The 55,870-nt window shown below is 56.5% G+C and carries 58 protein-coding genes and 1 tRNA gene (1 of these 59 running past the window's edge); 28 read left to right on the plus strand and 31 right to left on the minus strand.

All coding sequences use genetic code 11. The features are described from left to right. Positions 1–115 precede the first annotated feature (115 nt). From RMR16_RS03345 to RMR16_RS03355, 3 genes are all read left to right on the plus strand, one after another. Positions 116–1,027: a diacylglycerol/lipid kinase family protein gene (locus RMR16_RS03345; RefSeq protein ID WP_320199314.1), complete on the plus strand. Its 912-nt coding sequence runs from the start codon at positions 116–118 to the stop codon at positions 1,025–1,027. 104 nt (positions 1,028–1,131) lie between these two features. Then, the gene (locus RMR16_RS03350) at positions 1,132–2,502 is read left to right on the plus strand and encodes an aspartate aminotransferase family protein (protein WP_320199315.1); all 1,371 of its coding nucleotides are present in this window, start codon (positions 1,132–1,134) and stop codon (positions 2,500–2,502) included. Position 2,503: 1 nt separating this feature from the next. Next, positions 2,504–2,974 (plus strand): OsmC family protein, encoded by a 471-nt coding sequence (locus RMR16_RS03355; protein ID WP_320199316.1) that lies wholly within the window; start codon positions 2,504–2,506, stop codon positions 2,972–2,974. Positions 2,975–2,977: 3 nt separating this feature from the next. Here RMR16_RS03355 and RMR16_RS03360 read toward each other — a convergent pair whose 3' ends face one another. Both RMR16_RS03360 and RMR16_RS03365 read right to left on the minus strand, forming a co-directional pair. Further along, positions 2,978–4,474, minus strand: a complete 1,497-nt coding sequence (locus tag RMR16_RS03360; RefSeq protein WP_320199317.1) for an ArnT family glycosyltransferase — start codon at positions 4,472–4,474, stop codon at positions 2,978–2,980. Between the two features lie 7 nt (positions 4,475–4,481). Beyond that, positions 4,482–5,489 carry a glycosyltransferase family 2 protein gene (locus RMR16_RS03365; RefSeq protein WP_320199318.1) on the minus strand — a complete coding sequence of 336 codons (1,008 nt, stop codon included), beginning with the start codon at positions 5,487–5,489 and terminating at the stop codon, positions 4,482–4,484. Positions 5,490–5,580: 91 nt separating this feature from the next. On the opposite strand from RMR16_RS03365, the gene RMR16_RS03370 reads away from it, so the two are divergent. Next, a complete protein-coding gene (locus RMR16_RS03370; protein ID WP_320199319.1) occupies positions 5,581–6,534 on the plus strand; it encodes a lysylphosphatidylglycerol synthase domain-containing protein in 954 nt (317 codons plus the stop codon). On the opposite strand, the gene vapC is transcribed toward RMR16_RS03370, so the two are convergent. The 4 genes from vapC to RMR16_RS03390 all read right to left on the minus strand — a co-directional run bounded on the left by vapC (position 6,535) and on the right by RMR16_RS03390 (position 9,043). Then, positions 6,535–6,924 carry a type II toxin-antitoxin system VapC family toxin gene (gene vapC, locus RMR16_RS03375; RefSeq protein WP_320199320.1) on the minus strand — a complete coding sequence of 130 codons (390 nt, stop codon included), beginning with the start codon at positions 6,922–6,924 and terminating at the stop codon, positions 6,535–6,537. After that, on the minus strand, positions 6,921–7,151 hold the full coding sequence (locus RMR16_RS03380; RefSeq protein WP_320199321.1) for a type II toxin-antitoxin system VapB family antitoxin: 231 nt from the start codon (positions 7,149–7,151) through the stop codon (positions 6,921–6,923). The genes vapC and RMR16_RS03380 overlap by 4 nt, the downstream gene beginning before the upstream one ends. A 63-nt stretch (positions 7,152–7,214) precedes the next feature. Then, positions 7,215–8,720 (minus strand): AMP nucleosidase, encoded by a 1,506-nt coding sequence (gene amn, locus RMR16_RS03385; RefSeq protein WP_320199322.1) that lies wholly within the window; start codon positions 8,718–8,720, stop codon positions 7,215–7,217. A gap of 152 nt (positions 8,721–8,872) precedes the next feature. Continuing rightward, complete coding sequence (locus tag RMR16_RS03390) at positions 8,873–9,043, minus strand: hypothetical protein (protein ID WP_320199323.1); 171 nt, start codon at positions 9,041–9,043, stop codon at positions 8,873–8,875. Positions 9,044–9,286: 243 nt separating this feature from the next. Between RMR16_RS03390 and RMR16_RS03395 the strand changes: the two genes are divergently transcribed. Further along, a complete protein-coding gene (locus RMR16_RS03395; RefSeq protein WP_320199324.1) occupies positions 9,287–9,526 on the plus strand; it encodes a hypothetical protein in 240 nt (79 codons plus the stop codon). Positions 9,527–9,529: 3 nt separating this feature from the next. Here the strand turns inward: RMR16_RS03395 and RMR16_RS03400 are convergent, their stop codons facing one another. Beyond that, a complete protein-coding gene (locus RMR16_RS03400; RefSeq protein ID WP_320199325.1) occupies positions 9,530–10,465 on the minus strand; it encodes a LysR family transcriptional regulator in 936 nt (311 codons plus the stop codon). A 114-nt stretch (positions 10,466–10,579) separates the two neighbouring features. Here RMR16_RS03400 and RMR16_RS03405 point away from each other — a divergent pair, with 114 nt between their 5' ends. Further along, complete coding sequence (locus tag RMR16_RS03405; RefSeq protein ID WP_320199326.1) at positions 10,580–11,305, plus strand: SDR family oxidoreductase; 726 nt, start codon at positions 10,580–10,582, stop codon at positions 11,303–11,305. A 72-nt stretch (positions 11,306–11,377) separates the two neighbouring features. Here RMR16_RS03405 and RMR16_RS03410 read toward each other — a convergent pair whose 3' ends face one another. Next, the gene (locus tag RMR16_RS03410; RefSeq protein ID WP_320199327.1) at positions 11,378–11,716 is read right to left on the minus strand and encodes a DUF2147 domain-containing protein; all 339 of its coding nucleotides are present in this window, start codon (positions 11,714–11,716) and stop codon (positions 11,378–11,380) included. A 505-nt stretch (positions 11,717–12,221) separates the two neighbouring features. Here RMR16_RS03410 and RMR16_RS03415 point away from each other — a divergent pair. Beyond that, the gene (locus RMR16_RS03415; protein ID WP_320199328.1) at positions 12,222–12,488 is read left to right on the plus strand and encodes an SEL1-like repeat protein; all 267 of its coding nucleotides are present in this window, start codon (positions 12,222–12,224) and stop codon (positions 12,486–12,488) included. A 204-nt stretch (positions 12,489–12,692) separates the two neighbouring features. Here RMR16_RS03415 and RMR16_RS03420 read toward each other — a convergent pair whose 3' ends face one another. Beyond that, complete coding sequence (locus tag RMR16_RS03420; RefSeq protein ID WP_320199329.1) at positions 12,693–13,805, minus strand: pyridoxal phosphate-dependent aminotransferase; 1,113 nt, start codon at positions 13,803–13,805, stop codon at positions 12,693–12,695. 340 nt (positions 13,806–14,145) lie between these two features. Then, positions 14,146–14,499, minus strand: a complete 354-nt coding sequence (locus RMR16_RS03425) for a hypothetical protein (protein ID WP_413785975.1) — start codon at positions 14,497–14,499, stop codon at positions 14,146–14,148. Between the two features lie 282 nt (positions 14,500–14,781). On the opposite strand from RMR16_RS03425, the gene RMR16_RS03430 reads away from it, so the two are divergent. After that, positions 14,782–15,999, plus strand: a complete 1,218-nt coding sequence (locus RMR16_RS03430) for an NAD(P)/FAD-dependent oxidoreductase (RefSeq protein WP_320199330.1) — start codon at positions 14,782–14,784, stop codon at positions 15,997–15,999. Between the two features lie 11 nt (positions 16,000–16,010). Next, on the plus strand, positions 16,011–16,805 hold the full coding sequence (locus RMR16_RS03435; protein WP_320199331.1) for an HpcH/HpaI aldolase/citrate lyase family protein: 795 nt from the start codon (positions 16,011–16,013) through the stop codon (positions 16,803–16,805). Between the two features lie 6 nt (positions 16,806–16,811). Here the strand turns inward: RMR16_RS03435 and RMR16_RS03440 are convergent, their stop codons facing one another. The 3 genes from RMR16_RS03440 to RMR16_RS03450 form a co-directional block, all read right to left on the minus strand. After that, positions 16,812–16,988, minus strand: coding sequence for a hypothetical protein (locus RMR16_RS03440; protein WP_320199332.1), 177 nt, complete (start codon positions 16,986–16,988; stop codon positions 16,812–16,814). 94 nt (positions 16,989–17,082) lie between these two features. Continuing rightward, positions 17,083–17,421, minus strand: coding sequence for a hypothetical protein (locus tag RMR16_RS03445; protein WP_320199333.1), 339 nt, complete (start codon positions 17,419–17,421; stop codon positions 17,083–17,085). A 112-nt stretch (positions 17,422–17,533) separates the two neighbouring features. Beyond that, positions 17,534–17,624, minus strand: a tRNA-Ser gene (locus tag RMR16_RS03450). Positions 17,625–18,223: 599 nt separating this feature from the next. Here RMR16_RS03450 and RMR16_RS03455 point away from each other — a divergent pair. Further along, positions 18,224–19,339: a porin gene (locus RMR16_RS03455; protein ID WP_320199334.1), complete on the plus strand. Its 1,116-nt coding sequence runs from the start codon at positions 18,224–18,226 to the stop codon at positions 19,337–19,339. 418 nt (positions 19,340–19,757) lie between these two features. After that, positions 19,758–20,834, plus strand: coding sequence for a porin (locus RMR16_RS03460; protein ID WP_320199335.1), 1,077 nt, complete (start codon positions 19,758–19,760; stop codon positions 20,832–20,834). 149 nt (positions 20,835–20,983) lie between these two features. On the opposite strand, the gene RMR16_RS03465 is transcribed toward RMR16_RS03460, so the two are convergent. Next, the gene (locus RMR16_RS03465; protein WP_320199508.1) at positions 20,984–23,056 is read right to left on the minus strand and encodes a lytic transglycosylase domain-containing protein; all 2,073 of its coding nucleotides are present in this window, start codon (positions 23,054–23,056) and stop codon (positions 20,984–20,986) included. Between the two features lie 375 nt (positions 23,057–23,431). Between RMR16_RS03465 and dapA the strand changes: the two genes are divergently transcribed. Together dapA and smpB are read left to right on the plus strand one after the other, a co-directional pair. Then, positions 23,432–24,316, plus strand: coding sequence for a 4-hydroxy-tetrahydrodipicolinate synthase (dapA, locus tag RMR16_RS03470; RefSeq protein WP_320199336.1), 885 nt, complete (start codon positions 23,432–23,434; stop codon positions 24,314–24,316). 167 nt (positions 24,317–24,483) lie between these two features. Continuing rightward, positions 24,484–24,969, plus strand: coding sequence for an SsrA-binding protein SmpB (gene smpB / locus RMR16_RS03475; RefSeq protein WP_320199337.1), 486 nt, complete (start codon positions 24,484–24,486; stop codon positions 24,967–24,969). 109 nt (positions 24,970–25,078) lie between these two features. Here smpB and RMR16_RS03480 read toward each other — a convergent pair whose 3' ends face one another. The 3 genes from RMR16_RS03480 to RMR16_RS03490 all read right to left on the minus strand — a co-directional run bounded on the left by RMR16_RS03480 (position 25,079) and on the right by RMR16_RS03490 (position 29,647). Then, positions 25,079–27,115, minus strand: a complete 2,037-nt coding sequence (locus tag RMR16_RS03480) for an HWE histidine kinase domain-containing protein (protein ID WP_320199338.1) — start codon at positions 27,113–27,115, stop codon at positions 25,079–25,081. Between the two features lie 290 nt (positions 27,116–27,405). Continuing rightward, positions 27,406–28,902, minus strand: a complete 1,497-nt coding sequence (locus RMR16_RS03485) for a methyl-accepting chemotaxis protein (protein WP_320199339.1) — start codon at positions 28,900–28,902, stop codon at positions 27,406–27,408. A gap of 172 nt (positions 28,903–29,074) precedes the next feature. Continuing rightward, positions 29,075–29,647: an NYN domain-containing protein gene (locus RMR16_RS03490; protein ID WP_320199340.1), complete on the minus strand. Its 573-nt coding sequence runs from the start codon at positions 29,645–29,647 to the stop codon at positions 29,075–29,077. A 282-nt stretch (positions 29,648–29,929) separates the two neighbouring features. Here RMR16_RS03490 and rpoZ point away from each other — a divergent pair, with 282 nt between their 5' ends. From rpoZ to recO, 11 genes are all read left to right on the plus strand, one after another. Next, complete coding sequence (gene rpoZ / locus RMR16_RS03495; RefSeq protein ID WP_320199341.1) at positions 29,930–30,325, plus strand: DNA-directed RNA polymerase subunit omega; 396 nt, start codon at positions 29,930–29,932, stop codon at positions 30,323–30,325. 131 nt (positions 30,326–30,456) lie between these two features. Further along, positions 30,457–32,691 (plus strand): RelA/SpoT family protein, encoded by a 2,235-nt coding sequence (locus RMR16_RS03500; RefSeq protein ID WP_320199342.1) that lies wholly within the window; start codon positions 30,457–30,459, stop codon positions 32,689–32,691. A gap of 188 nt (positions 32,692–32,879) precedes the next feature. After that, complete coding sequence (locus RMR16_RS03505) at positions 32,880–33,026, plus strand: DUF3563 domain-containing protein (RefSeq protein WP_320199343.1); 147 nt, start codon at positions 32,880–32,882, stop codon at positions 33,024–33,026. A 200-nt stretch (positions 33,027–33,226) separates the two neighbouring features. Then, a complete protein-coding gene (locus RMR16_RS03510) occupies positions 33,227–33,754 on the plus strand; it encodes a DUF2062 domain-containing protein (protein WP_320199344.1) in 528 nt (175 codons plus the stop codon). Continuing rightward, complete coding sequence (acpS, locus tag RMR16_RS03515; RefSeq protein ID WP_320199345.1) at positions 33,751–34,155, plus strand: holo-ACP synthase; 405 nt, start codon at positions 33,751–33,753, stop codon at positions 34,153–34,155. The genes RMR16_RS03510 and acpS overlap by 4 nt, the downstream gene beginning before the upstream one ends. 142 nt (positions 34,156–34,297) lie before the next feature. Further along, positions 34,298–35,044 (plus strand): signal peptidase I, encoded by a 747-nt coding sequence (lepB, locus tag RMR16_RS03520; protein WP_320199346.1) that lies wholly within the window; start codon positions 34,298–34,300, stop codon positions 35,042–35,044. After that, a complete protein-coding gene (rnc, locus tag RMR16_RS03525; protein ID WP_320199347.1) occupies positions 35,041–35,760 on the plus strand; it encodes a ribonuclease III in 720 nt (239 codons plus the stop codon). The genes lepB and rnc overlap by 4 nt, the downstream gene beginning before the upstream one ends. An 11-nt stretch (positions 35,761–35,771) precedes the next feature. Then, positions 35,772–36,761 carry a GTPase Era gene (gene era / locus RMR16_RS03530; RefSeq protein WP_320199348.1) on the plus strand — a complete coding sequence of 330 codons (990 nt, stop codon included), beginning with the start codon at positions 35,772–35,774 and terminating at the stop codon, positions 36,759–36,761. 80 nt (positions 36,762–36,841) lie between these two features. Continuing rightward, entirely contained in the window at positions 36,842–37,594 is a 753-nt protein-coding gene (locus tag RMR16_RS03535) for a Crp/Fnr family transcriptional regulator (protein ID WP_320199349.1), read from the plus strand. 152 nt (positions 37,595–37,746) lie between these two features. Continuing rightward, positions 37,747–38,103 (plus strand): response regulator, encoded by a 357-nt coding sequence (locus tag RMR16_RS03540; protein WP_320199350.1) that lies wholly within the window; start codon positions 37,747–37,749, stop codon positions 38,101–38,103. A gap of 90 nt (positions 38,104–38,193) precedes the next feature. Beyond that, positions 38,194–38,958: a DNA repair protein RecO gene (gene recO, locus RMR16_RS03545; protein WP_320199351.1), complete on the plus strand. Its 765-nt coding sequence runs from the start codon at positions 38,194–38,196 to the stop codon at positions 38,956–38,958. An 8-nt stretch (positions 38,959–38,966) separates the two neighbouring features. Here the strand turns inward: recO and RMR16_RS03550 are convergent, their stop codons facing one another. The 5 genes from RMR16_RS03550 to RMR16_RS03570 form a co-directional block, all read right to left on the minus strand. Continuing rightward, positions 38,967–40,193 carry an MFS transporter gene (locus RMR16_RS03550; RefSeq protein ID WP_320199352.1) on the minus strand — a complete coding sequence of 409 codons (1,227 nt, stop codon included), beginning with the start codon at positions 40,191–40,193 and terminating at the stop codon, positions 38,967–38,969. A gap of 357 nt (positions 40,194–40,550) precedes the next feature. Then, positions 40,551–41,396, minus strand: coding sequence for an MOSC domain-containing protein (locus tag RMR16_RS03555; RefSeq protein ID WP_320199353.1), 846 nt, complete (start codon positions 41,394–41,396; stop codon positions 40,551–40,553). 8 nt (positions 41,397–41,404) lie between these two features. Then, entirely contained in the window at positions 41,405–42,046 is a 642-nt protein-coding gene (locus RMR16_RS03560; RefSeq protein WP_320199354.1) for an HD domain-containing protein, read from the minus strand. A gap of 1 nt (position 42,047) precedes the next feature. After that, complete coding sequence (locus tag RMR16_RS03565; RefSeq protein WP_413785980.1) at positions 42,048–44,798, minus strand: DUF2339 domain-containing protein; 2,751 nt, start codon at positions 44,796–44,798, stop codon at positions 42,048–42,050. Between the two features lie 51 nt (positions 44,799–44,849). Further along, the gene (locus tag RMR16_RS03570; RefSeq protein WP_320199356.1) at positions 44,850–46,424 is read right to left on the minus strand and encodes a VOC family protein; all 1,575 of its coding nucleotides are present in this window, start codon (positions 46,422–46,424) and stop codon (positions 44,850–44,852) included. A 285-nt stretch (positions 46,425–46,709) separates the two neighbouring features. On the opposite strand from RMR16_RS03570, the gene RMR16_RS03575 reads away from it, so the two are divergent. From RMR16_RS03575 to RMR16_RS03585, 3 genes are all read left to right on the plus strand, one after another. Then, positions 46,710–47,750 (plus strand): ABC transporter substrate-binding protein, encoded by a 1,041-nt coding sequence (locus RMR16_RS03575; RefSeq protein ID WP_320199357.1) that lies wholly within the window; start codon positions 46,710–46,712, stop codon positions 47,748–47,750. Positions 47,751–47,931: 181 nt separating this feature from the next. Continuing rightward, the gene (locus RMR16_RS03580; RefSeq protein WP_320199358.1) at positions 47,932–48,720 is read left to right on the plus strand and encodes an ABC transporter ATP-binding protein; all 789 of its coding nucleotides are present in this window, start codon (positions 47,932–47,934) and stop codon (positions 48,718–48,720) included. Beyond that, positions 48,717–49,535 (plus strand): ABC transporter permease, encoded by an 819-nt coding sequence (locus RMR16_RS03585; RefSeq protein WP_320199359.1) that lies wholly within the window; start codon positions 48,717–48,719, stop codon positions 49,533–49,535. The genes RMR16_RS03580 and RMR16_RS03585 overlap by 4 nt, the downstream gene beginning before the upstream one ends. Positions 49,536–49,600: 65 nt before the next feature. Here RMR16_RS03585 and RMR16_RS03590 read toward each other — a convergent pair whose 3' ends face one another. The 9 genes from RMR16_RS03590 to RMR16_RS03630 all read right to left on the minus strand — a co-directional run bounded on the left by RMR16_RS03590 (position 49,601) and on the right by RMR16_RS03630 (position 55,466). Continuing rightward, positions 49,601–50,287 carry a metal-binding protein ZinT gene (locus tag RMR16_RS03590; protein ID WP_320199360.1) on the minus strand — a complete coding sequence of 229 codons (687 nt, stop codon included), beginning with the start codon at positions 50,285–50,287 and terminating at the stop codon, positions 49,601–49,603. A gap of 158 nt (positions 50,288–50,445) precedes the next feature. Then, complete coding sequence (locus RMR16_RS03595) at positions 50,446–51,267, minus strand: mechanosensitive ion channel family protein (protein ID WP_320199361.1); 822 nt, start codon at positions 51,265–51,267, stop codon at positions 50,446–50,448. Positions 51,268–51,345: 78 nt separating this feature from the next. Continuing rightward, positions 51,346–51,864 (minus strand): tyrosine phosphatase family protein, encoded by a 519-nt coding sequence (locus RMR16_RS03600; RefSeq protein WP_320199362.1) that lies wholly within the window; start codon positions 51,862–51,864, stop codon positions 51,346–51,348. Next, positions 51,861–52,472 (minus strand): HD family hydrolase, encoded by a 612-nt coding sequence (locus RMR16_RS03605; RefSeq protein ID WP_320199363.1) that lies wholly within the window; start codon positions 52,470–52,472, stop codon positions 51,861–51,863. Before RMR16_RS03605 ends, RMR16_RS03600 begins: the two co-directional genes overlap by 4 nt. Positions 52,473–52,474: 2 nt before the next feature. After that, a complete protein-coding gene (locus RMR16_RS03610) occupies positions 52,475–53,323 on the minus strand; it encodes a YgfZ/GcvT domain-containing protein (RefSeq protein ID WP_320199364.1) in 849 nt (282 codons plus the stop codon). Between the two features lie 105 nt (positions 53,324–53,428). Then, the gene (locus RMR16_RS03615; RefSeq protein WP_320199365.1) at positions 53,429–54,175 is read right to left on the minus strand and encodes a hypothetical protein; all 747 of its coding nucleotides are present in this window, start codon (positions 54,173–54,175) and stop codon (positions 53,429–53,431) included. Between the two features lie 14 nt (positions 54,176–54,189). Then, the gene (locus tag RMR16_RS03620) at positions 54,190–54,447 is read right to left on the minus strand and encodes a hypothetical protein (protein WP_111841631.1); all 258 of its coding nucleotides are present in this window, start codon (positions 54,445–54,447) and stop codon (positions 54,190–54,192) included. 104 nt (positions 54,448–54,551) lie between these two features. After that, a complete protein-coding gene (locus RMR16_RS03625; protein ID WP_320199366.1) occupies positions 54,552–54,986 on the minus strand; it encodes a TIGR02301 family protein in 435 nt (144 codons plus the stop codon). Between the two features lie 57 nt (positions 54,987–55,043). Beyond that, positions 55,044–55,466 carry an NUDIX hydrolase gene (locus tag RMR16_RS03630; protein ID WP_320199367.1) on the minus strand — a complete coding sequence of 141 codons (423 nt, stop codon included), beginning with the start codon at positions 55,464–55,466 and terminating at the stop codon, positions 55,044–55,046. A gap of 140 nt (positions 55,467–55,606) precedes the next feature. On the opposite strand from RMR16_RS03630, the gene RMR16_RS03635 reads away from it, so the two are divergent. Further along, positions 55,607–55,870, plus strand: partial view of a YnfA family protein gene (locus RMR16_RS03635; protein WP_320199368.1) — the 5' portion only. 60 nt of this gene lie beyond the right edge of the window; the window shows 264 of its 324 coding nt (coding positions 1–264); it begins with the start codon at positions 55,607–55,609; its stop codon lies off the right edge, out of view.

Raw genomic sequence — 55,870 nt, forward strand, 5'->3', positions numbered from 1 at the left:
TCGTCTGGTATTTTCTCTTGATCAGGACCAAAAATCACGCGCCGGCTCTTCGTCGACAAGGTTTCAAACGGACTCCGAGACTGCGCTTTGCGCTTAACAGGGGCTAGATAATCATATGAAGCTGGTGGCGATCTTCAACCGCGATGGCGGTACTTTCAGAACCACCGATATGGATGCCTATTGCGACCATGCCAAAACGGTCTTCCAGAATGCTGGACATGAGATCGAATGCCGCCTCGTTGCTGGCAAGGATATTGTCGCGGAAATGGAGCGTGTTGCGGATGACGAAGGGCTGGACGGCCTGATTGCGGGCGGCGGCGATGGCACGATTTCAGCCGCAGCAGGCATTGCATGGAAGCATGGTATTGCGTTGGGCGTGGTGCCTGCCGGCACGATGAACCTGTTTGCCCGATCGTTGAAACTGCCTTTGGACATCTGGCAGGCGGTGGATACGCTGGCCGAAGGGCACGTCCAAAACGTCGATATTGCCAGCGCCAACGGACGGCCCTTCGTGCACCAGTTTTCAGCCGGTCTGCACGCGCGCATGGTGCGTTACCGTGACAAGATGGAATATGCGTCACGGCTCGGAAAAATCCGGGCGAATATTCGTGCCGCCATTGGTGTGGTGCTCAACCCGCCGGTCTTTGAAGTGGAGTTCACGGTGGCTGGCGAAACGCAGCATCGCCGCGTTTGCGCCATCTCTGCATCCAACAACGAATTCGGCCCCAGCCCGCTGTTGGTGGCGGATGATATCACGCGCGGTCGTCTCGGCTTTTATCTGGCGCAAGCGCTGACGCCGTCCGCCGTGGCGGGACTTGCCATCGATATTCTGCGTGGAAAGCTGAAAGAAAGCGAAAGCGTGATCGCCATGGCGGTGGAAGATGTGGAACTGCATTTCCCCAAGCGCCGCCATGATGTGAAGTGTGTGATGGACGGTGAATTGTTGCCGATGAAGCGCGATGTGACGCTGAAAATTCATGCTGGCGAATTGAAAGTCATCGTTGCAAAAGATTTCTCAAATATATGATATTGTTGAGGCCGCGCAGCCCTAAACCTGCGGCGCGGCCTTGCAAAACAGATCGCCGCCCGCCATGCTCCCATTCTGCAAGTCGAAGGGGAGTGCCTGACGCGATGAACGAGTTTTCCAACACGATATCCAATCTCGCCGCCATCGATGCCGCCCATCACCTGCACCCCTTTTCCGATATGGGCAAGCTGAACGCCTCCGGCACCCGCATCATAGAGCGGGCGGAAGGCGTGTTTATTTACGACAGCACGGGCAAAAAATATCTGGATGCTTTCGCCGGACTTTGGTGCGTCAACATCGGTTATTCAAGGCCCGAAATGACCGAGGCCGTTGCCCGGCAGATGAACGAGCTGCCCTATTACAACGCCTTCTTCGGCACCACGACGCCACCCGCAACGCTTTTGGCGCAGAAGATCACCGCCCATGCGGGGCCGACTATGAACCATGTGTTCTTCACCAATTCCGGTTCAGAGGCGACCGATACGTGGTTTCGCATGGTTCGCGTTTACTGGAAGGCGCTGGGGCATCCCACCAAAACGCAGGTCATCGCACGACGCAATGGCTATCACGGCTCCACCGTGGCGGGCGCATCGCTGGGTGGCATGACGTGGATGCATGAGCAGGGTAATCTGCCCATTGACGGCGTTTCGCATATCGGCCAGCCATACTGGTACGCGGAAGGTGGCGATCTTTCCCCCGCCGAATTCGGTCTGAAGGCGGCGCGGGAGCTGGATGCCAAAATCGATGAGCTGGGCGAGGACAATGTTGCCGCGTTTGTCGCCGAACCCATTCAGGGCGCTGGCGGGGTGATCGTGCCGCCGGAGACCTATTGGCCGGAAATTGCCCGCATCTGCAAGGCCCGCAACATTTTGCTGGTTTCCGACGAGGTGATTTGCGGTTTCGGGCGGCTGGGGTCTTGGTTCGGTTATCAGCATTTCGGGTATGAGCCGGATTTGGCACCCGTGGCCAAGGGGCTGTCGTCTGGTTATCTGCCGATTGGTGGCGTGTTGGTGTCTGACCGCGTGGCCGAGGTGATGCTGACGAAGGTGGGTGATTTCAACCACGGCTTTACCTATTCCGGCCACCCCGTTTGTGCGGCTGCGGCGCTGGAAAACCTGCGGATTATTGAAGATGAAGGGCTGGTCGAGCGCGTGCGCGATGATATCGGCCCTTATTTTACGGAGGGCTGGCAAAGCCTGCTGGACCATGAAACCGTGGGCGAAGCGGTAAATGTCGGTCTTATGGGCGGGTTGCAATTGACCGCTGACAAAGCAACGCGTTTGCGGTTTGAAAAGCCGGACGATATAGGGACGCTGGTGCGCAACCATTGCCTTGAAAACGGACTGGTCATGCGGGCCACAGGCGACCGCATGTTGGCATCCCCCGCGCTGACCATCAGCCGCTCGGAAGTCGATCAGATCATCGAGACACTGCGCAAGGGGCTGGATCATTTGCGCGAAAACGTAAGGGCATAACGTGGCAGAGCATGAGCATCACTACAAGGTTCAGGTCACATGGACCGGCAACAACGGCACCGGCACATCCGGTTACCGCGAATACGACCGTTCACATGTGATTTCCGCTGACGGCAAACCAGACATTGCAGGGTCTTCCGATCCCGCCTTTCGCGGTGATGCCGCCCGCTGGAACCCGGAAGAGTTGCTGCTGGCCTCCGTCTCCGCCTGTCACAAGCTGTGGTATCTGCACTTCTGCGCGGTCTCCGGTGTTGTCGTTACCGATTATGTGGACGTGCCGGAAGGGAAGATGACGCTTGTGCGGGATGGCGCCGGGCATTTTACCGAGGTCGTCTTGAAGCCGGTCGTGACCATTTCCAAGGGCGACCCGCAGACGGCACTTGAACTGCACGAAGACGCCCACGACAAATGTTTCATCGCCAACTCGGTGAATTTCCCGATTCGCATCGAGGCTTCCGTGAACGTGGCCTGACCTTCACTTCTGGCCGATGACGGACCAGGCGTAATAAAAGGCGTGCTTTTTGGTATTGTCGCCACCGGAATAAGGCACTTCCATGTGCCGGATATCCGTGGGCGGTGGCAGCGATGCACGCGCCGCCAGTGCGGCAAGGTTCTGGCCCGGATTTTCCGGCAATTTGCCATCATCATCCGTTCCGGCAATCAGTACGGTGGCGCCTTGCGGCCATTCCGCAGGCAAAGTCTCAATCGCTGGGTTGCCGGTAAATACCGTCGCATCTGGATACTGTATCTTGAAATTGCCGCCTAGCAGTTGTCCGGATGTGACGACATAGCGAGGTTCGGCAAAACCCTCCCCCCTGATGGAGTTCGCGAACGTCTCGTAGGGAATGTTGATAAGCGAATATCGCCCGAAATAAGGTGCGGCAAGCCCGCGTGAAAGCAGGATGACCAGCACGCCGATTGTCAGTGTGGATGCAATGGCCAACATGGCAGGCAGCTTCGGTTTGGTCTCAATGTTCGCCGCACGGATTTTCAGGCTGAGATATAGTGGCAGTAGAATGAGATAAACTGCGAGCCATTTTTGCCTGATATTGGTGGCGCCGAGAGCAAAGACGATGACCAGCACCATGACGAGACAAATCAGTAGCATCCGCCCGGTAATACGCGTCCACGGATCGCTGGCAGCAAGAATTCGTTTTATGTCCTTGTAAAATAGTGCAGCGAAGATGGCAGCGGTTGTTGCAGAGCCTTTCGCCGCCGCCAGAAGCAAATCCAGTGCACCGCTGAAACCATGAAATGACAGGTTTTGATGCCCCTCTGTCATTTCGCCAATTGTCTGACCCGTGGCAATGCCGGCATTATGCAGCATCCAAAGGCCGTGCGGCAGCACGATGACGACCGAGACCGCCACCGCCAGCACCATGCGCCAATCCAGCACCCGTGCACGCAAATCCTTTTCAGGCAGGACGGCGATGATGGCCGCCAGCGGGACGAGGACGAAATTGTATTTCGACAGTGCGCCAAGTCCTACGGCGACGCCTGCGAGAATATATCCGGCAAGGCTTGGCTGCTTTAATGTTGAGAAGAACGCGTAGAGAAACAGTGAAACGGTAAAAAGCGCCATGATCGTGTGCGAAAGATCACGCTGTGCCATCAGGAAAATTGGCGGCAGCGTCAGCACGCCGAGTGTTGCCAGGCCAGATGAAGGGCGATCTTCCATCAGAACCCGCGCCGTCAGCCAGAAGAAGAGACAACAGAGAAACAGCAGCCCGTTTTTTAGCAGGCTCAATGTGGCAATCGACATGCCGAACAGTTCGGAAAGCCCGTATTGCAGCCAATGGTAAAGTGGGGGTTGCGAGCCGTAACCCCAAAACAGAAATTGGGAGAGGGCCGCCTGTGTTTCATCCACCTCCAGCGCGGGGGAGCGAATGATGCGCACGACAATGGCAGCCAAGAAATATCCCGCAATCAGAAACATGATTAGATCAGGATTGCGGGAAAGAGACTTGCGCATGGGACGGTTATGTCTCCGTTTGATAGACCTTGCCGATAATGTAGTTGGGGGTGAGATCATCGCGGTAATACAGCCGCGCAATCATTTCCGCCAGAATGCCTGTGGTGATGAGCTGGACGGAGGAGAGCAGCAGCACGACGCCGACCATCAACATCGGCCTTGTGCCGATATCGTTGCCGAATATGAATTTGTCGATGAACAGATAGGTCAGGATGACGCCTGCCAGCCCACCAAGCCCAAGACCCAGCGAGCCGAAGAAGTGGCCCGGCCGTGCCTTGTAGCGCATGAAGAACATCACCGACAGCAGATCCAGAATGACCCGGAACGTGCGGGAAATGCCGTATTTCGACGCGCCATATTGCCGTGCATGATGCGTCACCGGCATTTCGCCGATACGCGTGCTTGGCACGACACCGGCGACCCAGGCCGGGATGAATCGATGCATCTCGCCCATCAGCTTGACCTGCTTGATGATGGAGGAGCGGTAGATCTTCAGACTGCACCCATAATCATGCAGGCGCACGCCGGTGATCTTGCCGATCAGCCGGTTGGCGATCCATGAGGGGATTTTGCGCAGGAAAAGTCCGTCCTGACGGTTCTTGCGCCAGCCAACCAGAAGATCGAGTTCGCGCCGCTCCAGTTCCGAAACGAGCATCGGAATGTCTTTCGGGTCGTTTTGCAAGTCGCCGTCGAGCGTGGCAATCAGACGACCTTGCGCCGTATCGATGCCCGCCTGCATGGCTGCCGTCTGGCCGAAATTGCGCTGCAATGCAACGATTTTGAGGTCCAGACCGCTGCGACAGAGGTAACTCTTGGCATCGGCGACGGTGGCATCCGTGCTGCCATCGTCCACAAGAATGAGTTCCCATGACGATGGATAACTCGCCATGGCTTCGATGATGCGTTCGATCAGTGGACCGACGCTTTCCTCTTCATTGAAGATTGGAACGACAAGCGAAAGTTCAAGCGCTTCTGCCGTCGAGAGTTCGGTTTCAAGTCCGGCAGTTGTCGGCACGAGCGCTTTCTCCTAAGAAGGCGACAGAGAGTTATTCAAATTAGCCGGATAGACTGCACGCCGGTGTTTGTCCAGCAAAGCGACAGGCCATATGAACAAACCTGATACCGTGACCAGCGCCACGTGGCTTTCCCGCAACGCAATGGCACTTCTGACGATCATCATTCTCATGGCCTATGCCGGGTTCATCCAGTGGGTCTGGGGCTGGAACACCATCATTCTGGTGTGGGAAGAGGTGGGGCTGGCACCGATATGTGCAGCGCTGGCACTGCTGTTGGCGACCTATTTTCTACGCACATGGCGTATTTACGATTATTTTCCGCACCAGACGGCAGGGCATTTTGCGCGGCTGTTTCGTGTTGTGCAAATTCACAATCTGCTCAACATCATGCTGCCGTTTCGGTCTGGCGAAACCAGCTTTCCGCTGCTGATGAAAAAGGAGTTCGACGTGCGGCTCGCACGCGGAACCTCCGCCTTGCTGGTGATGCGGCTGTTTGATCTGCACGCGCTTCTGGCCGCTGCGGGGCTTGGGTTGATCCTGGAGAAAAACACCGTTCCGGTCCGGGGGCTCTGGGTTGTTTTTCTGCTTTTGCCTGTTGCTGCCTTTGCTGCGCGAGGTCCGGTGTTCAAGCTCGCCCATCATCTCGCTCCCCAAAAAGCAAAAACGATCATTCATGAATTGCAGGCGGGGTTGCCTGTGGATGGCCGCGCATTTCTGCGCGCATGGGGCGTTACCATTATCAACTGGTTTGTGAAGATCGCGGTCCTGGCCTGGGTGCTGGTGCTGATGGGCAGTTTGAGCTTGCCCGCGGGCTTCGGCGGCGCACTGGGGGGAGAGCTTTCCTCCGTGCTGCCGGTCCATGCCCCCGGCGGTGTCGGAACCTATCCGGCAGGCATAACCGCAGGCGCAATCGGCTTTGGCGCGTCCTCCGATGAGGCCGCACTGCTATCGCTCGGAAAAGCGGCGGTTAACCTGCATTTGCTGGTCGTTTTGTCTTCGCTGATCGGCACAGCTCTGGCGCTATTCGTGCCTGCACGGAAGTAGCTATGCGATTTGAAGACCGAGATGCTCCGCCATCGGCTCGAAATCCCGGTCGGCGTGCAGCAGGTGATGACCGTTTTCGATGCAATATGTGCCGATGATGAGATCGGTGGTTTTTCTGATGGTAATGCCGCGTTGACGAAGGTGTCTGTAGTTCTGTGCCGCTTTAATAGCCATGGGCGGTGACGACATGGCGCTGCAAGGAAATGCCCGTAACTGCCGTTGCAGGTGCTCGGCATGGCGGTCGGTTTGCGCCCCCTGAAGAACCTCAAGCAAAATAATGTCACCGATCATGATGAGACCGCGTGGTATGTAGGAGCGTAATTTCTCCGTGACGTCATCATCCGAGTTGCGAATGAGAGAGATCCATACCGACGTATCGACGACGATCATTTGTGTTGCTCGAGGCTCCAGTCGACCCTGGGCGTCCAGTCATTGCGCATCTGTTCAAGGTCGCCGTCCCAGCCAATGCCGCGAAGAGCTTCAAGGGCGCTTTGTTGTCTGCGAATACGCACAAACTCTTCCAAAGCACGCTGCACGGTGGCTTTTTTCGTGGACAAGCCGGTGATTTCCATCGCCTCGGCAATCAACGCGTCATCAAGTTCGATATTGGTGCGCATGGTCAAAGTCCTTGGTGTATCGATTTTTAAAATCATACACCAAGGAGGTTCTGGCAGCAAATATTACTGAAACGCCGTCTCGTAGAAGCTTCTAAGCTTGCGGGAGTGCAGGGTTTCTTTCTGCATGGCGGCCAGCTTTTGCACGGCGCGGATGCCGATTTGCAGGTGTTGAGACACCTGCGTGCGGTAGAACTCTGTCGCCATGCCGGGCAGTTTCAACTCACCATGCAGCGGTTTATCGGATACGCAGAGCAGTGTGCCGTAGGGCACGCGGAAGCGGAAGCCGTTGGCGGCTATCGTGGCCGATTCCATGTCGAGCGCGATGGCGCGCGCTTGCGACAGGCGTTTGACCGGCCCGGCCTGATCGCGCAGTTCCCAGTTGCGGTTGTCGATGGTGGCGACGGTGCCGGTGCGCATGATGCGTTTCAGCTCGAAGCCTTCATAACCGGTGATTTCCGCAACGGCACCTTCCAGCGCCATCTGCACTTCTGCCAAGGCGGGAATTGGAACCCAAACCGGCAGGTCGTCATCCAGAACGTGATCTTCGCGCATATAGGCGTGCGCCAGCACATAATCGCCCAATCGCTGGCTGTTGCGCAGGCCTGCGCAGTGGCCAACCATCAACCATGCATGGGGTCGCAACACGGCAATATGGTCGGTGATCGTTTTGGCATTGGAAGGGCCAACGCCGATATTGACCAGCGTAATGCCCGCATGACCCTTTTTCTTCAGGTGATAAGCAGGCATCTGCGGCAGGCGGCCCAGTGTCATGTCGGTTATCGGCCGGTCGGAACCCGCCAGCGTCACGATGTTGCCCGGCTCCACGAATTCCGTGTAGCCCTCGCCACCATCCGCCATCATCTTTCGCGCCCATGTGGCGAATTCATCGATGTAGAACTGGTAGTTGGTAAACAGCACGAAGTTCTGGAAATGGTTTGCGCTGGTGGCCGTGTAATGGCTGAGGCGCGCCAGCGAATAATCGATGCGTTGCGCAGTAAATGGCGCAAGCGGGGCCGGCTCTCCCGGAACCTGATCATATTCGCCATTGGCAATCAGGTCATCGGTGTTGTTGAGGTCGGGCGTGTCGAACAGATCGCGCAACGGCACATCGGCCAGCGACGATGCAGCAGACGCTTCCACAAACGCACCTTCGCCAAACGCAAAATGCAGCGGAATGGGCGTGGCCGATTCGGCAACCGTTACCGGAACACCGTGGTTCTTGATCAACAGACCCAGCTGCTCTTTCAGATAATGCCTGAAAAGCTGCGGGCGGGTGATGGTGGTGGTGTAGACGCCGGGCGCTGATACATGACCGTAAGACAGCCGCGAATCCACATGGCCGAAACTTGCCGTTTCGATGCTGACCTGCGGATAACAGGCGCGGTAACGGCCCTCGATCGGCTCGCCTTTGGCGAGGTCCGTAAAGGACTTTATCAGGAAGTTCGTGTTGCGCTCATAAAGCGCGGTCAACGCATCGACGGCGTCTTTCGGGTCCGTAAAAGTCTGCGGCGCGAAAGGCTCTGGCGTGATGAAACCTAGGGGCGGAATCGTGTGCTTTGCTATTGTCATGGCCTATTATAGAGAGCCAATTTAGACAGGCAAGCGACAGAAATATGTGCGTTTGAAAAACAAACAGGAAATCGTTGATAGCGGCCAAAATGACCGTGTCGCGGGCTCCATACCGGCGAGGTGCCCGCGCATTCCAGACAGCATCGTTTCGTTTACAATGTGATGTGGCAGTTGCTGGAAAGGCTGTGCTGGCAAGCCATGGACGCGCCCACATTCACGCGCTGAAAACTGCGGTTCGGGTTGATCACCAGCGACGCAAACGACATGGCGAAAATCGCCATCAGAAGTACGATGATTGTGCAACGCCGTATCAAGATTGCCATATCCATTCCCCTTTGCATCATGCTTCCCCTCATGTTGAACACGAGATTGCCACAGTGGGACTGAACCGATGCTGAGGGTCAGGTTCATTTCGGGTTCAGGGTCGTTAATGGGATCGGGTGGGTTGCCTCCCTTATGCATGACGTTTTAGGACATGTGGATTGAAGCGCTGGACGATCGGTTTCAATCCGTTGGCAGAGGCCAGCGTAAAGGTCCAAAAACCATATGACGAATAAGGACATGATGTGAAAATTATCAAAGTGCTGACGATGGTTGCCATCATCATTCTGGGAGTGTTGGGCTGGCGCTGGTACAGCTATGTCACCAACGCGGAAAGCCCCTATAACGAGGTGGGTATCGAGCTGAACAGCCGTATGCCATCTCCGATCAGAAAATGGGGATGTGACAAACTGCACGAAACATTCGGGAACGTGCTGCCGCCTTACGGATGTCAGGCCGACGGAAATGGCCAGCAGTGGCTGTGATATTCAAGGATTGCTCTCACAACGGGCCTTGACGCGCTGCTCGGCAATCAGGTCGAGGAAGGCGCGCAGGGGGGCGGGGACGAAACGGTTTGAAAAGTAAAGCTTCGGACCGTCAAACCCTGTCCACCATTCCGGCAGAACAGGCGACAGCGCGCCAGTGGCGAAATGGGGCGCCAGCCAGTTTTCAAACGTGTAAATGATACCATTGCCCGAGCAGGCAAAATCTATGGCGGACGCCACGGCATCGACGCCGACAATCAGACGGCCTTGCGGGTCGACCGTCAGGTCTTCACCGTCTTTCTCAAATTCCCAGTCCACGACTGCGCCGCTGGAAAATCTCAGGCGTATGCAATCATGGTTCAGAAGATCACGCGGATGGGCGGGAATTCCGTGCGTTTTGAGATAGGCAGGCGAGGCGGCAAGCGCCGATCGCTGGAAGGCTGGCCCGATCGGAACCGCGATCATATCCTGTGCCAGATGTTCGCCATAACGGATACCCGCATCGCAACCGGCGGCGGTCGCGTCCACCAGCCGGTTTTCAACCACGAACTCAACGCGCACGTCCGGGTGCCTCTGGAGGAAAAGCTCGATCAGCGGCGGCAATATATCAACCATGACGGCGCCAGGAACATTCAGTCGCAAAAGCCCACGCACGTCATCTTGAGAGCTTGCCGCATCCTGAAGTGCCGCTCTTGCTTCGTTGAACAGCGGGTTGAGGCGATTCGCTAGGGCTCTGCCTGCTTCTGTCGGTCGAACGCTGCGTGTCGTGCGCGTCAGCAACGGCACGCCAAGCGTCGCTTCCAGTCTGGATATTTTCTCACTGACGGATGAGGGCGATATGCCAAGCCGCTTTGCAGTCGAACGGAAACCGTCCGTCTCGCAGATGTCGAGAAAGATGGAGATGTCATCATAGCTTGGAACGTCATCATTGTTCGCCATGGCGATCAGACTATCCGCTTTGTGGCCGATTATCAAACGATGCTGAGCAGTGGTATAAATTGACCCAGGTTCAAAAACGCAAAACGATTTTCAACACCTCAAGGGACACCGAAAATGACCGGCAAGACAGTTCTGATAACAGGCGCAAACAAAAGCATCGGCTTCGAGACCGCTCGCCAACTCGGGCAGTTGGGCTACCGGATATGGCTGGGAGCCCGCGATGAAGAGCGCGGTAAGGTTGCGGCAGCGACGCTGGTGGCGCAAGGATATGATGTCCGGGCACTGGCCATCGATGTGACCGATGACGAGAGCGTAAAGGTCGCGGCCGCACGGGTGCAGAGTGAGGACGGCAAGCTCGATGTTCTCATCAACAATGCAGGTATTCTGGGTGGGGAGATGATCGCGCCAAGCCAGCAATCCGTCGATATCGTGCGCGAGGTTTATGAAACGAACGTGCTCGGCCCGATCCGGGTTACGCAAAGCTTCCTGCCGCTTCTTAAAGCCGCTGATGGCGCGAACGTCGTGATGGTCAGCAGTGGTCTTGGTTCGCTTGGCTGGCTGTCAGATCCCGACAACCAGTTCCACGGGATCAATGTCCTTGCCTATAACAGCTCCAAGACCGCACTCAATGCGGTGACGGTGGCCTTCGCCAAGGAGTTCTCGGCCTTCGGTATCCATGTGAATTCAGCCGATCCCGGCTACACCGCAACCGACTTCAACGGGCATTCGGGGTATCGAACGGTCGAGCAGGCAGGGAAGGGTATCGTGTGGTTGGCGGCACAGGACAAATCCGGTCCCACCGGCGGGTTCTATTTTGATGGAACCACCGTGCCCTGGTAATGACGCCCTGGTAATGGCGCCCTGAGAGTAAAGCCCACAAGCGACCCTGTTCGCTTGTGGGCCATTTTGTTTTTAAAGTCGCGACCATGTCTGTGATTTGCACAGTATCTTCAGCACGCAGCCCTTCATGCTCAGCGATGCGCCGGAAACGGTCCCGGTGCCGGAGTAGGTCTTGTCGTTTGCCGGGTCGGTGATTTCGCCGGAATAGCTGTTGCCGGTGCCGCTCATCTTGCCGATTTGTTTTCCGGCGTGTTTGCCGGTCTTCAAGGTGACGCAGAAAGCGGAGCCGCAGGGGGCGATGACGGCGGTTTCGCCGCTGGCCGTTTTCCAGTTGCCTTCGATTGCCTCTGCGGCAAAGGCCGTGCTGCCCATCAGAAACGCAGCAGTGGCAAGAATCATCATTCTTTTCATATGGACCTCCCAATCCAGCTTCGCCGGAACCCTGGTGATTGAGGCCCGGCGCTCGCAACTCCTCATGCGAATGCGCCGATTTATAATTTACGTGGACGTAAAAGGAAATATGCGTGAGGTCGAAAATCACCGCTTTTTCGCTGTTCCGTGCCTCGAAAAATCATCGTTCACAAAATGGCAGTTCGAGACGTGGTTAGGGAAGGGTTTAAATCCAGACGTAAATTTTTCGTAAAATTGTCTGGAAAGTCCTTAATTTCCGGGCCTTGTGATATTTAACAAAAACACAAGTTTACGGATCGTTTGGACTTTGTTTGCAGCCCATTAATCATGGATTTTAAGCGCCCGTTGAACCCCGTTTGGCATAGTGGGGACATCGAAAGAGCAGGGAAAACCTGCCAGCCGGAAGGACCGGAAAAGCCGCAGAAGACGGTACGGTCCAAACGGAAGGGCCTCTAAAAAGAGGCGAATAAACAAATGCTTAAGAGCGAAACAGGGATAGACGAAGATGGCACGCTTTGAAGTTCGCGATATCGAAATGGCAGTTGCCGGTGGCCAGAGCCGCGCCGATGTCTTCTGCAATCTCGGCCTGATTTATGCGACAGGCCGCGGCTGCCCGGTGAACCTCATTGCGGCCCATAAATGGCTGAACATCGCCGCGATAAAGGGGTCGGAACGGGCCGCAGCACTGCGCGCCGATCTTGCCCGCAACATGAGCAAAGCCGACCTCGCAACGGCCCTTCGTGCCGCCCGCGACTGGATGACAGTTCACTGAGATAAAATCGGCAATCCACGGCCGACATAAAAAGACAGAGCGATCCAAAGATCGCCAGACATTCCCCGGCTGGTTTCCTCCAGTCCCGGCCGGACATAACAAACATTATAAATAAGCAGCTTATAACGCTGACACATCAAACCGTGACCGGCAGAAACAAGGCCGGCACGGTTTTTTATTGTTTGAAATTGGGGGGGTGATCCGTCAGCCCAGTGCTTTCAGCACCTGTGGCAAGGCGTCTGCAAACAAATTCAGCTTGTCATCGGGCGCTGCACTCACGCGGATGCAGCGGTTGAGCGGCTCCACACCCGGCATACGGATGAAAACGCCGTGCTCCATCAGACCATCCACGATGGCTCTGGCGTATGCGCCGTCCTTGTGGCAATCGATGGTCACGAAATTCGTGGCGGAGGGCAGGGGCGACAGGCCGTTTTGGCGGGCGATGGTGGAGATGCGCTCGCGGGCATTGGCGATGCGTTTCACCACATCGCGCAAATAGGCCTGATCCTTCAACGCGGCGAGTGCTGCGGCGACGGAGATGCGCGACATGCCGAAGTGATTGCGGATTTTGTCGAAGGCCTGCGCATTTCCCAATGTGCCGATGGCATATCCCACGCGTGCGCCTGCCAGCCCATACGCCTTCGAGAAGGTCCGCATCCGTAGCACATTGGGCATACCAATCATGGCGCGAACGCTGGGAATGGCGCTTTCCGGGGCGGTTTCGCAATAGGCTTCGTCCAGCACCAGAAGGCAGGTGTCAGGCAGGGCTTTGGCAAAGGTCAGCACTTCGCTTGCTTCCCACCAGCTGCCCATGGGGTTATCCGGATTGGCGAAATACACCAGCGGCGCGTTTTCCTTGATCACGAGATCCAGCAGACCGTCCAGATTCTCGTGGTCGTCCAGATAAGGCGTCGTCACCAGCCGTCCGCCAAAACCATTCACATGGTAATTGAAGGTGGGATAACCGCCGAACGATGTCACGACCGGCGCGCCCGGCTCCACCACCAACCGCACGATTTCGCCCAGCAGGCCATCCACGCCATTGCCGATGGCAATATTTTCACGCGATACGCCATGATAAATGGCAAGCGCTTCCCGCAATTCGTAATTTTCCGGGTCGGCATACATCCATGTTTCTGTCGCAGCTTGTTTTATGGCGTCCAGAACCGAAGGGGCGGGGCCGAAACCGCTTTCGTTTGCACCGATGCGGGCCTTCACGGCAAGCTTGCGATTGCGCTCGATGGCCTCTGGGCCAACGAAAGGCACGGAAGACGGCAGCGAAGCGGCGAGCGGTGTAAAGCGCGAAAATGCGGACATTTCAGAGGGTTCCGTAATCCGTTGAAAGGAGGACTGTAATACAAGGCTGTGCGCGCAGTTCACCCCCCTCTGTCCTGCCGGACATCTCCCCCACAAGGAGGGAGATCGAATTGCGGCGACCTCTCATACACCTCCAACGTGGAGATTGAGGTGACGTAAGCTCGTCTTGCCAATCTCCCCACCTGTGGGGGAGATGCCCGGCAGGGCAGAGGGGGTGAGCCGCGCACACTGCCGTGTACGATGAACATGCACACAACAATAGAAACAAAATTGGCCCGCGCAAGGCGAGCCAGAAAAAATGCCCCTGTTTTGAAAGGGTTTTTCGTCGGTGCGCCGCGTCTTACACGGCCGTTTCAAAACTCAGACGGCGAATGTGGTGCAGGAACTCCGCATCGATCAACATGTTGAAGCCAACCGTTGCCTGCTCTTCTTCACGGCGGATCAGCGTGCAGCCGATCTCATCGCGAATGCCTAAAACTTCCAGATAAAAGTTGGCGGGCAAATCCAGATGCGGGCTGACTTCTATATCCGCCCCGTAAAGCGAAATCTTGCGAATGAGGCAGCGCATCGTATTCTTGGCGCTGAGGTGATGGCCAATGAAGGTGATCTTGCCGGGACGATCGATCGTGTATTTGTCATACATTTCGTCCTGCGGAACGGCGTCTTTGGTATCGATGTTTATATTCAGCGCCATGACAACCTCCCGATTGCCTTTTGTCTTCATGCAATCATACGCTCGCTTCATTGCCAGAAGCTGAACGAAAATGTTAAAATTCAGCCAGTTATGGCCTGTTTTGCCACACGGTGTTTCTCTGCGCGGTGGCGTCGTGCGTAACAACGTCTCTACGGAAATAAGGTTGCGCAAAGCTGTTGGCGCTGTGGTTTGGGCAGAACGTGCGGAGCCTCTAATGTGGTTGACGTGCGGCGTACTTGGCGTTACGCCTGCCATCATCTTATGATGTGAATGGAGCGGCAGATGGCGGGCAGACTGGTCATTGTTGGTGCGGGCCAGGCTGGTTTTGCGCTTGCGGCCAAATTACGCGCCCTGAAAGACGAAAGGCCGATGACCATTATCGGCTCTGAAGAGGTGCTGCCGTACCAGCGCCCGCCGCTGTCCAAGAAATATCTGATGGGCGAGATGAGCTTTGATCGCCTGCAATTTCGCGGGCCCGAATGGTTTGCCGAAAACAACGTCGAGGTCCGCCTTTCGACCTGGGTGGAAGACATAGACCGTTCTGCAAAAACCGTGCGGATGCAGGATGGCAGCACAGTCGCTTATGACAAGCTGGCGCTGGCGACCGGCTCAACGCCGCGCCGCCTGCCCGCAGGCGTGGGCGGTGATCTGGAAGGCGTGTTGACCGTTCGTGACAAGCGGGATGCTGACCGGCTGATGGAAGAAATGCAGCCAGGACGGAAGCTTCTGGTCATCGGTGGCGGTTACATCGGGCTGGAAGCCGCGGCTGTTGCACGCAAGCTGGGGCTTGAGGTGACGCTGATCGAAATGGCCGACCGCATCTTGCAGCGAGTCGCCGCCAGCGAAACCGCCACTATTATGCGCGACATTCATCTGGCCCATGGCGTTTTGATTCGCGAGAAAACTGGTCTTGTGAGGCTGATCGGCACGGATGGTCGTGTCAGCGCCGCCGAACTGTCCGATGGATCGGTGATCGATGTGGATTTCGTCATCGTGGGCATCGGTGTGACGCCCAACGACCGGCTGGCCCGCGAATCTGGCCTTGATGTGGGCAACGGCATTGTGGTGGATCAATTCACCCGCACATCAGACCCCGATATTCATGCCATGGGCGATTGCGCATTGTTGCCGCTGAATGAAGCGCAGGTGCGGCTGGAATCCGTGCAGAACGCGGTCGATCAAGCCGAGGCCGCAGCCCTTGTTTTGAACGGCGAGGAAAAGCCCTATCAGCCAAAGCCGTGGTTCTGGTCCGACCAATATGATGTGAAGCTGCAAATCGCTGGCTTTAATATGGGTTATGACGAGACCGTGCTTCGCCCCGGCCAGCGTGAGGGCAGCCACTCCGTTTGGTATTTCCGGCAAGGCCGCTTCATTGCGGTGGATGCGATCAATGACGCGAAAGCCTATGTCAGCGGCAAAAAACTGCTCGACACCGGCGTTGAGCCGAATCGCGCCATTCTTGCCGACCACTCTGCCGATCTCAAACTGCTGCTTGCCTGAAGGACTGCCAAATGACTGTGCCAGAAAACCGCTTCAAAACCGCCATCAGCCAGGGCAAGCCGCAAATCGGCCTCTGGCTGGATCTGGGGGAGGCCATTACGGCGGAGATTGCCGGCAAGGCCGGTTTCGATTGGCTGGTCATCGATGGAGAGCATGGTCCGAACGATCTGCGCAGTATTATTGAACAATTGCGCGCCCTTGCGACGTCGCCTGCCGAGCCGGTTGTGCGCGTGCCAATCGGTGAAAGCTGGATCATCAAGCAGTTTCTGGATGCCGGTGCGCGCACATTGCTGGTGCCGATGGTCGATTCGGCAGCGCAGGCCGAGGCGCTGGTTGCTGCCATGCATTATCCACCACGCGGCATTCGCGGCATGGGTGCCGCTGTTGCCCGTGCTTCGGGCTACAACACCATTGATCATTACGCAGAAACCGCCGCAGACGGGCTTTGCCTTCTGATACAGGCAGAAACCCGCGCGGCCATCGCCGATCTGGACAACATTTTGAAGGTAGACGGCGTTGACGGCGTTTTCATCGGCCCCGCAGATCTTGCCGCTGATATGGGATATCTGGGCCGGGTTGATGAGAAAGACGTGCAGGACACGATCGAAGCCGCGATTATCAAGATCGTCGCATCTGGCAAGGCTGCTGGCATCCTCACCTTCAACGAGACATTCAATAAGCGGTATCTGGAACTCGGCGCCACCTTTGTCGCCGTGGGCGCTGATGTGACGGAATTTGCCAACGCCCTCAAATCCCTTTCGGCTCGTTATAAGGGCGGGGTCGTTGCCAAAGCCTCCAGCTACTGATTCTGGTCAGTCGTCATTGCTGGCGTTGAGCTTTTCCGGCGAAATACCTTCCTCACCGGAAAACAGAAAGCCCTTCTGCAAAAGCCAGTCTCTCAAAATGCGCTGCACAGCCTCTTCGCGACCGATATCGTTCTCCTGAGCGAAGGCGGCGAGGGCGGTTTCTATCTCGTGAGTAAAGTTCATCGTATTTCTCCCCGTTACGTAACAAAAAAGCCGAATAACAAAAAAGGCAAGGAGATGACCTCTCCTTGCCTGTTGTGAAATATGCGTCGAGTGGTTAGCGCCAGCGGAAACCGCTGCTGTTGTTCTGCTGGCTCGCCGCGTTTGCGACGCAATAACCAAGCGCAAAACCGAGCGCACCAACCACCGTCAAAAGTGATGTTGCTGTGCCGGGATTTTCTTTCACGGCCTCAACTACGTTCTGGCCCTGCGCCTTGACCGTTTTGGCAGCGCGTTGCACGCGCCCACGCGCATCATCGACAAATTCCGATGCATCATCGGAAAAAGCACCTGCGCGTGCCGTTACGGATTTGGAAAGCGAAGCGATCTGCGACCGCAACTCTTCAATCTGATTCTCGACTGTATCTTCCACAACATTCAATTTGGTCTGAGCCATCTGAAATCACCTCTTGCTGTTTCCGAGTTGGTAACGCGATAGGCGAGCGAATGTTCCGCACTGCGGCAATATTGATGTGGGAAATTTTAAGTGGGGATTGAAGTCGGTCATATGGCGGAGAGGATGGGATTCGAACCCACGATACGCTTTTGACGTATACTCCCTTAGCAGGGGAGCGCCTTCGACCACTCGGCCACCTCTCCGGTGCCGCCTGATTATTGTGTAAAAAAATTGAATGCAAGGCCTTTTCTATAAAGAGACGAAAAAGAACCATTCCTTTTGATGTTTTCAACGGATCCAGCAGCCCCGATAAGGGGAAACCCAAGCTAGCTCGAATGGAGTAGGGGCGAATCGTCGACCGTGCGATTCTCGTTTGCGCGCCTTACGCCACCACACTCCACTGACTTTGAGCTTGATAGCCATGATAAAGAGAGGGTGCTGGTTCGCACTAAAGCCCTGTCAGCTAGGCTGTTCGTTGTATTTCTAATATATACAGAGCTACCAGAATTCTTGCTGAATCATTATAAGTCACGGATTCAAAAGGCATTTTTTAATAGTTCGTAAACCTTTTCGACTGTGCGCACATCCAAATGTGCTTTTTTAGCAACATTACAAAATGAACCTGACCTGGAAAGGTGCCCTATCCGCTTTTGCCGATTGCAAGTGAAGGAAGCTTCCGTATTTTCAGCAACGGAAGCGAGGCGGTGGATCGTCCGTTTTCAAGAACACGGGAATGGGGCAGGGAATGCTGTCCTTCAGCTTAAAGAACCCAGACCCTTTTGAAACTTGACTGGAGGTCAACATGAACATTAAGAGCCTTTTGATCGGCTCCGCTGCAGCTCTCGCAGCAGTATCCGGCGCACAGGCAGCTGACGCTATCGTCGCTGCTGAACCTGAGCCACTCGAATACGTTCGCGTTTGCGACGCTTTCGGCACAGGCTTCTTCTACATTCCTGGCACCGAAACCTGCCTGAAGTTCGGCGGTTACGTTCGTTTCCAGACTGATTTCCAGCGCGGTAACGGCGGTCCTGGTACTGGAACAGGCAATGGCGGCAACTCTGATTGGGATTCGTTCACACGCGCTCAGTTCGAAGTTGACACACGTACAGACACCGAACTCGGCGCTCTGCGTGGCTTCATCGGCTTCCGTGGCAACGCAGACCAGGGTTCTGCTGGTTCTTCTTCCGTATTCGTTGACCAGGCGTTCATCGAACTCGGTGGCCTGAAGGTTGGTAAGTTCTACAACTGGTGGGACGATGGCCTCTCTGGCGAATCGGACGTTCTGTCTTCCAACGCTCTCTTCAATTCCGCTCGCTACACCTATGATGCGGGCTCTTTCTGGGCTGGCGTTTCGGTTGACGAACTGGAAGGTCTGAACACTCAGCTTATTCGTCTTGATAACGGTGTTGTAACGCAGGAACTCGACAACAACGTTGGTATCTCTGCTGGCGTTGGCGCGAAGCTCGGTGGCGCAACTGTCGCACTTATCGGCGGCTATGACATCGACCAGGAAGAAGGCGCAGTTCGCCTGATCGCAACAGCTGATATCGGTCCAGGTACACTTGGCCTTGCAGGCGTCTACGCAAGTGGTGGTAACGCTTACTACGCTCGTTCTGAATGGGCCGTTGCTGCTGAATATGCAATCAAGGCAACTGACAAGCTGACAATCACTCCAGGCGCTCAGTACTTCGGTAGCGTTGCCGATGGTGTAACATCCGCTGGTCTCCCCGGTACAGCTATCAATAGCTCTGTCCGTCGTGGCGACGACTTCTCTAACCGCGATGCATGGCAGGCCGGTTTGACTGTTGATTACAAAATCACACAGGGTCTCTCTGCTAAGGTTGCAGTTAACTACTTCGACGAAGACAACCGTGACGACCAGGTTAACGGCTTCGTTCGTCTGCAGCGTTCGTTCTAATCTGATCTGACTTAGGTTAGTGATGGGAAGCCCGGCTCTTGAGCCGGGCTTTTTTTATTTGATGTGGTCTTTCAACGCGAACTTTGAACAAAGCATGTTGGGCAGACGTGTACGGCGATTTTGCAAAAGCGAAATTCGTAAAAGTAAAAAATTAAAGGGATATTGCTGAGCCCGTTTTCACGCAACATGCGGTAAAGCTAAGGCTTTTCCTGTTAACTTCGTATTAATTTCTTATGCTCGGAAAGCTCAATTTGTAGCGAATGGGCAACAGCTACAAATGAAGCCAATGCATTTGTGACAAAATCAATTCCTTCAAGATTGCGCGACTCTCTTCTTTTAGCTCTAATATATTCCCAGAGCAGCACTGCATTTATGCAATCCCACCCGCTGCTTGAATGAATTTGACTGGAGGTCAACCATGAACATTAAGAGCCTTTTGATCGGCTCCGCTGCAGCTCTCGCAGCAGTATCCGGCGCCCAGGCTGCAGACGCAATCGTTGCTGCTGAACCTGAGCCCCTCGAATACGTTCGCGTTTGCGACGCTTTCGGCACAGGCTTCTTCTACATCCCTGGAACCGAAACTTGCCTGAAGTTCGGCGGTTACATTCGTTTCCAGACTGATTTTCAGCGTGGTAACGGCGGTCCTGGTACTGGAACAGGCAATGGCGGCAACTCTGATTGGGATTCGTTCACACGCGCCCAGTTCGAAGTTGATACACGTACAGACACCGAACTCGGCGCTCTGCGTGGCTTCATCGGCTTCCGCGGCAACGCTGACAACGGCTCTGCATCTGGCTCAAGCGTTTTTGTTGACCAGGCGTTCATCGAACTTGGCGGCCTGAAGGTCGGTAAGCAGTACAACTGGTGGGATGACGATCTTTCTGGCGAAACGGACCTTCTGTCTTCGAATACATTGTTCAACTCGGTTCGTTACGTTTACGATGCTGGCTCCTTCTCTGCTGGTCTCTCCGTTGACGAACTCGAAGGCATTTCCTTCGATGCAGCTGACGTACTCAATAACCAGGACAACAACGTCGGTATTTCCGGTAGCCTTGCTGCCAAGCTTGGTGGTGCAAGCCTTTCGCTCATCGGCGGCTACGACGTTGACCGTGAAGACGGCGCTGTTCGCCTGATCGCAACGGCTGATATCGGTCCTGGTACGCTTGGCCTTGCTGGTGTGTACGCTTCTGGCGTAAACTCCTATTACGCTCTGTCCGAGTGGACTGTTGCTGCTGAATACGCAATCAAGGCAACTGATCGTTTGACGATCACTCCAGGCGCACAGTGGCTGGGCAACGTTGCTGTTAAGGATGCGACAGACGGTTACTCCATCGTCAACGCTGACTGGTCCAACAACGATGCTTGGACTGCTGGTCTGACAGTTGACTACAAGATCACCGATGGTCTGGCGACTAAGGTTACTGCGAACTACTACGACGAAGACAACCGTCCTGAATTCTGGACTGGTTTCGTTCGCTTGCAGCGTTCGTTCTAATCTGATCTGACTTTTAGTCAGTGATGGAAGCCCGGCTCTTGAGCCGGGCTTTTTCTTTTGGTGGGTACGCAACTCCAAGTGCTGTTCTGCCGATACAAAAAAGCGCCGACGGTGCGGCGCTTTGGTTTCTCCGGCAATGTGGATTTCGCTCAGTCAGCCCGACCATCTCGCAGATCGGTGACGATGTCCGCCTTCTGACCGAGGCGGGTTTTATAGACTTGGTAGTTTTCCATCACCCGCTGCACATAGTTGCGGGTTTCGGGGAAGGGGATGCGCTCGATCCAGTCCACCACGTCGTCGATGGGTTTGCCGCGCGGGTCGCCGTAACGGGTTATCCATTCTGGCACCCGCTTGGGGCCGGCATTGTACGCGATGAAGGTCAGGATGTAGGAGCCGCCGAAGCTGTCGATCTGTTCGCCCAGATAATGGGCGCCTAACGTGGCGTTGTATCCGGCATCCGTGGTGAGTTTCGCTTGCGTGAAATCCATGCCGTGGCGGCTGGCGACGCCTTTTGCGGTTCCGGGCAGAAGCTGCAACAGACCACGCGCATTGGCGGGCGAGACGGCGGCGGGGTTGAAGGCGCTTTCTTGCCGTGCGATGGCATAGGCCAGCGCTTTGCCGGATCCGGAAATATTGGCGCTGCCGGGAATGACCCCGATGGGGTAGGCGAGGGCTGCCGCATCGATGCCGCGGCTGAATGCCGTTTTGCCGATTTGCAGTGAAACCTGATGATTGTTGTTCTTCTCCGCCCGGGAGGCAAGAATCGCAAGCTCGCCCGGACTGTCGACCTGTTCTGCCAAAGCGCGGTAAAGACCATCGGCACGCCAGCTATAACCGGCCGCTTCCAAACGTTCTATGGCGCGCACGGCCTCGCGGTCGGCAAAATGCTGTCTGTCTGCATCTGTCGGAGAGGGGTAGGTCACGTTCAACGTGGTCGTGCCAATCCGTGCGGCGGCGAGTTGCCCATAAAATGTGCCGGGATGGGCGGCGGCTTTGGTGAAATAGTCACGCGCATTGCCAGGTCCGCCAGCCTCGGCGGTGCGCCCCAACCAGTAATTGGCGCGGGAGGCGGAAAGCGGGCGATTGGATGTTTGCAACAGGGTGTTGAAATGCCTGGCCGCAGAAGCGGTATCGTGCAGTGCCCGCAGGGCATACCAGCCCGCATGGAATTCTGCATCGGCAATGTCCGTTGGTGATGTCGCCGAATGGTTTGCGACAATGGTGTAGGCGCCCTTGAAGTCGCCAAGGTCCGCCAATCCACGCGCCACGATGCGGCGTTCGTTCCACCATTCACCGGGGTTGACGAGTTTGCCCTGGTCTTTCGGCGCTTGAGCCAAAAACTTTGCGGCATCCTCATATTTCTGCTGATGCCGCAGATTTTCAATACGGGCAAAGAGATAGGCAGGATCATTCCGCAAAGCCGGATCGACGGCATTTAGCGCGGCGGGCGCATTGTTCGCCCGTTGGAGTACAGCGGCCCACGCCGTGTAAAGTGATGGCGCTTTGCCCAGATCGCCAAACCGCTTCGCCTGACTGACCCGGCTGCGATACATCAGGTAATCCATGCGCGTTTTGTGATCGGCGGTGGAAAGCAGGCTGGAAAACTGGCTGAGAACACGGTCCTCCAGTTCCTTGTCCATGCCGTCGCTGATCCAAAGCTGGCGGATGAGATTTTGCGCCTGCGCGGATTGACCGGAGGCGTTCAATGCCTGTGCCAAGGCAATCGTGCCTTCCGGCGTTTCCGGGCGGTTGGCGCCGAAAGACGCGATGATCTGCGGTGCGGGCACATTTTCCCGCAGCATGGCGCGCTCTGCATTGGCGCGGAATGTTGCGGTGCCTGGCCATCCGGTCAACTCGCGTTGTGCGGTGACAATCTCGCTGGAGGCCACATCTTTCTGGCCTGAAATGGCAATCGCCCAGGTCAATATGTGGCGGTCGAGACTTGTGGCGGGCAACGCATTGCGAATGGAAATCGCCCGCAATGCGTCACGGCTGGAAAGCGCGTCGAGACCGGCCTTGAGATCAGAGACATCCAGCGGCGCGTTGGGACGAAGGATGGATCCAGTCACTTCGGGCGTGGCTGACAAAAAAGCGGGCAGGGTGGGCGCATCCGGTTTCACGAAGGGCAGCGGAATAACGGCGTCAGGCGCTGGACCCGCCCATGCACTCCACACGGTTGCCGCAAGCGTCGCTGCCATCAAGCCAAAAGCTGTTTTCTTCATGCCATCACTCACGACTTTGGAGCGTCTCGCCTGCCGCGCGCCAAGGTTTCGTTCGAGCATCGGATTATCCGAAAAACGCTTCATATTTCGGTCCAAAGCTCCGGCGACGAATAGGACCTCTATTAGCCGCTTTCAGCGTTAATGAAACCTTAACCGAAAGCAGCGCTTTTGATCAAATTTAGGTCACGGCATTGTTGCTTCAAGCGTTGCCTCCCACAATTCGCGCTTTGCTGTTGATGCTCGAACTATTTGCGTTTCGCGGGCAAAACGCGCGGTAAACAGGCTTGTCGCTGGCGTGGCCCCACACTAATGTGACTTCGTTTTAACCATGGAATGCGGCTGAAGCATGAACTGGCTCACCGCAAGGAGTATTGCATGTTCAAGGGATCCATTCCCGCCCTCATTACGCCGTTCACCGCGCAAGGCGCTGTGGACGAAACGGCGTTTGCCGCCCATGTGGAGTGGCAGATTGCCGAAGGCAGCAGCGGCCTCGTGCCCGTCGGCACCACAGGGGAGTCTCCGACCCTGTCGCATGACGAGCATAAACGGGTTGTCGAACTGTGCGTGGAAACGGCGGGCAAACGGGTTCCGGTCATCGCCGGTGCGGGTTCCAACAACACCAGCGAAGCCATCGAGCTTGCCCTGCATGCGCAGGAAGTGGGTGCGGATGCGCTGCTGGTGGTGACGCCCTATTACAATAAGCCGACACAAAAGGGCCTGTTCGCGCATTTTTCGGCCATTGCCGAAGCCACGTCGCTGCCCATCGTCATCTATAATATTCCGCCGCGTTCCGTCATCGATATGACGCCGGAAACGATGGGTGCGCTGGTCAAGGCACATAAAAACATCGTTGGTGTAAAAGACGCGACCGGCAAGCTGGATCGCGTGTCCGAACAGCGCATCAGCTGTGGCAAGGATTTCATCCAGCTTTCCGGCGAAGATGGCACGGCGCTTGGTTTCAACGCGCATGGCGGCGTTGGCTGTATTTCCGTGGCGGCCAATGTTGCGCCGCGTCTCTGTGCGGAGTTTCAGGCGGCAACGCTGGCTGGCAACTACGCGCTGGCGCTGGAATATCAGGACAGGCTGATGCCGCTGCACAAGGCGATCTTTATGGAGCCCGGCGTTTGCGGCACGAAATACGCGCTGTCGCGCACCCGTAACGGCAGCCGCAAGGTGCGTTCGCCCTTGATGGATACGCTGGAGCCAGCGACGGAAGCAGCCATCGATGCGGCGCTGAAACATGCAGGCCTGATTAACTGATAAACACAAAGGTGCGCGGGCCACCGCGCGCCTTCACTTTTGGCAGCTTTGTCACTACATAGAGCATGTCGCGCGAAAGTGTGGAGCGGTTTTGCGGCGACGACATGCGAGAAACAAAGAGCCGAAGCCGCGAATAAGCGTCGCGGGCGAATGAAACGGATTGAAAAATGGCCCCCAAAGGCAGTCAGCGTGTAGTGAAGAAGATCGTTGCGGAAAACCGCAAGGCTCGCTTCAACTATGAGATCCTCGATACATACGAGGCAGGCATCATGCTGACCGGAACAGAGGTCAAATCTCTGCGCGAGGGCAAGGCCAATATTGCCGAATCCTATGCGTCGGATGAGGGCGGCGAAATCTGGCTCATCAACTCGCATCTGCCGGAATATTTGCAGGCCAACCGTTTTAACCACGAGCCACGCCGCCGCCGCAAGCTGTTGCTATCGAAGCGGGAAATTCACCGCATGCGCATTGGCATCAACCGCGAGGGCATGACGCTGGTGCCGTTGAAGATTTACTTCAACGATCAAGGTCGCGCGAAACTTGAACTTGCCATCGCCAAGGGCAAAAAGCTGCACGACAAGCGCGAGACGGAAAAAGAACGCGACTGGAACCGTCAGAAGTCCCGTTTGCTCAAGGGTGGCGCTAGCCAGTAACCACTCTGTCCGGAAGTCGATCCGCTTTTTCGGGCAGATATGGTCCTAAGAGACCGTCATGATATGGGTGATTTCCCCCAAGAATTAGTCGTGGTCTCACGCGCGGTGCTTATTCACCGACCTCGATAACCAACGTCATCGGCGCACGGAAGGTCGCGACCAAACCGGTGGGCGTGAAATACTTTTCCACATCTCCGGTTCCGGCGATGCCCATGCCGATCAGGCGGGTGCCAAAGCCCTTGCGTTCCGGCTCCAACGCGGGTGGACCGCCTTTTTCTTCCCATTTCAGTGTCAAAACAAGCTTGTCGGCCTCGCCGGACACATCCCAGCTGATTTCAACAGTGCCTGTTTCGGTGGACAAGGAGCCATATTTTATGGCGTTGGTGCCCAGTTCATGCAGCAGCAGTGAAAGCGACAATCCGGCCTTTGGACCAAGCGGAACATCCGGGCCAGACACAAGGATTTTTCCGTCAGAGGCATGAAGATGCATGACTTTTTCAATCACTTCGCGCAGCCGTGCCGTGGACCATGATTGCCGCACCAGAACGTCATGGGCGGAACTTAGCGCCTGAAGACGACCATTGAACGCGGCAACCGCGTCTTTTTCTGTGACGTTGCGCAAGGTCTGCGCGGCAATCGCCTGAACGATGGACAAGGTGTTTTTCAGGCGGTGGCTGAGTTCCTGATTGAGAATGCGTTGTTCCGCTTCGGCGTTCAGCCGCGCAATTGCGGCATAGGCTCTGTCGGCCACGCCCCAGGCGAAATCAAGCTCGGGCTTGCTCCAGAACCGTGGTTTGGAATCATGCGCAAACAACATGCCGACCAACACGCCACGGTCGATGATCGGCACTTTGACGAATGATCTTACCCCGATGGCGGTATAGGCTTCGGCGTCTTTCTCCAGCCAGCTTGCGGCGTTGATGTTGGGAACCGCCAATGTATCCCCGACTTCAAGGCGATTGATGGTCGCGCGGAAACCATTCAGCGCGTGATGGCCAGCAATGGAAACCGCATCCGGCGCCAGCCAGTTGAACTCGACATATAAACTATCTGTCGAGCTGTTCAGGGTCGAATATCCGGCACGGTTGACGGCCAGACCTTCGGCCAGAATTTCAGAGGTGATGCGGGCGATATCCTCGACGGTCTTGCCCACGCGCAGTCGGTCACCAAGCGAAAGAAGCGCGGCGATCCGCGCATCCTTGCGTTTCGTGTCGGTGATATCGATGATGACCCCGATCATCTTAACGGGCTTGCCAGCCTCGTCTTCAACGAACTGTGCCCGGCGCGCGATCCAGCGAACGCGCTGGTCACTGCCGCGCCGCACGCGGTACTCCACGCTCAAAGGTGCCGTGGTATCGCCCCGGCTTACGGCCTCGGACGCCTTTTTTTTATCTTCGTCGATGATAAGCTTTTGGAAAACGGACGTCGCATAATGTCGCTGTAGCGGGACGCCGAAGATGCGACAGAATTCTTCGGAAACAATCATCTCATCCGTCGCGATATCGACTTCGAATATGCCGATGCGGCCAGCATCATGCGCGGCCTTGGAGCGCGCATCATTGACCAGAAGCTCTTCGTTTTTGGACTCTACCTTGCTGGCGCGGATATGTCGTTTGGCAGAAAGGCGACGTTCCAGTGCAAGATCATGCGACATGGAATGCAGGGTGCGCCGCAGTTCCAGTTGCGACATGACCTGACGGGCAAGCGCCTGCAACGAGGTCTTTTGCCCCTCGGTCAGTTCTTTCGGCTCGTAACCAAGGGCGCAGACCGTGCCGATTGCCAGCCCGTCATCTGATTTTAAAAGTGCACCGGCATAAAAGCGAATGTGCGGTTCGCCGGTTACAAGCGGATTGCAAACGAAACGAGGGTCTTTCGTGGCATCTGGAATGACCATGAAATCTTGCTCAAGGATCGCTCTTGCGCAGAACGAACTGTCCAGAGGCGTCTCGCGAACACCCAGACCAACTTCAGCCTTGAAGAACTGTCTGCCGTCGCCAATCAGGTTTACGACAGCAATAGGTGTGCCGCAAATCGCCGATGCCAATGCCGCGATGTCGTCGAAATCCTGCTCTCTTGGCGTATCGAGTACGTTGTAGCTTTCAAGCGCTGCCAAGCGACGCTGCTCTTTCGGCGTAATACCTTCCATGGACCTTCGTAATCTGCTTCTATCGTTACCGTGGGATGTTTACCTATGTGATACAAAAACATCCGCATTTCCATAAGAAAACGCGGATGTAATCATTTGTTTAGATATTTGTTCTGGCAGTACACGATCTATCTTTTTAAATTGATATTCGTGCGCACTGTGCCCCACCCAGCCAGTTCCAAGTCTTTGGACTGAAAGGACTCTTCCCGCCGTGCAGACGCGCGACGACTGAATTCGTGTGACAGGCACAGGAATGAGGGAAGAGAAGGTTATACCCTGCTGATCCGGTATCACGCCGCCCGGTATGTCGGCTGCCGATAGCTCATGGACTTTTGCACGTTAAAACGGCTGACCAGAGCTGCAAGATTGGCGCTGACATCGCTCAGACCGTGTGTGGCGGCGTTGGTTTCCTCCACCATGGCGGCGTTTTTCTGCGTCAACTGGTCCATGCTGGTGATGGCCGAGTTGATTTCCTGAATACCCATGGCCTGTTCCTGAACCGCCTGCGTGATGGCGCTGATATGTTCATGGATGTGGTCGACCTTGCCGCCGATGGAATTCAGGGCTTCGCCGGTGCGGTTGACCAGCGAAACGCCGTTGGCCACATCCTGCGAGGATTTATCGATCAGCGTGCGGATTTCCTTGGCGGCATTGGCGGAGCGCTGCGCAAGCTCGCGCACTTCCTGGGCAACCACGGCAAAGCCTTTGCCAGCCTCGCCAGCGCGGGCGGCCTCGACACCGGCATTCAGCGCCAGAAGGTTCGTCTGAAACGAGATTTCATCGATTACGCTGATGATCTGGGTGATCTTCTGCGAGGAATCTTCAATCGCGCTCATCGCTTCCACGGCTTCGGTCACGATGTGGCGTGAGCGCTCGGCCTCTTCGGCAGAGCTTTTAACGATATCCTGCGCCTGCTGGGTCCGCTGCGAGGATTGTTTGGAGATCGTGGTGATCTGCTCGATGGCGGCGGCGGTCTGTTCCAGCGATGCTGCCTGCTGTTCGGTGCGGCGCGCCATGTCGTCGGTGGATGCTGTGAGTTCGCGGGTGTTGCCGGAAATCTTGTGCGACTCTTCGATGATCTCGGCAAACGCACCGGAAAGCTTGGCAAGCGCAGTGTTGAAATTGTTCTTCAACCCGTCGAACTGCACGGCAAGCTCATCATCGACACGCGATGTGAGATCGCCTTTTGCCATCTGGTTCAGGGCATGGTTCAGCACGGACAGAACCTGTTCCTGCTCCTGCTTCATGCGCAATTGTTCCTGCTCGACTTTGACACGCTCTTCGGCCAGCGCTTCCAGATAGACCGAAATCGAGTAGTCCATGTCCAGCATGGCTGCTTTCATGGCAACGGTGATGTCCTTGGCGACCTTCTTGCCCTTCTTCTCGACCATGAAGCCTTTGAGCTGGGTCTCGACAACGGCTTTGATGATGCCTTCGAGAATGAGTGCGTAACCGCCAATGTACCAGCGCGGCTCAAGTCCAAGGCGCGCATGGGTGCGGCCAATGGCAGTCACGGCTGTGGTATATTCACTGTCGAAAGACGCAGAAGCGATGCGCGACCAGTGTTTGATCTGCATGGTCTTGGCGTGCTGGAGATGGGCCTCATTGGCAAAGAACTTTGCCGTTTCCGGCACGGCTCGCGCTTTTTTGTAAAAGTCGTTCAACGAGCCATCGAGAGACGCAGTAATGATCGGCTTCAATGCGGCAAGGTCTTGTTTCTGTTCGTGGCCCAAACCTAAAAACTCAAGTCTTTCCTTGAGTTGGTTGCCGCCCTGCTGTCCGCTCATTCCGTAAAACCCCCGAGGTGCGACGCGATGGAACCGCGCCTGAAATATGGAGGTAGAAAACACTTTCATGCTTAATTATTTGATAAAAAACGACTTCATTTTAGTAACTTAAAATAAAAACGCACGCCTCTGGTCAAGGCGTGCGCTGAAGCAAAATAGGCAGCTGTGTGGATTATTCGGCTGATTCGACGTGTTCCGTCACGCGGGGTGCGCGCTCGCTTGGATCGCGGCCAATTTCAGCTTTCAACGACAACAGATCGATGAAGTGATCGGCCTGACGGCGCAGGTCATCGGCAATCATGGGCGGCTGTGTGGACATGGTGGAGATGACGGAAACCTTGCGGCCCCGGCGCTGAAGCGCATCAACCAACGTCGTGAAATCGCCATCGCCGGAAAACAGCACAAGGTGATCCACAGTCTCGGACTGCTCCATGGCATCGACAGCAAGTTCGATATCCATATTGCCCTTGATCTTGCGGCGGCCCATGGCGTCGGTGAATTCCTTCGCGGGCTTTGTCACAACCTTGTAACCATTATAGTCCAACCAGTCTATCAGCGGACGGATGGAGGAATACTCCTGATCTTCGATCAGGGCGGTGTAATAATAAGCCCGCAGCAGATAGCCTCTTTTTTGAAAGGCTTTCAGAAGTTTGCGATAGTCAATATCAAAGCCGAGGCTTTTGGAGGCGGCATAAAGATTGGCCCCATCGATAAAGAGTGCAATTTTCTCGCGTGGGTCGAACATTAAAACCAAATCCTTCCTAGGCGAACAAGCCGCCAATAATTCAAACAGTAACGGTCTAGCGAATATATCCGCATGATAAATTATTAAGCATTCATATAAGCGTCATTAATCGGCAGTCCAGTCCCCCTGCATAGAATTATGTGTAAAATTTAATCTCACATATAAAAATGCAGGTTGCCGCATGCTTGTGAACAAGTCGCGATCAGGAAAAACTTGAATTCTGCGGCCAATGCCTGTATCGGGACGGTTAATCCGCGACATAAAGACCGCAAAGGACAGGCAATGGCCCGTGTCACCGTAGAAGATTGCATCGATAAAGTAGACAACCGTTTCGAACTGGTTCTGCTGGCCAGCCATCGCGCGCGCCAGATTTCCCAAGGTTCGCATATCACGATTGATCGCGATAATGACAAGAATCCTGTCGTTGCCCTGCGCGAAATCGCCGACGAAACGCTTTCGCCGGACGACCTGAAGGAAGACCTCATCCACTCGCTTCAGAAGCATGTTGAAGTGGACGAGCCGGAGCCAGACGCCGCTGCCGTGTCTCTGGCTATCGCCAATGGCGAAGCAGAGGAAGACGATGCACCAGAAAACGTCAACTTCGACCAGATGACCGAAGAAGATCTTCTGGCCGGCATCGAAGGCCTTGTGCCGCCAGAAAAGAACGACGATTATTGATTTACCAAGGCGTCATCGGGCAATTGCCGGTTACGCTCTGTAAAGCTTTGTCGTCATAATCTGGACCCAGATTATGCAGCATTGTGCGCCGACCTACATCGGCGCGCTTTCTTTTTCGGGGCATCCCATACATGATGCGACAGTACGAACTCGTCGAGCGGGTTCAAAAATATAAGCCGGAAGCCAATGAGGCCTTGCTGAACAAGGCCTATGTTTATGCCATGCAAAAACATGGCCAGCAAAAGCGCGCCAACGGCGATCCCTACATATCGCATCCGCTGGAAGTCGCAGCGATCCTCACCGAAATGCATCTCGACGAATCGACGATTGCGGTTGCCCTGCTGCATGACACGATTGAAGACACGAGCGCCACGCGCGCCGAAATCGATGAACTTTTTGGCGAAGATATCGGCCGTCTGGTCGAGGGGCTGACAAAGCTCAAGAAGCTCGATCTGGTCACCAAAAAAGCCAAGCAGGCGGAAAACCTGCGCAAGCTGCTTCTGGCGATTTCGAACGATGTGCGCGTGCTGCTGGTAAAACTGGCAGACCGCCTGCACAATATGCGCACCATGGAGCATATGCCTGCGGACAAGCGCAGCCGGATTTCCGAAGAAACCATGGAAATCTATGCGCCGCTTGCCAGCCGCATGGGTATGCAGGAAATGAGCGACGAGCTGGAAAACCTCTCGTTCCGCTACCTTAATCCGCAGGCTTTCGAAACCGTCACCAAACGGCTGCACGAGCTGGAAGAACGCAATCAGGGTCTCGTCAAAAAGATCGAGGACGAATTGCGGGAGTTGCTGCTGACCAACGGCGTCGAAGGCGCAAACGTCAAGGGACGGCAGAAGAAACCCTATTCCGTGTTCCGCAAGATGCAGTCCAAATCGCTGTCCTTCGAGCAACTGTCGGATGTCTACGGTTTCCGCATTCTGGTGCAGGATATTCCGGCCTGTTACAGCGCACTCGGCATCGTGCACACGCGCTGGCGCGTGGTGCCGGGTCGTTTCAAGGATTACATCTCGACGCCCAAGCAGAACGATTATCGGTCCATCCACACCACCATCGTTGGTCCGTCGCGTCAGCGCATCGAACTGCAAATTCGCACAAAGCGTATGCATGAGATTGCCGAATTGGGCATTGCCGCCCATGCGCTTTACAAGGATGGCGAGATTGCCGACGGCGATGTGTTGTCGCCCGAATCCAACGCCTATTCCTGGCTGCGCCACACCATCGAAGCACTGGCGGAAGGCGATACGCCGGAAGAGTTTCTGGAGCACACCAAGCTTGAGCTGTTTCAGGATCAGGTGTTCTGTTTCACACCCAAAGGCAAGCTCATTGCGCTGCCGCGTGGTGCCACGCCGATCGATTTTGCCTATGCGGTTCACACCAATATCGGTGACACCACCGTTGGCGCCAAGATCAACGGTCGCATCATGCCGCTGGTGACGCGTCTGAACAATGGTGACGAGGTCGAGATCATTCGCTCCGGCGTGCAGGTTCCGCCTGCCGCATGGGAAGAGGTGGTCGTGACCGGCAAGGCGCGCTCCGCCATTCGCCGTGCGACGCGCATGGCCATTCGTAAACAATATGCAGGCCTTGGGTATCGCATTCTGGAGCGCACATTCGAGCGCGCAGGCAAGCCGTTCTCGCGTGACGCGCTGAAACCCGTGCTGCACCGGCTGGCGCAAAAGGACGTGGAGGACGCCATCGCAGCGGTTGGCCGTGGTGAAATGTCCTCGCTGGATGTGTTGCGTGCCGTCTATCCTGATTATCAGGATGAGCGCGTGACCGTGAAGATGACCGGCGACGATGGCTGGTTCAATATGCGCAGCGCATCGGGCATGATCTTCAAGATACCGGGCAAATCCCGCTCGGTGCTGGAAGACGATGGTGCCGCCGAAGTGCTGGATGGACCAGACCCACTGCCGATTCGCGGGCTTTCCGATAATGTCGAGGTGCATTTCGGGGCGGCGGGTGCCGTGCCGGGAGACCGCATCGTCGGCATCATGGAAAAAGGCAAGGGCATCACCATCTATCCTATTCAGTCGCCAGCGCTTCAGCGCTTCGATGATGAACCGGAGCGCTGGATCGATGTTCGCTGGGATCTGGATGAGGCCAACAAATCCCGTTTCATGGCGCGTGTGATGATCAATGCGTTGAACGAGCCGGGCACGCTGGCATCCGTCGCGCAGTCCATCGCAACACTGGATGTCAACATCCGGGGACTGAACATGATGCGGATCGGAACGGATTTTTCCGAACTGGCGCTGGATATCGAGGTTTGGGATTTACGGCAGTTGAACCAGCTTCTGTCTCAATTGAAAGACCTGGATTGCGTTTCCACGGTGAAACGTGCCTTCGATTAAGGCAATTCTGCCTGAAAAGTGACCTTCAAGGCCGTTGCTATGCGCTCAATGCATGGCAGCGGCCTTGTCCTGTCTGTAGTCATGAGCGGCATTCGAGACTATCTTCACATCAGAAATCAAGACGAAACAAAACGGCCCGCCGAACCAAATTCGATGATGTGGCCGTTGTCTCTGAAAAGGAAAAGAAGATGTTTGGACCACTCCGTAAGATCGCCCGTGCTGTTCGTGGCAAGACTGTTCAGGAACGCGAATTCGATTACCTCAGCGATTCTGCATCGCGCATCGACCTGGAATTCCGCCAGCGTGAAGTTGACCGTGGCATGTTCCGCCGTTAACTCAAAAATGCATACCGGCCATGTCGGTGTGTAAGTATGCCGGTTTACCGACGTACAGCGTAAGATGGCGCGTTTGAAATGCGCCATTCGGGTCGGGGTCGAGACTTTCTCCCCTTGGCGTAATCGAAATGATGCAATAAGTTGGCACCATGCCGTTTCGTCGCCGTACACCCGTTGGTTCTCTTGAAAGATTGCGCGCCATGATTTGGCCGCGCATGGGATTTCGCCGTTCGCTTCGTTATATGAAGCTGAAGCTCGTGCGGCTGTCGGCTTCGCCCTATTCCGTGGCGGCGGGTGTGGCGATTGGCGTGGCAGTCGCATGGACGCCTTTTCTCGGCGTCCACATCATCATCGCCATGGCGCTCGGTTTTATCCTGAGAGCCAATCTCGTTGCTGCCGCGCTCGGCACAACCTTTGCCAATCCCATAACATTTCCCCTGATCTGGGCCTCCACCTGGGAGTTGGGTCACTTCATGCTTGGACGTGGTGATTCAAACGCGTCTGGTCATGTCGATTTCGTGACGATGTTCAGCCACATGAATTTCCTGCAACTGTGGCGGCCCGTGCTGGAGCCGATGACCGTGGGCGCGCTTATTCCCGCAGCCCTGTCGGCCATCATCGCCTATGTCAGCGTTTACGCAATCATTCGCGGTTTCAGAACGCGAAAGCACCAGTTGCTGGCGCAGCACGCCGCCAATCGCAATTCCGCTCTGAGTGCCATCAAATGATTATAGGCATGGGCAGCGATCTCATCGATATCAGGCGTATCGAGACCTCCATCTCGCGTTTCGGCGACCGTTTCACGCATCGCTGTTTTACTAAGATCGAGCAGGCCAAATCCGATGGCCGCAAAAACCGGGCAGCATCCTATGCAAAGCGTTTTGCCGCCAAGGAGGCCTGTTCCAAGGCTTTGGGAACAGGCTTGGCGCAGGGCGTTTTCTGGAAAGACATGGGCGTCGTCAACCTGCCCAGCGGCAAGCCGACCATGCTGTTGACCAATGGCGCCGCCACGCGGCTGGCAAAGCTTCTGCCCGCAGGCCACGAGGCCGTCATTCATCTGACGATCACGGATGAGTTTCCTTACGCACAAGCCTTTGTGATTATTGAAGCGCTTCCGCTCATTAAATGATGCGCTTCCGGTAACCAAATAACGTCGAATTGCGGTGGTTACGCGGGTTTACAGACCCATAACCCATGGAAACGCTTTCTTTTGTTCTGGAAACGTTTTAGAGAAGTCGCTCAAAATGAAGCACAAGCAGGCAGGTCGTTAAGTGTCCGAAAAAGCTGAGAAGAAGCAAAGCGCCCTTTGGGAAAACGTCAAAGTCATCGTTCAGGCGTTGCTGTTGGCAATGGTTATCCGCACGGTGCTTTTCCAGCCTTTCACCATTCCGTCCGGCTCCATGATGCCAACGCTTTTGGTGGGCGACTACCTGTTCGTGAACAAGTTCTCCTACGGCTATTCGAAATATTCGCTGCCGTTTTCGCCGAACCTGTTTTCCGGTCGTATTCTGGAATTCAGCGAACCCAAGCGTGGCGATGTGGTGGTGTTCCGCCTGCCGCCAAACCCTGATGTCGATTACATCAAGCGCCTCGTTGGCCTGCCGGGTGACCGCATTCAGGTGACGAACGGCGTATTGTTCATCAATGGCACCCCTGTTCCCAAGCAGGCAGACGGCGTATTCACCTCTGATTACCGTGCTGATCCCGGCGCCAACGTGCCTGTGTTCCGCGAAACGCTGGACAACGGCGTGACCTATGACACGCTGGACCAGTCGCCTGACTCGCGTGGCGACAACACCCGCGAATTCATCGTGCCGGAAGGCCATTATTTCATGATGGGCGACAACCGCGACAACTCGCTGGACAGCCGTTTCGACGTTGGTTTCGTGCCTGCTGAAAACCTGATTGGTCGCGCAAGCGTCATCTTCTTCTCGCTTGGCAACGACACACCGTTCAGCCGTATTTGGGACTGGCCTGCCAACATGCGTTGGGACCGTCTGTTCAAGGGCGTGAAATGAGTAAGGCCAAGCCGCTTTCGATGGACGAAATTGGCCGTCTGGAAGCTCTCATCGGTTACGAATTCAAGGAAAAGGCCCGGCTTGACCGGGCCTTGACACATGCAAGCGCCCGTTCTGCCAAAGAAGGCAATTACGAGCGGCTGGAATTTCTGGGCGACCGTGTTCTGGGCCTGTGCGTTGCCGAAATGCTGTTTGCCACCTTCCGCCATGCAACGGAGGGGGAGCTTTCCGTTCGCCTGAACCAACTCGTGAGCGCTGATTCCTGCGCCGCGATTGCCGACGAGATGGCGCTTCATCTGTTCATCCGCACCGGCTCTGACGTGAAGAAGCTGACCGGCAAAACCATGCTCAACGTGCGCGCCGATGTGGTGGAAAGCCTGATTGCGACCATCTATCTCGACGGTGGGCTGGAGGCTTCGCGCAAGTTCATTTTAAAGTACTGGCAGAAACGCGCCGTCAGTGTTGATGCCGGGCGGCGTGATGCCAAGACCGAATTGCAGGAATGGGCGCATGCGAAATTTACCGCAACCCCATCATACAGGATTGACGAGCGCACCGGACCGGACCACGATCCGAGTTTCACGGTGACGGTTGAAATACCCGGCGTTGCGCCGGAAACGGGCGTTGATCGCTCAAAGCGCGCTGCCGAGCAGATGGCCGCAACACGACTATTGGAACGCGAAGGCGTTTGGCAGAAACCGTCTGCCGCAAATTGATTGGATACCCCATGACAGAACATGAAATCGACGCCACGCCGGCAGACGACAACGATACCGAAAATACCAGCACCGACAATGGCGGCACCGAGAATGTCGAAACCAGACCGACTCATTCCGGCTTCGTCGCGATGATTGGCCCGACGAATGCGGGCAAGTCGACGCTGGTGAACCGCCTTGTTGGCGCAAAAGTGTCCATCGTCAGCCACAAGGTGCAGACGACGCGCGCCGTGATGCGCGGCATTGCCATTCATGACAATGCCCAGATCGTGTTCATGGACACACCCGGTATCTTCAAGCCACGCCGCAGGCTGGACCGCGCCATGGTGACGTCCGCATGGGGCGGCGCCAAGGATGCCGACATCATTCTGCTTTTGATCGATAGCGAACGCGGCTTGAAGGGCGATGCGCAGAACATTCTGGAAGGCTTGAAAGATGTTCGCCAGAAGAAAATCCTCTGCCTCAACAAGATCGATCAGGTGCAGCGCGAGGATTTGCTGAAGCTGGCCTCTGCGGCCAATGAGATCGTGCCTTTCGAGCGCACCTTCATGATTTCAGCCACCACCGGTTCGGGTTGCGATGACTTGATGAACTACCTGTCGGCGGAACTGCCGCAGGGTCCGTGGTATTATCCGGAGGATCAGATTTCCGATCTGCCGATGCGCCAGCTGGCCGCCGAAATCACCCGCGAAAAGCTGTTTCTGCGTCTGCACCAGGAATTGCCTTACGCGTCCCACGTCGAAACCGAATCGTGGGAAGAGCGCAAGGATGGCTCTGTTCGCATCGAACAGGTGATCTATGTGGAGCGTGAGAGCCAGAAGAAAATAGCACTCGGCAAAGGCGGGGAGGCCATCAAGGCTATCTCGTCTTCGTCCCGCAAAGAGCTCTCGCAAATCCTCGAACAGCCGGTGCATTTGTTCCTGTTTGTGAAGGTGCGCGAGAATTGGGGCGATGATCCCGAACGCTTCCGCGAAATGGGTCTGGAATTCCCACGAAATTGATTGTGCACAACGGAACCAAATCGGCTGTCAGGGGTTGAAGCCCTTGATAGCCTTAATGGTTTTGTTGCTCACGGATTTTCATGTCGCCCAAAAAGCCAAACGGAACTTCAACCACACCTTGTGAGCAATGTCCTTTAAGGGCGCGCTCACATTTCCGGGATTTTACGTCGCCGGAACTGGACTTCGTCTCCCGTTTTAAGACAGGCGAACTGTCTGTCGAGCCGGGCGCGATTGTCCTCATGGAAGGCTCCCACAGCGCTCACCTTTACACCGTGCTGAACGGTTGGGGTTTTCGCTACAAAACCCTTGAAGATGGCCGTCGCCAAATCCTCAATTACCTGATGCCGGGCGATCTTGTGGGTTTGCAAGGCACCGTGATGGGCGAAATGCAGCACTCTGTCGAAGCGCTGTCACCGGTTACGCTCTGCGTCTTCGAACGCGGTCGGCTGAACAGCCTGTTCGGCGACCATCCATCCCTTGCCTATGACCTGACCTGGATTGCCGCCAGCGAAGAGCGGATGCTGGACAGCCACCTGCTGAGTGTCGGGCGGCGCACCGCATTGGAGCGGGCGGCATACCTTCTGGCATTCCTCTATGACAAGGCATCGAGCGTTGGTTTGATGGAAAAAGACCGGCTGATTCCCGTCACGCAGCAGCATGTGGCCGATACGCTCGGCCTGTCTATCGTCCATACAAACAAGACGTTGCGCAAACTTGCGGACCGCGATCTGATCCGCTGGACGGACAAGGGATGTCTTGTTCTGGACGATGGAGGGCTTGCCCAGATTGCCAGTTGGGATCGAGATAACAAGCAGGCACGACCTTTTATTTAGAATACCCTTATGTAATCTCAACCTTTTTGCTATGTCTTTTTTAAATGACGTCTTGGCGTCTATCTGCGATGTCATAGCAATCAATCCCATATATTTTAGTGGGAGATTCGCATGACACCGCGTGTCGCGCGCTTTTTGGGAAGAGTAATAACATGTTGCCTCAGCGGGTTCTTATCGTGGAGGACGAATATCTCGTGGCGATGGATGTCGAGACATCCCTTCAGTCCATGGGCGTCAAATCCATCGACATCGCAACCACATTGTTTCAGGCAAAGGAATCACTTTCGCGTGCCACGCCCGATTGTGTGCTTCTGGACGTTAGCCTGTCGGATGGCATGAGCTATGAGCTTGCGCGCCATCTCAAGGAACATTCGATTCGCTTCGGTTTCGTCAGTGGATATGGCGATACCAGTGGCTTTCCGCCGGATTTTGCGGATGCTCACCTCTTGGACAAACCATTCGGTGAAACCGAGCTGAAGGCATTCGTTGCGCGATTGATGGAAAATTAGACGCAAAGCCCGCTGCCTCGGTTATACTGTGTTGAATCGGCGCCGGATCTGCTTCCGGCAACACCCTCTCAACGTTGAGAAAACCACCTCATGCAGTGGCAGGACGACGCAATCATTCTGGGCATAAAACGCCTTGGCGAAACGAGTGTCATCGCCGAGGTGATGACCCGTACGCGTGGTCGCCATCTGGGCATGGTGCGGTCTGGCCGCTCTCGCAATATGCAACCTGTGCTACAGCCCGGAAACCGCGTTGAGGTGATCTGGCGCGCGCGGCTGGATGATCATCTGGGCGAATATAAAATAGAGCCTTTGCAACTGCGCGCTGCGCAATTGATGGAAACGGCCACCGCCGTTTACGGCGTGCAGGCCATGGCCGCCCTTCTGCGGCTTTTGCCGGAGCGTGATCCGCACCCGCATCTTTACGAAGCGCTGGATGTGATTCTCGACAATCTTTCGGATCCGGCGGATGCAGGGGAACTGTTCGTGCGGTTTGAACTGGCCGTGCTGAACGATCTGGGCTTCGGGCTGGACCTGACGGAATGCGCGGCAACAGGTCTGCGCACCGATCTGGTCTATGTGTCACCCAAAACGGGCAGGGCAGTGTGCCGCACCGCAGGCGCGCCCTATGCCGACCGTATGCTTTCGCTGCCACCGTTTCTCAGTACGGAACAGTCCAAGGCGGCTGATTGCCAGAGCCTTGCCGCAGCCTTTCGCCTCACCAACCATTTTCTGACCCGGCATGTTTACGAGCCACGAGGCATGAACGAAAATGCCACCCGCGACGGTTTCGTGCAGGCGGCATTAAAGGCTTTGGAGACCAAACTGTCGCTGCCCGCTGTCCAACGGGCAGTCTGATTAGAGGCTTAAGCCGTCGCGGGTCTTTGTACCGCGCGTTCTTCAATCGGCCAATGCACGGCGGCTGCAAACAGGCCCATGATAACGCCCAGCCACCACACCAGATCATAAGACCCAAGCTTGTCGTAAAGAAAGCCGCCCATCCACACGCCGAGGAACGAACCGATCTGGTGCGACAGGAAGACCACACCGCCCAGCATACCAAGATGCCGGGTGCCGAACATGATGGCGACAAGGCCATTTGTCGGCGGCACGGTGGAAAGCCACAACAAGCCCATCACGGCTGCAAATATAATGACCGAGAGTGGCGATTGCGGTAGCAGCAGGAAGGCGGTCACCGCGATTGACCGGCCAATATAGATATAGGCGAGGAAATAGGGCTTGGAATAACGCTGACCGATGAAACCGGCGGCAAGCGATCCCGCAATATTAAAGAAGCCAATCAGCGCCATCGCAATCACCGCATAACGCGGCTCAATGCCGATATCTCCCAGATAGGCGGGGAAATGCGCCGTGATAAAAGCCACCTGAAAGCCGCACACAAAAAAGCCCGTGGTCAGAAGCAGATAGCTCTTGTGACCCAGCGCTTCCTTCAACGCTTGCCCCGCCGTTTGCTGAAACTGCGCCTGAGACTGGGTGCCGGACGACGAATTGCCACGCAACGGCCAGGCCAGAAGCGGCACCATCAGCATCATTGCGCCCATCCACACCAGACCATCAGACCAGCCATAATTAGAAATCAACGCCTGACTGATGGGTGCGAAAATGAACATGCCTGCCGAACCGGCAGCCGTGCCAATGCCGAACGCCATGGAGCGCTGTTCCGGCGTCACATGGCGGGCAAAGGCCGACAGGATGACGCTGAAAGACCCCGCTGCAATGCCAAGACCCACAAGCACGCCGCCGCCAAAGTGCAGCCAAAATGGCGATGTGCCAAAGGACATGCACACAAGTCCCGTCGCATACAGCAGAGACGAGAGTATCAGAACACGCCCGGTCCCGTATTTATCCGCCGCCGCCCCAAAGAACGGCTGGCCAAGCCCCCAGAACAGGTTCTGCAACGCCATCGCAAGCCCGAAAGTCGAGCGATCCCAGCTCGTATCGGCCAGCATGGGCAATTGAAAAAAGCCCATGGCCGAGCGCGGACCGAAGGTAAAAACGGCGATCAGCGATCCGGCAAGAATAATCAGCCATGGCATGTGCTGGCGTTTGGTGGTGCGTATAGCAATCGACATGGATTATTCTCCCGGCTGGAGAATAATATTATCTTTTGCGGGCATATCAGGCTAGCGACTTTTCTTGACGGGTATATCAGCGCTGTTGATGCGTTGTGCTTCGCTTTTGGCGCTCGGACGTCATGCCCGATGGAGGGTGTGGCTTACCCCCCTCTGCCCTGCCGGGCATCTCCCCCACAGGTGGGGAGATCGACTCGTTGCAACCTCGCGCGCATCTTGGACCTTGCTTCAGGAGTAAGAAGCGTGCGCCTTGCTGATCTCCCTCCTTGTGGGGGAGATGCCCGGCAGGGCAGAGGGGGGTAAGCCACACGCATTGCCGGTCACTATTTACGAACGCAAAGCGCCAAACGAATTAATTCAACCTCTCTTCTTGATCGCCCAACCTTCCGGCCTCGCCGCCACAACCTTCGCCACATCGCCAACCGCAATCTTGCCTACGCCGCGTGGTGTCACGTTCCATCCGAACAGCACGCCGGGCACGCGACGGTCGGCGGACATGCGGATGCGGCCCATGGCTTTCATGGGGGAGGGCACGTCGCGGGAGCCGGTTTGCTGGTCTTGCGTGGTCATGATGCAGCGGGCGCAGGGTTTGACGAGATCGAAGCGGATGCCGTTGATCTCCAGCGCTTCCCATTCGTCCTCGGCCCATGGCTCGTCTGTTTCCAGCACGATATTGGGCCGGAAGCGGTCCATGCCGACGCTATCTTCGCCGTTGGCGGCCATATTTTCGTTCAGTGCGGCCAGCGACGCAGTGGTGGTGACGAGGATCTGGTAGCCATCTGCAAAGGTGACGGGTGTTTCGTTGCCGGTCCAATCTACGTTGGCGATGCGCTGCGCCTGCTCATCGAAAAACACGAATTTGACCTCACGTCCGAGCCAGCCGGAAAGTGTTGTATTGACGTCATCCGTTGCGACGGATGCATTGACAACGGATTTCCAGACGGTCGCATCGATGCGCGTCGATGAGGGGTGGGCGAGAACCTCGCCCTTGTCGTCGATCGAGATATGAAATCCGTGTCCCTCAGCGCGCACCATCATCGCGGCGATTGCCGGCAACTCCCGCTGGGTGATGAAGTTGCCGGAAGGATCGACCAGCATGGCGCGGCGATCTCCGGGCAGGCCTTCGGCAGAAATAGCGCTTTCCGAAAGGGAGATGCCGCGACCGCTTTTCAACGGATAGATATTCAGTTCGGTGATACGCATTGTGGGCCTCATATCTCATCCAGAAACAGGTCGAGAACCTGCTGCAATCGCTCATGTCGTTCTTTGGCAATCTGCCGTCCGGTTTCGGTTTGAAAACCATCGGCCAGTTTGAACAGCTTGTTTTCAAAATGATCGATGGCAAAGCGCCGGTCGTCCAGCGGACGGTTTTTTGCCAGCGGATCGGCGGGATCATAAAGCGCAGACCCCATGCGGCCCGCAATGTAAAAACAACGCGCCGCACCCACCATGCCGATGGCATCCAGCCGGTCCGCATCCTGAAGGATTTTGGCTTCCAGCGTTTCCGGCGCGATGTTGGCGGAGAAACTATGCGTCAGGATGGCATGGGTGACCGCCTGGATTTCTGTGTCGTTCCATCCCAAGTCACTGAGAATGCCAGAGGCCTTTTCCGCCGCCAGCCGCGATGCTTGCGCGCGCAGGGGAGAGTTTTTCTCGACCGCCACACAATCATGCAACAGAACGCTGGCCACCAGCACCTTTCCATCACCGCCTTCCTGAGCGTGAATGCGCGTGGCGTTGCGAAACACGCGGTGGATATGCGCCAGATCATGCGATCCGTCATCACCTTCGGCGGCGTGTGGAATCAGCGTTTCGGCAAGCGCCTCGTAGGGCGCAAAAGCATGGGCCTGCATGTCACGCCTCTGCCTTGGGCTGTGCGGTCAATATCTTTTGATAGAACAGGCCGATGCCGATCAACACCGCGCCGAGACCAATGAAGGACAGGGCGCGCAACACACCTTCCAGATTGCTCATATCAATCAGGAAAGCCTTGGCAACGGCCAGAAACACCAGAACGGCTGAGGCAAGGCGCAGGCTTTTGGCGTTGAAGCGCGAACCGAGCAGCAGCAGCAATACGCCGATGGCAAGCCAGACGACGGAATAGCTGTAGGTTTCACCCTGAAGGAAACCCTTCCAATCCGCGATGTTTTCCCCTTGCCAGAAACGGCGCACCGAAAGCGTTGCCCACGCAAAACCAAGCGCCGCACCTGAGAGTGCCAGCAGCGTAACGTAAAGCGCCGGGCGCTTGCCACGGGCATACCAGGCCAATCCACCATAGGCGATTGCCGGAAGCAGATAACCGATGAGCAGCAGGTTGAGGAACGGCCATGGGCCGGTATTTTCGCCGGTGAAATACGGGTTCAGGGCGAGGAAATGCGCCACCAGCACGTTGAACATGGCAATGACACCCGCCAGCATCGAGCCGTATCGGAAAACCGGGCTTGGGCTTTTCAGGTCCAGCGTCATCAGCACGCCAGACATGCCTATCGTCAGCAGCGTATAGATCGACTGTTCACCAAGCGTCGGCTGTGCGTCGTTCAGCACGCCGCCATTCATGGCGTGGCGAATGAGGATTGCGATGGCCAGAAGCCCCATGAGGCTGGCAATGGCTTGCAGGAAATTCTTGGCCCGCACACCTGGCCAGTTGCGCAGCAACCATGCCGACGCGATGGCCAGTACGGCGGGAATGCCGTAGCCGGGCAGAAGCGCGTTGAAAACAGGCGTGGTGCCAAGGTTCTGCGGCCCGACGATGGTGGGTTCCCACGCAATGCGACCCAGAACGAAACCGCAGGCAATGGCCATGACCCAAGGCAGAGCAGGCCATGGGCGATACCGGGTGGCCAGCACATAACCAAAGCCGAGGATGGGGAGCAACAGCGTTGTCGCCAGCCCTTCGGTCAAGGCATGGATGGTCAGCGCGAAGGCAGCAAATGAGCCGACAAGCAGCGCATTCAGCGGCCATTTGTAAGCTTCGTTATTTTTCCGATGCAGCCATTCGGCACTGGCGAGAAGCGTAAGGCCCAAAGCCAGACCATAGGCCGCGTGCAGCCAATCCCGGCTGAGATTGCCGAATGTCGCAAAGCTGGTGACGCCGATCCAGACCGGGAAAAGTGCGACGATAACGGCCCACAGCTTGGCAAAGGCTTCATCCTGCGCACCCTTGCGTGCAATGAATGTCAGGCCGAACACCACAAAAATGGCACCGAGCAAAAGTGCCGCGGCGATATCGCCCGTGCTGCCCACGCTGGTTGCAGGCAGGCTGATACTTGGGGCGTTGCCCAGCACCGGAACGAAGTCCAGAGCGATTTGACCCAGAATCGAAATGCCAGCCTGCGCCGTCAGTGCCGCAAAAATTGCAGGCCAGACCGCAAAATTGCGGCTGGCACCAAGCGCTGCCAGCGCGATGATAATCGCTGTCATGGCAAAGGTTGGGTGGATGGACAGGCCCGAGCCGGAGATGATGAAGGCAATCGCTGGCAGTGCAGCGGCCAGCGATACCGTCAGCGTGATCGCCAGAGGCGAGCGGGCAAGCAGGCGCAGCACCCGGATTGCTCTTCTCTCCTTATCACTTTCGCTCCGGGCTTCGCCCTCATCCGCACTCGGCACCACGGCGCTGTGATGCTCGAGATCGAACCTGTTGCCCGGCCAGATCCAGATCGTGCCGGCAATCATCGCAAGCAAGCTGAAGATCACAGGCTCTGCCTGCACGGTGGTTGACGCGAAGATATAGCCCAGCGCCCAGAGGCCCAGACCCGTATTGGCAAGAGAAGGAACGACCGTCCAGCGCTGGCGGCGGGCTGCCGCCGCCGTGGCAAGCCAAGAGATGGTGAGGAAGCCGAACAGCGCCCAGATATTCGGCGTTTCGGTGGAAATCAGCGCAGGCGTGACCATGGAGCCGAAAAGGCCAAGCCCGGCCAGCGCCTGTCCGTGCAGCAAAGAGAGACCCAATGTGGCGAAGGCAACCAATGCCAAAGCCACAAAAGCAAAAGTAGGGCCGATATAGTCGTAAATGCCATAGGCGGCATAAACGACGCCGAACAGCGTCAATACGCCCGCAGCCGTCAGCACACCGGGAATCATGGCGTTGGAATAGGATGCAGCGATGCCGGGAACGGCCTTGCGGCGGATCGCTTCACCCGCAGCCATCAAAAGCAGACCGAAGACTGCTGCCATGGCGAGGCGCACGGCGGGGCTGAGAAGGCCACTCTCGATGGAATATTTGACCAGCAATATGCCGCCAAGACCGAGCGCAATGCCGCCGACCCACACGGCCCAGCGTGCGCCGAGTTTGCTCTCGAAGCTTTCCTTCGGGCGGGCGGGGGGCGCTGCGGACGTTTCCTCATCGGCAACGGCCCGCGCCGCAATCGGCAATTCCGCTTCCGGTTCCTGCTCCGCTTGGGGACGTGGGGTGTCCTCTTCCTCCGCACCAAGCAGAGGCTCTTCCGGCTCAGGCGCCGCGATCGGCACACCGCCGGTGGCGATTTGCGCCTTGAGGTTCGTCAGTTCCGTTTCCACCGCCGCCAGCCGCTTCGAATTCTTGAAACTCGTCGTCAGCGTATAAACAAAGGCGACGATATAACCGACAATCAGCAGAAACAGGAACAGTGTCATAGGAACCCCACATATGGTCCTGTTTTTTAAGCCTTTTCTAACAGGTTATGCAAGGCCGGTTGTGGACAATGCTTTTGCCCAGGACTTTGCCAGTTCCACGTCCTCAAGGCCCAGATCATGATTGTGGGGCAGGGTTTTCACCGTGGCGGCTGCGCCATTGCTGGCAAGGTGCTGCTGCAACTCAGACGCCCTTTCGCGGTAACGGTCCGTTTCGCCAGCCGCCAGCGTGAAGTGATTGCCGGAAAGATCGGCCTCCGGCCAGTGCGTCAACACCGGCATGGGCCGCAAAAGCAGCGCATGGGCAGCGCAATGCGGATGCAGCGCAGAGAAGGCCGCAAGGAAATTCGCACCGTTGGAATGGCCGATGAAGCTGAGGTTTGTACGATCCAATCCGTAGGCGTGCATGGCACCTTCCATGAACGCGGCGAAGGCTTCAGCTTCTGCGGCAATGTCCTTCTCGTCAAAGGTGAAGTCGGCAAAACGGCGGAACCATCGGGCCGTATCTTCCTCCGTGCTGCGTCCGCGCACGCCAAGCAGCGTGGCGCGTGGGTTGGCTTTGTGCGCCAGCGCCATCAGGCTGGTTTCGCTGCCGCCGGTGCCGTGCAGCAGTACGATCGTGCTGCCATCCGGCTCCGCAGGCGTGTAAAACCGGTGCACGAAAGGCAGGTCGCGGTAAATGACGCGTTCCTCTCCGTACAGCGAAAATTGCGGCAGCGCCACGCGCACGTCTTCTTCATCGCGCATGAACAGCGGCGGGATGAACAGTTCTTCGCCCAGCGTTTCCAGCGGCTCATCTACCGTCATGCCCGGCGCATCCGTCGCCATTTCAATCAGGACGCCGCCGGGTTCACGCACATAAAGCGACGCGAAATATTTGCGGTCATGCGCGTTCGTGGTGGAGGAGTTGAGGGATTTCAGGTTGCCCAGCGCCTCGTTCAGATCATCCATATCTGCGGCGCGAAAGGCGATGTGATCCACCGTGCCGGTGCCGGGTGCGCTGGACCAGAAGCCGGTCGCATCGCGCACATCGATGATATCGCCGGAGCCGGAAACCACGCGGCGGATGGCACCGTTCTGGCTGACGCGGGCATAACCGAAGTGCTTTGCCAGAAAACTTTCCGTTTCTTCCGGTACTTCGCTCAAAACGGTCGCGCCGCGAATGCGGCGGATGGCGTGTTCCAGCGGAATGCCCGGTGCTTCATGCGGCACGGCCTGCGCAAAAGCTTTGGTGCCCACCAGTTTGACGATGATGCCATCCGGGTCTTTCAGGCGAATCACGTGCTCGCCAAATTCTTCCATCGGGCCTTCGCTGCGAATGCCCGCCTGAAGCGCGCGCGTCAGCCAAAAGCCTATGCTGGCGGGATCTATGGCCAGCGAGATTTCCAGCGTTTGACCATAGCCAATCCGGCCTTGCCCGCCATCTTCCCACACAAGGAACGTGATGAGCGAACCGGGCGATCCGGCATGGTCTCCATAAAGCAAATGAAGCTGCATGGCGTCTTCAAAGCCAGCCGTGCGCTTGACCAGTCTCAAGCCGAGAAAGCCGGTGTAAAAATCCACATTGGCCTGCACTTTGCGGGTAATCATGGTGATGTGGTGAATGCCAAGGGCCGATGTCATTTGGGTGTCTCCCGCGTCTTTTTGCTGTGCCTTATGTTCTTCGCTACGGGTTTTTTCGCAATCCCGTTAATTGCGAACGATGTGTTGCCATTGTGAACAATCGTGTGACAGGGGCAGCGTTTTGCCCAAAATTCATACTAGACACGCCAACAGAATTACCAAACTGCCTATTATATAGACGTATTCATTTTATGGTCAAATTGTGTGCGATTTATGCTTGCAATGACGGTTTAAATTGGGTTGTATGGTCGCAACTTAAAAAAATCTCCAAGGGGAACGATCAGAATGTTGAAGCGTAGGCTGTTTGCAAAAACGGCGGCTATGGCCGCTATTGGTATGTTCGCAGGTCTCTCAATACCGTTTGCTCCGGCCTACGCAGAAACGCCGATTAAATTTACACTGGACTGGAAATTCGAAGGCCCAGCCGCCGGTTTCCTGCTGGCGTTGGACAAGGGTTACTTCAAGGCCGAAGGTCTGGACGTGACCATCGATAGCGGCAATGGTTCTGTCGAGGCCATTCCGCGTGTCGCCACCGGCGCTTACCAGATGGGCTTTGGCGATATCAATTCCGTCATGAAGTTTCTGGATGAAGACCCGAGCCAGAAGGTGAAGGCCGTTTATATGGTCTATGAGCGCCCGACCTTCGCCGTCGTGGGCCGCAAGTCGCTGGGCGTCACGGGTGATCCCAAGTCGCTGGAAGGCAAGAAACTCGGCGCACCGCCGCCGGATGGCGCTTTTGCGCAGTGGAAGGCGTTCAAGCAGGTTGCCAAGATCGACGACAGCAAGATCGATATCCAGTCCATCGGCTTCCCGGTGCGTGAACCGATGCTGGCCAAGGGTGATGTGGACGCCGTTTTCGGCTTCGCTTTCTCCGTTATCCTGAACCTCAAGGCGCAGGGCATTGCGGATGACGATATCTCCACCATTTTGATGGCTGAACATGGCCTGAATCTGTATGGCAACTCGGTGCTGGTAAACACTGATTTTGCTGAGAAAAATCCGGCTGCCGTCAAAGGTTTCCTGAAGGCGTTGGCCAAGGGTTTTGCAGATTCGGTCAAGAACCCGCAAGAGGGTGTGGCCGCTGTGTTGAAGCGCAACGAAACGCTGAACACCGACATCGAATTGCAGCGCCTGACCATGGCGAACGCCATGAACATCAAGACACCTTATGTGGTTGAACACGGCATGGGCGGCGTGGACCCGGCGCGTCTGGCCGCCTCCATCGAAACGCTGAAAGTGTCCGTTGGTTTGAAGGGCAATGTGAAGGCCGAGCAGGTTTTTGATGCGAGTTATCTGCCTGCGAAGGACGAGCGTTTGCTTCCGTGATTGAGTGCCGTTGAGTTTACCGTCACCCCGGCCTTGAGCCGGGGTCCAGCGCGATCAAGTCCTTGATCGCAAAAGGACTCTTTCCCGCCGCAGACGCGGCACTGCTGGATCCCGGATCAAGTCCGGGATGACGAAAAATATTTGCTGCGGCTTTTGACGAATTCTACGAACAGGAAACCCCATGCCTCATCTGGTTGAAATCGATGGCGTTGATATGCGCTATGGCGGCGCGGCTGGCACGCTGGCCGTCTCAAACCTCAATCTCAAGGTTGATAAGGGTGAGTTCGCAGCCGTGGTCGGCCCGTCCGGCTGTGGCAAATCCACACTGATGAAGCTTGTCACCGGCCTGCATATTCCGCAAAAAGGCAATGTCATCGTGGCGAATAAACAGGTCACGGAGCCGGTGTCCATCGTCGGCATGGCCTTCCAGAACCCCACCATGCTGCCATGGCGCACGACGCTGGAAAACATTCTGCTGCCGTTGGAAATCGTGGAAAGACACCGCCGCCGACTGCGCGCGCACAAGGCGGAATATGTTGCCAAGGCAGAGCGCCTGCTTGATATCGTCGGGCTGAAAGGCTTTGGCTCCAAGTTTCCCTGGCAGCTTTCCGGCGGGATGCAGCAGCGCGCCAATCTTTGCCGCGCACTGATCCATGAGCCGGACCTGTTGATGCTGGATGAGCCTTTCGGTGCACTGGATGCCTTTACGCGCGAAGAGCTGTGGTGCGTCATCCGCGATCTCCATGCTGCGCAGCGCGTCACCATCATTCTCGTGACCCATGATCTGCGCGAGGCGACGTTTCTGGCCGACAAGATTTTCGTGATGAGCGCAAGGCCGGGCCGGGTGCTGGCAGAGCATCAGGTGCCTTTCGCACGCCCGCGCCAACTCGACCTGATGTATGAAAAGGGCTTCAACGACATGGTTCAGCAGCTGCATGGTGAAATCGCACATGCGAGGGTGGCGGCATGAGCATGTTTGTTGAAAGCCGTGTGGCTGCAACGCCGCGCAAGCCCTTGGTTGAACGCATCAACTGGGTGAAGGCAGCGCCGTGGCTTTATACGCTGGCGCTGTTTGCGCTGTGGGAGTTGCTGGTTTACGCACTGAAAATGCCGCAGACCATTTTGCCATCGCCGGTGCGGGTGGGGCAGGCCATCGTGCAATACTGGTCGCCGATCTGGAAGAACTCGCTGCAAACGCTGTATACGACAACACTCGGCTTTGCGCTGGCGGTCGTCGCTGGCCTCGCCATCGGCCTGTTCATCGGCTGGTCTAAGACCATCTATGCCGGTCTTTACCCGTTGATGATCGGCTTTAACGCCATTCCCAAAGTGGCGCTTGTTCCCATCCTCGTCATCTGGTTCGGCATTGGTACCGTGCCAGCGGTGCTGACGGCATTTCTGATTTCCTTCTTTCCCATCGTCGTCAATGTCGCGACCGGCCTTGCAACGATCGAGCCGGAAACGGAAGACGTGTTGCGGGCGCTGGGCGCCAAAAAGATGGACATCATGCTGAAAGTCGGCATTCCGCGGTCCATGCCCTATTTCTTCGGTTCGCTGAAAGTCGCCATCACACTCGCCTTCGTTGGCTCGGTGGTCTCTGAAACTGTGGCCTCGAACTACGGCCTCGGCAACATGATGAGTTCGGCCCAGAGCCAGTTCAACGTGCCACTGGTCTTCGCTGGCCTGCTTATGCTCGCCGTGGAAGGCATCGTCATGTACGCGGTCATGGCATGGATCGAAAAACGCATGACCGGCTGGGCGCATCGCTCGACCATGGGGCAGTAAGCGGCTGACGACCGCCCCGCGCGCAAGGGTGGGGCGATCCTCTTCGAAGAAAAAGCCGAAACGCTCTAGTGCGCCGACATTTCTTTCACGATGCCAGCGGCGTCGAGGTTGGCGGGGTAGTAGGTCGGCCAATTGGTCACTTCCTCAAGCAGCGACGTGCGATCATTGCCCCAGTAAAGGTGATAGTGTTCCGCCTTGGTGGGCTCGATCGTGTGGTCGCTGAACTGAATGAATTGCGGCGCCGTTTCGTCTCCGCTGATTTTCTTGAAAATATACCGGACGCCTCTGTTGCCTTTTTTATAGGTCAGAATTTCATGGCCATCGTCCGCATATGTCGCCTCCAGCGGCTTGCCCTCGCGATAGAACGTCACATTCCCGTCCTTGATCACGATGCGGTTGACGTCCGTTTTGTAGCCAATCGCATAATAGGCGCGGTATTCTTCGGCGCTCTTGTCGCCATGTGCAGCCTTCTCCACCATAACGGGATCAAGCGAGCCGTTGAGCAGATACGGATACACCGATTGCCAGTCTCCCTCCCAGTCGGAGAGCATCCGCGGCTTGACCTGAGCGTCTTTGAAATAACCGTTATAGACATCCTTATCGGCGTGAGAGTGAGCGTGGTCATGGCTGTGACTATGCGGCTTGGACGATGATGTATCGTTTCCGGCGGCCAGCAAGGGTGATGCCGCCGCTGCCAGCAGCATGGAGCCGATGGCAAACACTTTGGTCAGGCGGGTGAGGGTTTTCTTCATCGTACGGACCTCGTCTTTATACTGTTTATATTTGATATGTAATAACGTTACATGAGGCCGTATAGACACATCTGATCCATGGCGCAATAGGACGGCGCGTTCACCCTTTGGAAAAGATCGGCGACCGATAAGAGATCAGCCGCCTTATGGGGTAGGTGTCAGAACGTTTGTTCAGCCAGCTGAGCATCGCGTTTATCAAAGGCAAGTCTCAACGCCTTCGTGACATCGCGCGTGGTGGCAAACCAGTTTTCGCTTCGCGCCCAGTAGCGCAACGTCACCGTCGCACCGTCATTGCTGATGGAGTCGATGAAGGTTGTGGGCGCGGGGTCCAACAGCACGCGGCTTTCTGAGCGAACGACATCCATCAGCATGTCCTGTGCTTCCGCAGCGCTCTCGCCCTTTGGTACGGTGACGCTCAGTTCATGGCGGCGGGACGGGAAGCGGCTGTAATTGGTGATGGGCACGTTCCAAAGCGTGGAATTGGGTGCCAGTCGGTAAAGACCATCGCTGGTTTTCAATTCTGTTGCGAACAGACCGATTTCCACGACGGTGCCGGTAACGGCGCTGGTTTCGATGTATTCACCAACGCGAAACGGACGCAGCACGAGCAGCATGATGCCCGCTGCGATATTTTGCAGCGTGCCCTGAAGCGCAAGGCCAACGGCCAAACCGGCGGCACCGAGAGCGGCGAGAATGGAAGCCGTCTGAACGCCGAACTGGCCTAGCACCATGACGAGAACGAGGATGAGGACGACATAACGAACTGCGCCGGAGAAGAACCGCGCCAGCGTTTCGTCAAACCCGCGAATGCGGGACAATCCTTCAAAAGCCCAGCGCTGCAACAGGGTTGCCGCAATCCAGCCGATGATGAGAAGAAGAAACGCGCCCACAATCGAAAAGGAGTATTGAACCATCAGCGCGCTTGCCTGGCGAAGTGCCGCCTGCGACGCGACGATGAGATCCGTTGCCTGTTGTTCCATAAGATGCCCTTGTTCGTTTTCAAAATAGCTCGTTTTGGTAACGAGCGACGCGGAGGAGGGTTCCGCAATTATCGGTCTCTACGCTTTCAGCGGCAAGACGAACGGTACGCTGCCATCCGCATCTGCGCCGCGGCCGATTTTTTTGATGGCGGCAACCAATGCTCCGCCACGGCCCAGAAGCCGGTCGCCGATTTCGACAATGCGGGCATTGGGCGTGGCATAGGGAGACACGTCGCGAAGCCGGGCGGCAAGCGCGCCTTCGTCCTGCTCAGGGTAAAGGGCAAGTGCTGCAATGATGGCTGCGGCGGGTGAGCGGGACACGCCCATCCAGCAGTGGATCAGCAGGGGTGCGGACTGAACCCACTTATGGGCGAAATCGATCAGCATTTGAACGTGCACATCATCCGGCGCGATCAGCTTGTCGGTGCCTTTGAAGGTGATGTCGTTCATTTGCAGCGTCAGGTGACGCTCCGGAGCAATCACTGCGGGACGGTGAAACGCCTGCTCCCTGGCAATCAACGTCACCATTTCACGGGCCTTGTGGCGAACGGCCATTTCCGCAATGCGTGACAGCGGTGAAACGATGATCGCGCTCATGGTTTGGCTTTCCGAAGCGTTTCGATGGCCTCGAAACGGGTCATGAAGCGGCCTTGCGCTTCCAGTGCCGGAACGGGCTCGATCTCGAACATGTCTTTGGTGATGCCGCGGGGCAGGCCGAAAAACTTCTGCGCTTCTGCCATGGAAAACCCGGCAAGCTCCGTCGCCTCGAAATACGCCGCAACCGTATCCGCCTTCTTGATGCGGTCCTTGAGGTCTTTGGACGGATGCGGCGGCAGGGCAAAACGCAGGTGCACGGCTGCCTCCAGCCGCTTTTCCACCAGCTTGTAACCGCCACCAACGACGGCTTTGAACGGCGAGATCATATCGCCGATCACATATTCCGGCGCATCGTGCAGCAGTGCCATCAGCATGTCATCCGGCGAGGCCAGCGCATTCAGGCGGCAGAAAATCGTCTCGACAATCAGGCTGTGTTGCGCCACGGAAAATGCGTGGTCGCCGCGTGTCTGGCCATTCCAGCGCGCAACGCGGGCAAGGCCATGTGCGATATCGGCAAGCTCCACGTCCAGCGCCGAGGGGTCCAGTAGATCAAGCCGTCTGCCGGACAGCATACGTTGCCATGCGCGTGGCGTTTTCGTCACCGCCACGCTCAGTCCTCCGCGTTGGCAGCGGGATCGACTGCGGGAAAGCTGAGACCACTCCATGCGGGCAGCGCAACGGTAACGGCAACGCCGCCTGCGGTGATGTCTGCTCCCGATGCCATGGCGTCGGCCGCACGGTCGGTGCGGATGATGGCCAGCGCTTGGGTGCCGAGAACGGTGCCGAGCGTGCCGATGGGCTTGCCGCCCGCAACAATGTCCGTGCCTGTTGCCGGCAGCTCTGCCACGCCAGAAACAATCACCACGCGCCGCCGCGCCGTGCCACGATGTTTCATGCGGGAAACGACTTCCTGCCCCACAAAGCAGCCTTTTTTAAAAGAAACGCCGTCATTCACATCCATCAGCACATCATGGGGGAAAGCGTCTTGCAGCGCGTAGTCGGCACCCGCAACGACAATACCTGTGGCAATGCGCAGAGCATCATAGCTGGAGGCATCACCCGAAACGGACGGACCGGCCAAGCGATAAAGCGCGATACCCGCTTTGGCAAAACGGCTGTCTTTGATCGCACCTTCCGGTGCATTTTCGTCCCAGAAGACGCTGACGCCTTCGGCGTCGTCCACCTTTAAATCCACTGGTGCGCGCAGCTTGTACATGGTCAGGCGGCGAAGCAGGGTGTCTTGCTGGTCGGCACTCGTTTCCAGCACATAGTCCGTACCATCGCGCCAGATCAGAAATTCGAACATGATTTTGCCCTGCGGCGTCAGCAGCGCGCCTGCGCGTGCTTCACCGTCGGGCAGTGATTCGAGATCGGGCGTGATCAGATTTTGCAGAAACTCCGTGGCTCCAGTGCCGGAAACACGGATGAATGTGCGATTTGAGAGAAAGGCAGAGGACATGGGCGTTACCGTTCGGGTTTGTTTATTACCCGAACAGCTAGACCGTTTCCGGGCCAAATGGAACCGTTCTGGGTTTTTTAAGCCTCAACGGCAAGCGTAGCGAGATCAATCACCGGCGCTAAAGAACTTCCACTGGCCATCTGGCGAAATGCCGATGCGGTAAAAGCTGTAATTGCCATATTCCTGCATGTCGGCCAGATCACCCGCCGTAATGATGCGCAGAAGCTCTACCTTCTCCGGTGCCGTCAGCGTGTTGAGCGGCTTTCCAGCGAAATAGGGGAATACGTACATTTCATCCGGTGTGCCGGCATCCACATGCGCGTAGCCGGTGGACAGAAGGTCGATGATGATAGCCAGAACTTCCAGACCGTCGGGATCGCCGGAAAAACTTTTCAGCGCAGCAATCGGATCGTCGCTGCCATCGCCATCCACGCGGGCCTGATTGGGGCCGGGATTGACGAGCGGGCGCAGCTTTTCGATATTGCCGGTGGCGGCGGCATCGATGATGAGCTGGCGCAAACGGCGCACAGGCTCCGGTGCCTTGCTGATATCATGTTCGATCTGCGCCGAGATTTGCGGTGTGTCGCTTTGCGCTGGCGCGGTCTGCTGTCCCGATGGGCGGTTTACCAGCGGGTCTGGCATCGGAATGCCGTCCGAATCACCTTCGACCTGCGTGGGTTCCAAAGGCTGCTGCTTGTCCGCAGGCTTGTCTTCGCTCGTCGTACTGGGCACCGGGCGAAGCTCGGACAGCGCATAGGCGTTATGAGGCAGACTGACAGCTGATAGCGTCAGGGGAAGCATCAAGGAAAGAGCGGCGCAAGACCGCAAAAGCCCTTTGCTAGAGCACAACATGACTGAACTCCGGCTTACTGAATAATGCGGTGAGGGGAGAATTCTCCCTCGAGCATACGCTGGCGCAAGGATTCGAGCATCGCTTCGGCACCTGCTTCACCGTGCATACGGATGGTCTCGCGCATGGCCAAAGCGATAGCGGCATCTGCGATGATCTCCGGCTCGATGCCATCGGCCATACCATCGGCCCATGCCTCGTTCTGATGTTCCAGAGCTACCTGCATTTTTTCATGCACGATCATATCGTGGATTTCGTTACGGCTTGTTTGCATCTTTCATCCTCGACAGGCAGGCAACTCGTTACCACCCTGTTAATAACTCTAACAGTCTTTTATCAAAACGGCACGGGTCGCAGTCAAAAGAGGTTAATAAACCTCTAATTTCCGAACCTAGACGCGATTTCTTGCGCGAGTGTTGCCCCTTCGATACGGTATTGCTCTTCCGCAGAAATCGCCGCCGGTGTGCAACTGGTGTGCACAGCCGCAAATGTCCGATAGCCACGGTTGAATGCAGCAGTCATGCGCTGGCGGCGCTGCGGTTCGCTGGCGGTATCTGCCGCCAGAAGATCGCTCATCGCCTTGCGCCATTCTTCAGACCCCGTTGCCGGGCAAAGCGTGCGCAGATATTGCACCGCGCCCAGTATTTCCGACAGCCGCGCCAGCTGGTTGTCATAGGGCGCCGGTTTGCTTTCCAGGGCTTCAACAGGTGTTTTCTGCGGAGCCGGCGCGGGTTTCTGCGCAGCACTGTGCGTAGCAAACGGCAAAACCGCGCTTACCCCCAGAAACAGCAAAACATAAACCCGTGGCTTCATCAGTGGTGCATGACCGAATCTGGAATTTCAGGAAACTTTACGCAGATAGACGCGATTCTAGCGCGCATGCAACTGGCTCAAAGCACGTTCGGCACATTCCACAACGCTTGTCGGGGCGTTTAGGGCGCGGATTTCCTCAAGCGTATACCAGCCCGCATCCGCAGCATCGTCTGCCGCCAAAACAGGGGCTGTGTCATCGGCTTCCACAGTGAAAACCGACAGAAAAAAGTGGCTGGTCAGCGTGCCATCGGCGTCATATCCCGGCAGATCATAGGTTGCAAAAAGCTGTGGATGACGTGCCGTTATGCCGGTTTCTTCATGAAGCTCACGCAGCGCCGTCTCATCCGGTGCTTCTCCCGGCTCAGCCCTGCCGCCGGGAAATGCAAACATGTCCTGTGACGGCGGGTTGATGCGGCGCACCAGAAGCACACGGTCGCCACGTCGAACGATAGCCGATGAGGCCGGTTGGGGCAGGGGCATACGGTATCCTTATTCTGTCTTGCCCTGGATTATACGCTCAACCTTGCAGGAAAAGTGGCAAGGCGATTTTATTCGTCGTGCCTGCGATATTATGCCCCACAGCCACGGTATATTCAGCCGATTCGACGTTGAGGACCGACATGAAAGTCTACGCCATCTATGCCGCAGCCGCGCTGGCGGAAATTGCCGGATGCTTCGCATTCTGGGTGTGGCTGCGCATGGAAAAGTCCGCGCTCTGGCTATTGCCGGGCATGGTGTGCCTTGCGGCTTTTGCATGGTTGCTGACCATGGTGCCGACAGAGGCGGCGGGCAGGGCCTATGCGGCCTATGGCGGCATTTATATTGTCGCCTCGCTCATCTGGCTGTGGGGTGTCGAAGGCCATGTGCCGGATCGTTGGGATGTT

The sequence above is a fragment of the Agrobacterium sp. rho-13.3 genome, from assembly GCF_033957765.2.
Taxonomy (GTDB): Bacteria; Pseudomonadota; Alphaproteobacteria; order Rhizobiales; family Rhizobiaceae; genus Agrobacterium.

Coding starts and splice junctions, on each gene's coding strand:
- RMR16_RS03630 (WP_320199367.1), bottom strand. CDS start 55,466: ATGCCCCTGCCCCAACCGGCCTCATCGGCTATCGTTCGACGTGGCGAC.
- RMR16_RS03555 (WP_320199353.1), bottom strand. CDS start 41,396: ATGCGTATCACCGAACTGAATATCTATCCGTTGAAAAGCGGTCGCGGC.
- RMR16_RS03575 (WP_320199357.1), top strand. CDS start 46,710: ATGTTGAAGCGTAGGCTGTTTGCAAAAACGGCGGCTATGGCCGCTATT.
- RMR16_RS03595 (WP_320199361.1), bottom strand. CDS start 51,267: ATGGAACAACAGGCAACGGATCTCATCGTCGCGTCGCAGGCGGCACTT.
- RMR16_RS03410 (WP_320199327.1), bottom strand. CDS start 11,716: ATGAAAAGAATGATGATTCTTGCCACTGCTGCGTTTCTGATGGGCAGC.
- RMR16_RS03510 (WP_320199344.1), top strand. CDS start 33,227: ATGATTTGGCCGCGCATGGGATTTCGCCGTTCGCTTCGTTATATGAAG.
- RMR16_RS03620 (WP_111841631.1), bottom strand. CDS start 54,447: ATGCAAACAAGCCGTAACGAAATCCACGATATGATCGTGCATGAAAAA.
- RMR16_RS03550 (WP_320199352.1), bottom strand. CDS start 40,193: ATGTCGATTGCTATACGCACCACCAAACGCCAGCACATGCCATGGCTG.
- RMR16_RS03570 (WP_320199356.1), bottom strand. CDS start 46,424: ATGACATCGGCCCTTGGCATTCACCACATCACCATGATTACCCGCAAA.
- era (WP_320199348.1), top strand. CDS start 35,772: ATGACAGAACATGAAATCGACGCCACGCCGGCAGACGACAACGATACC.
- RMR16_RS03490 (WP_320199340.1), bottom strand. CDS start 29,647: ATGTTCGACCCACGCGAGAAAATTGCACTCTTTATCGATGGGGCCAAT.
- smpB (WP_320199337.1), top strand. CDS start 24,484: ATGGCCCCCAAAGGCAGTCAGCGTGTAGTGAAGAAGATCGTTGCGGAA.
- RMR16_RS03405 (WP_320199326.1), top strand. CDS start 10,580: ATGACCGGCAAGACAGTTCTGATAACAGGCGCAAACAAAAGCATCGGC.
- RMR16_RS03455 (WP_320199334.1), top strand. CDS start 18,224: ATGAACATTAAGAGCCTTTTGATCGGCTCCGCTGCAGCTCTCGCAGCA.
- recO (WP_320199351.1), top strand. CDS start 38,194: ATGCAGTGGCAGGACGACGCAATCATTCTGGGCATAAAACGCCTTGGC.
- RMR16_RS03590 (WP_320199360.1), bottom strand. CDS start 50,287: ATGAAGAAAACCCTCACCCGCCTGACCAAAGTGTTTGCCATCGGCTCC.
- RMR16_RS03485 (WP_320199339.1), bottom strand. CDS start 28,902: ATGAGCGGACAGCAGGGCGGCAACCAACTCAAGGAAAGACTTGAGTTT.
- acpS (WP_320199345.1), top strand. CDS start 33,751: ATGATTATAGGCATGGGCAGCGATCTCATCGATATCAGGCGTATCGAG.
- rnc (WP_320199347.1), top strand. CDS start 35,041: ATGAGTAAGGCCAAGCCGCTTTCGATGGACGAAATTGGCCGTCTGGAA.
- RMR16_RS03535 (WP_320199349.1), top strand. CDS start 36,842: ATGTCGCCCAAAAAGCCAAACGGAACTTCAACCACACCTTGTGAGCAA.
- RMR16_RS03370 (WP_320199319.1), top strand. CDS start 5,581: ATGAACAAACCTGATACCGTGACCAGCGCCACGTGGCTTTCCCGCAAC.
- RMR16_RS03600 (WP_320199362.1), bottom strand. CDS start 51,864: ATGAGCGCGATCATCGTTTCACCGCTGTCACGCATTGCGGAAATGGCC.
- RMR16_RS03580 (WP_320199358.1), top strand. CDS start 47,932: ATGCCTCATCTGGTTGAAATCGATGGCGTTGATATGCGCTATGGCGGC.
- RMR16_RS03440 (WP_320199332.1), bottom strand. CDS start 16,988: ATGAACTTTACTCACGAGATAGAAACCGCCCTCGCCGCCTTCGCTCAG.
- RMR16_RS03415 (WP_320199328.1), top strand. CDS start 12,222: ATGGCACGCTTTGAAGTTCGCGATATCGAAATGGCAGTTGCCGGTGGC.
- RMR16_RS03610 (WP_320199364.1), bottom strand. CDS start 53,323: ATGTCCTCTGCCTTTCTCTCAAATCGCACATTCATCCGTGTTTCCGGC.
- RMR16_RS03425 (WP_413785975.1), bottom strand. CDS start 14,499: ATGGCGCTGAATATAAACATCGATACCAAAGACGCCGTTCCGCAGGAC.
- dapA (WP_320199336.1), top strand. CDS start 23,432: ATGTTCAAGGGATCCATTCCCGCCCTCATTACGCCGTTCACCGCGCAA.
- RMR16_RS03400 (WP_320199325.1), bottom strand. CDS start 10,465: ATGGCGAACAATGATGACGTTCCAAGCTATGATGACATCTCCATCTTT.
- RMR16_RS03445 (WP_320199333.1), bottom strand. CDS start 17,421: ATGGCTCAGACCAAATTGAATGTTGTGGAAGATACAGTCGAGAATCAG.
- amn (WP_320199322.1), bottom strand. CDS start 8,720: ATGACAATAGCAAAGCACACGATTCCGCCCCTAGGTTTCATCACGCCA.
- RMR16_RS03615 (WP_320199365.1), bottom strand. CDS start 54,175: ATGTTGTGCTCTAGCAAAGGGCTTTTGCGGTCTTGCGCCGCTCTTTCC.
- RMR16_RS03480 (WP_320199338.1), bottom strand. CDS start 27,115: ATGGAAGGTATTACGCCGAAAGAGCAGCGTCGCTTGGCAGCGCTTGAA.
- RMR16_RS03585 (WP_320199359.1), top strand. CDS start 48,717: ATGAGCATGTTTGTTGAAAGCCGTGTGGCTGCAACGCCGCGCAAGCCC.
- RMR16_RS03345 (WP_320199314.1), top strand. CDS start 116: ATGAAGCTGGTGGCGATCTTCAACCGCGATGGCGGTACTTTCAGAACC.
- RMR16_RS03420 (WP_320199329.1), bottom strand. CDS start 13,805: ATGTCCGCATTTTCGCGCTTTACACCGCTCGCCGCTTCGCTGCCGTCT.
- RMR16_RS03460 (WP_320199335.1), top strand. CDS start 19,758: ATGAACATTAAGAGCCTTTTGATCGGCTCCGCTGCAGCTCTCGCAGCA.
- RMR16_RS03350 (WP_320199315.1), top strand. CDS start 1,132: ATGAACGAGTTTTCCAACACGATATCCAATCTCGCCGCCATCGATGCC.
- RMR16_RS03360 (WP_320199317.1), bottom strand. CDS start 4,474: ATGCGCAAGTCTCTTTCCCGCAATCCTGATCTAATCATGTTTCTGATT.
- RMR16_RS03390 (WP_320199323.1), bottom strand. CDS start 9,043: ATGGCAATCTTGATACGGCGTTGCACAATCATCGTACTTCTGATGGCG.
- RMR16_RS03625 (WP_320199366.1), bottom strand. CDS start 54,986: ATGAAGCCACGGGTTTATGTTTTGCTGTTTCTGGGGGTAAGCGCGGTT.
- vapC (WP_320199320.1), bottom strand. CDS start 6,924: ATGATCGTCGTCGATACGTCGGTATGGATCTCTCTCATTCGCAACTCG.
- RMR16_RS03560 (WP_320199354.1), bottom strand. CDS start 42,046: ATGCAGGCCCATGCTTTTGCGCCCTACGAGGCGCTTGCCGAAACGCTG.
- RMR16_RS03540 (WP_320199350.1), top strand. CDS start 37,747: ATGTTGCCTCAGCGGGTTCTTATCGTGGAGGACGAATATCTCGTGGCG.
- RMR16_RS03465 (WP_320199508.1), bottom strand. CDS start 23,056: ATGAAGAAAACAGCTTTTGGCTTGATGGCAGCGACGCTTGCGGCAACC.
- RMR16_RS03500 (WP_320199342.1), top strand. CDS start 30,457: ATGATGCGACAGTACGAACTCGTCGAGCGGGTTCAAAAATATAAGCCG.
- RMR16_RS03505 (WP_320199343.1), top strand. CDS start 32,880: ATGTTTGGACCACTCCGTAAGATCGCCCGTGCTGTTCGTGGCAAGACT.
- RMR16_RS03430 (WP_320199330.1), top strand. CDS start 14,782: ATGGCGGGCAGACTGGTCATTGTTGGTGCGGGCCAGGCTGGTTTTGCG.
- rpoZ (WP_320199341.1), top strand. CDS start 29,930: ATGGCCCGTGTCACCGTAGAAGATTGCATCGATAAAGTAGACAACCGT.
- RMR16_RS03435 (WP_320199331.1), top strand. CDS start 16,011: ATGACTGTGCCAGAAAACCGCTTCAAAACCGCCATCAGCCAGGGCAAG.
- RMR16_RS03380 (WP_320199321.1), bottom strand. CDS start 7,151: ATGCGCACCAATATCGAACTTGATGACGCGTTGATTGCCGAGGCGATG.